General features: G+C 50.9%; 53 protein-coding genes (1 of these 53 running past the window's edge). 6 read left to right on the top strand and 47 right to left on the bottom strand.

From position 1 onward, the window contains the following. The 9 genes from KJS57_RS17545 to KJS57_RS17505 all read right to left on the bottom strand — a co-directional run. Positions 1–2,369, bottom strand: the 5' portion of a protein-coding gene (locus KJS57_RS17545) for a family 43 glycosylhydrolase (protein WP_213655801.1). It extends 148 nt beyond the left edge of the window; 2,369 of the gene's 2,517 nt are visible here — the first part of the coding sequence; it begins with the start codon at positions 2,367–2,369; the stop codon falls past the left edge of the window. A gap of 96 nt (positions 2,370–2,465) precedes the next feature. Next, complete coding sequence (locus tag KJS57_RS17540) at positions 2,466–4,229, bottom strand: glycoside hydrolase family 2 protein (RefSeq protein WP_213655800.1); 1,764 nt, start codon at positions 4,227–4,229, stop codon at positions 2,466–2,468. A 27-nt stretch (positions 4,230–4,256) separates the two neighbouring features. Next, positions 4,257–5,309 carry an acyltransferase family protein gene (locus KJS57_RS17535; protein WP_213655799.1) on the bottom strand — a complete coding sequence of 351 codons (1,053 nt, stop codon included), beginning with the start codon at positions 5,307–5,309 and terminating at the stop codon, positions 4,257–4,259. Continuing rightward, positions 5,306–6,112, bottom strand: a complete 807-nt coding sequence (locus KJS57_RS17530) for a carbohydrate ABC transporter permease (protein ID WP_211024260.1) — start codon at positions 6,110–6,112, stop codon at positions 5,306–5,308. Before KJS57_RS17530 ends, KJS57_RS17535 begins: the two co-directional genes overlap by 4 nt. Before the next feature lie 2 nt (positions 6,113–6,114). After that, positions 6,115–7,002: a carbohydrate ABC transporter permease gene (locus tag KJS57_RS17525; protein ID WP_211024258.1), complete on the bottom strand. Its 888-nt coding sequence runs from the start codon at positions 7,000–7,002 to the stop codon at positions 6,115–6,117. 79 nt (positions 7,003–7,081) lie between these two features. After that, positions 7,082–8,437: an ABC transporter substrate-binding protein gene (locus KJS57_RS17520; protein WP_211024256.1), complete on the bottom strand. Its 1,356-nt coding sequence runs from the start codon at positions 8,435–8,437 to the stop codon at positions 7,082–7,084. Between the two features lie 284 nt (positions 8,438–8,721). Beyond that, on the bottom strand, positions 8,722–9,660 hold the full coding sequence (locus tag KJS57_RS17515; protein WP_211024254.1) for an ArsR/SmtB family transcription factor: 939 nt from the start codon (positions 9,658–9,660) through the stop codon (positions 8,722–8,724). Positions 9,661–9,897: 237 nt separating this feature from the next. Continuing rightward, complete coding sequence (locus KJS57_RS17510; protein ID WP_213655798.1) at positions 9,898–10,863, bottom strand: glycoside hydrolase family 43 protein; 966 nt, start codon at positions 10,861–10,863, stop codon at positions 9,898–9,900. 31 nt (positions 10,864–10,894) lie between these two features. Then, complete coding sequence (locus KJS57_RS17505; RefSeq protein WP_213655797.1) at positions 10,895–13,663, bottom strand: glycoside hydrolase family 2 protein; 2,769 nt, start codon at positions 13,661–13,663, stop codon at positions 10,895–10,897. 145 nt (positions 13,664–13,808) lie between these two features. On the opposite strand from KJS57_RS17505, the gene KJS57_RS17500 reads away from it, so the two are divergent. Both KJS57_RS17500 and KJS57_RS17495 read left to right on the top strand, forming a co-directional pair. Next, positions 13,809–14,744 (top strand): ArsR/SmtB family transcription factor, encoded by a 936-nt coding sequence (locus KJS57_RS17500; RefSeq protein WP_211024248.1) that lies wholly within the window; start codon positions 13,809–13,811, stop codon positions 14,742–14,744. Positions 14,745–15,066: 322 nt separating this feature from the next. Further along, positions 15,067–15,501, top strand: coding sequence for a DUF2500 domain-containing protein (locus KJS57_RS17495; RefSeq protein ID WP_244861609.1), 435 nt, complete (start codon positions 15,067–15,069; stop codon positions 15,499–15,501). A gap of 127 nt (positions 15,502–15,628) precedes the next feature. Here the strand turns inward: KJS57_RS17495 and KJS57_RS17490 are convergent, their stop codons facing one another. After that, on the bottom strand, positions 15,629–16,522 hold the full coding sequence (locus KJS57_RS17490; protein WP_213655796.1) for an SDR family oxidoreductase: 894 nt from the start codon (positions 16,520–16,522) through the stop codon (positions 15,629–15,631). A gap of 130 nt (positions 16,523–16,652) precedes the next feature. Here KJS57_RS17490 and KJS57_RS17485 point away from each other — a divergent pair, with 130 nt between their 5' ends. Then, positions 16,653–17,630 (top strand): helix-turn-helix transcriptional regulator, encoded by a 978-nt coding sequence (locus KJS57_RS17485; protein WP_213655795.1) that lies wholly within the window; start codon positions 16,653–16,655, stop codon positions 17,628–17,630. Positions 17,631–17,658: 28 nt separating this feature from the next. Here the strand turns inward: KJS57_RS17485 and KJS57_RS17480 are convergent, their stop codons facing one another. From KJS57_RS17480 to KJS57_RS17395, 18 genes are all read right to left on the bottom strand, one after another. Next, on the bottom strand, positions 17,659–18,285 hold the full coding sequence (locus tag KJS57_RS17480; RefSeq protein ID WP_211024242.1) for a TVP38/TMEM64 family protein: 627 nt from the start codon (positions 18,283–18,285) through the stop codon (positions 17,659–17,661). A 117-nt stretch (positions 18,286–18,402) separates the two neighbouring features. Next, positions 18,403–19,008: a response regulator transcription factor gene (locus tag KJS57_RS17475; protein WP_213655794.1), complete on the bottom strand. Its 606-nt coding sequence runs from the start codon at positions 19,006–19,008 to the stop codon at positions 18,403–18,405. Between the two features lie 14 nt (positions 19,009–19,022). Next, positions 19,023–20,153, bottom strand: coding sequence for a sensor histidine kinase (locus tag KJS57_RS17470; protein WP_211024238.1), 1,131 nt, complete (start codon positions 20,151–20,153; stop codon positions 19,023–19,025). An 88-nt stretch (positions 20,154–20,241) separates the two neighbouring features. Then, complete coding sequence (desA, locus tag KJS57_RS17465; protein ID WP_373316838.1) at positions 20,242–21,282, bottom strand: Delta(5) desaturase DesA; 1,041 nt, start codon at positions 21,280–21,282, stop codon at positions 20,242–20,244. A 124-nt stretch (positions 21,283–21,406) separates the two neighbouring features. After that, positions 21,407–21,643: a hypothetical protein gene (locus KJS57_RS17460; RefSeq protein ID WP_213655792.1), complete on the bottom strand. Its 237-nt coding sequence runs from the start codon at positions 21,641–21,643 to the stop codon at positions 21,407–21,409. After that, positions 21,633–22,073: a hypothetical protein gene (locus KJS57_RS17455; RefSeq protein ID WP_213655791.1), complete on the bottom strand. Its 441-nt coding sequence runs from the start codon at positions 22,071–22,073 to the stop codon at positions 21,633–21,635. The genes KJS57_RS17460 and KJS57_RS17455 overlap by 11 nt, the downstream gene beginning before the upstream one ends. Continuing rightward, positions 22,066–23,118 carry a discoidin domain-containing protein gene (locus KJS57_RS17450; RefSeq protein ID WP_213655790.1) on the bottom strand — a complete coding sequence of 351 codons (1,053 nt, stop codon included), beginning with the start codon at positions 23,116–23,118 and terminating at the stop codon, positions 22,066–22,068. Before KJS57_RS17450 ends, KJS57_RS17455 begins: the two co-directional genes overlap by 8 nt. Before the next feature lie 28 nt (positions 23,119–23,146). Next, positions 23,147–23,725, bottom strand: coding sequence for a YmfQ family protein (locus KJS57_RS17445; RefSeq protein WP_244861607.1), 579 nt, complete (start codon positions 23,723–23,725; stop codon positions 23,147–23,149). Beyond that, positions 23,715–24,776 (bottom strand): baseplate J/gp47 family protein, encoded by a 1,062-nt coding sequence (locus KJS57_RS17440; protein ID WP_213655789.1) that lies wholly within the window; start codon positions 24,774–24,776, stop codon positions 23,715–23,717. Before KJS57_RS17440 ends, KJS57_RS17445 begins: the two co-directional genes overlap by 11 nt. Before the next feature lie 2 nt (positions 24,777–24,778). Further along, positions 24,779–25,192 (bottom strand): DUF2634 domain-containing protein, encoded by a 414-nt coding sequence (locus KJS57_RS17435; protein ID WP_213655788.1) that lies wholly within the window; start codon positions 25,190–25,192, stop codon positions 24,779–24,781. Further along, positions 25,192–25,641, bottom strand: a complete 450-nt coding sequence (locus KJS57_RS17430) for a DUF2577 family protein (protein WP_213655787.1) — start codon at positions 25,639–25,641, stop codon at positions 25,192–25,194. Before KJS57_RS17430 ends, KJS57_RS17435 begins: the two co-directional genes overlap by 1 nt. After that, positions 25,641–26,657, bottom strand: coding sequence for an XkdQ/YqbQ family protein (locus KJS57_RS17425; protein WP_213655786.1), 1,017 nt, complete (start codon positions 26,655–26,657; stop codon positions 25,641–25,643). Before KJS57_RS17425 ends, KJS57_RS17430 begins: the two co-directional genes overlap by 1 nt. Next, complete coding sequence (locus KJS57_RS17420; protein ID WP_213655785.1) at positions 26,654–27,313, bottom strand: LysM peptidoglycan-binding domain-containing protein; 660 nt, start codon at positions 27,311–27,313, stop codon at positions 26,654–26,656. Before KJS57_RS17420 ends, KJS57_RS17425 begins: the two co-directional genes overlap by 4 nt. Beyond that, the gene (locus KJS57_RS17415) at positions 27,313–29,493 is read right to left on the bottom strand and encodes a phage tail tape measure protein (protein ID WP_213655784.1); all 2,181 of its coding nucleotides are present in this window, start codon (positions 29,491–29,493) and stop codon (positions 27,313–27,315) included. The genes KJS57_RS17420 and KJS57_RS17415 overlap by 1 nt, the downstream gene beginning before the upstream one ends. Positions 29,494–29,706: 213 nt before the next feature. After that, on the bottom strand, positions 29,707–30,105 hold the full coding sequence (locus KJS57_RS17410; RefSeq protein ID WP_213655783.1) for a phage tail assembly chaperone: 399 nt from the start codon (positions 30,103–30,105) through the stop codon (positions 29,707–29,709). A 118-nt stretch (positions 30,106–30,223) separates the two neighbouring features. After that, a complete protein-coding gene (locus KJS57_RS17405; RefSeq protein ID WP_211024213.1) occupies positions 30,224–30,658 on the bottom strand; it encodes a phage tail tube protein in 435 nt (144 codons plus the stop codon). 40 nt (positions 30,659–30,698) lie between these two features. Beyond that, positions 30,699–31,754: a phage tail sheath subtilisin-like domain-containing protein gene (locus KJS57_RS17400; protein ID WP_213655782.1), complete on the bottom strand. Its 1,056-nt coding sequence runs from the start codon at positions 31,752–31,754 to the stop codon at positions 30,699–30,701. A gap of 16 nt (positions 31,755–31,770) precedes the next feature. Next, a complete protein-coding gene (locus tag KJS57_RS17395; protein ID WP_213655781.1) occupies positions 31,771–32,217 on the bottom strand; it encodes a hypothetical protein in 447 nt (148 codons plus the stop codon). Between the two features lie 262 nt (positions 32,218–32,479). Here KJS57_RS17395 and KJS57_RS17390 point away from each other — a divergent pair, with 262 nt between their 5' ends. After that, complete coding sequence (locus tag KJS57_RS17390) at positions 32,480–33,067, top strand: response regulator transcription factor (protein ID WP_211024207.1); 588 nt, start codon at positions 32,480–32,482, stop codon at positions 33,065–33,067. Between the two features lie 6 nt (positions 33,068–33,073). On the opposite strand, the gene KJS57_RS17385 is transcribed toward KJS57_RS17390, so the two are convergent. The 8 genes from KJS57_RS17385 to KJS57_RS17350 form a co-directional block, all read right to left on the bottom strand. Then, positions 33,074–34,546, bottom strand: a complete 1,473-nt coding sequence (locus tag KJS57_RS17385) for a sensor histidine kinase (RefSeq protein ID WP_213655780.1) — start codon at positions 34,544–34,546, stop codon at positions 33,074–33,076. Positions 34,547–34,689: 143 nt separating this feature from the next. Beyond that, the gene (locus KJS57_RS17380) at positions 34,690–35,661 is read right to left on the bottom strand and encodes a ring-cleaving dioxygenase (protein ID WP_213655867.1); all 972 of its coding nucleotides are present in this window, start codon (positions 35,659–35,661) and stop codon (positions 34,690–34,692) included. Between the two features lie 26 nt (positions 35,662–35,687). Further along, positions 35,688–36,110, bottom strand: a complete 423-nt coding sequence (locus KJS57_RS17375; protein WP_244861614.1) for a MarR family winged helix-turn-helix transcriptional regulator — start codon at positions 36,108–36,110, stop codon at positions 35,688–35,690. A gap of 171 nt (positions 36,111–36,281) precedes the next feature. Beyond that, positions 36,282–37,574 carry an MFS transporter gene (locus tag KJS57_RS17370; protein WP_213655778.1) on the bottom strand — a complete coding sequence of 431 codons (1,293 nt, stop codon included), beginning with the start codon at positions 37,572–37,574 and terminating at the stop codon, positions 36,282–36,284. A 104-nt stretch (positions 37,575–37,678) separates the two neighbouring features. Continuing rightward, the gene (locus tag KJS57_RS17365) at positions 37,679–38,845 is read right to left on the bottom strand and encodes a winged helix-turn-helix domain-containing protein (RefSeq protein ID WP_213655777.1); all 1,167 of its coding nucleotides are present in this window, start codon (positions 38,843–38,845) and stop codon (positions 37,679–37,681) included. Positions 38,846–39,017: 172 nt separating this feature from the next. Beyond that, positions 39,018–40,349 carry an MFS transporter gene (locus KJS57_RS17360; protein WP_373316833.1) on the bottom strand — a complete coding sequence of 444 codons (1,332 nt, stop codon included), beginning with the start codon at positions 40,347–40,349 and terminating at the stop codon, positions 39,018–39,020. A gap of 32 nt (positions 40,350–40,381) precedes the next feature. After that, positions 40,382–40,972, bottom strand: coding sequence for a TetR/AcrR family transcriptional regulator (locus KJS57_RS17355; protein ID WP_213655775.1), 591 nt, complete (start codon positions 40,970–40,972; stop codon positions 40,382–40,384). A gap of 159 nt (positions 40,973–41,131) precedes the next feature. Continuing rightward, positions 41,132–41,860, bottom strand: a complete 729-nt coding sequence (locus KJS57_RS17350; RefSeq protein WP_213655774.1) for a ThuA domain-containing protein — start codon at positions 41,858–41,860, stop codon at positions 41,132–41,134. 200 nt (positions 41,861–42,060) lie between these two features. On the opposite strand from KJS57_RS17350, the gene KJS57_RS17345 reads away from it, so the two are divergent. Next, positions 42,061–42,960, top strand: a complete 900-nt coding sequence (locus KJS57_RS17345) for an AraC family transcriptional regulator (protein WP_213655773.1) — start codon at positions 42,061–42,063, stop codon at positions 42,958–42,960. Between the two features lie 11 nt (positions 42,961–42,971). On the opposite strand, the gene KJS57_RS17340 is transcribed toward KJS57_RS17345, so the two are convergent. Next, positions 42,972–44,693, bottom strand: a complete 1,722-nt coding sequence (locus KJS57_RS17340) for an ABC transporter ATP-binding protein (RefSeq protein WP_213655772.1) — start codon at positions 44,691–44,693, stop codon at positions 42,972–42,974. Positions 44,694–44,954: 261 nt separating this feature from the next. Here KJS57_RS17340 and KJS57_RS17335 point away from each other — a divergent pair, with 261 nt between their 5' ends. Then, positions 44,955–45,347, top strand: coding sequence for a ribbon-helix-helix domain-containing protein (locus tag KJS57_RS17335; RefSeq protein WP_211024187.1), 393 nt, complete (start codon positions 44,955–44,957; stop codon positions 45,345–45,347). A gap of 443 nt (positions 45,348–45,790) precedes the next feature. Here the strand turns inward: KJS57_RS17335 and KJS57_RS17330 are convergent, their stop codons facing one another. From KJS57_RS17330 to sigV, 10 genes are all read right to left on the bottom strand, one after another. Further along, positions 45,791–47,551: an alpha-glycosidase gene (locus tag KJS57_RS17330; RefSeq protein ID WP_213655771.1), complete on the bottom strand. Its 1,761-nt coding sequence runs from the start codon at positions 47,549–47,551 to the stop codon at positions 45,791–45,793. 161 nt (positions 47,552–47,712) lie between these two features. Beyond that, on the bottom strand, positions 47,713–49,887 hold the full coding sequence (locus tag KJS57_RS17325) for an ATP-dependent helicase (RefSeq protein ID WP_213655770.1): 2,175 nt from the start codon (positions 49,885–49,887) through the stop codon (positions 47,713–47,715). A 114-nt stretch (positions 49,888–50,001) separates the two neighbouring features. Further along, positions 50,002–50,331 carry a YnfA family protein gene (locus KJS57_RS17320; protein WP_213655769.1) on the bottom strand — a complete coding sequence of 110 codons (330 nt, stop codon included), beginning with the start codon at positions 50,329–50,331 and terminating at the stop codon, positions 50,002–50,004. Between the two features lie 129 nt (positions 50,332–50,460). After that, complete coding sequence (locus tag KJS57_RS17315; protein ID WP_211024181.1) at positions 50,461–50,634, bottom strand: hypothetical protein; 174 nt, start codon at positions 50,632–50,634, stop codon at positions 50,461–50,463. Positions 50,635–50,709: 75 nt separating this feature from the next. Beyond that, positions 50,710–51,537 (bottom strand): class I SAM-dependent methyltransferase, encoded by an 828-nt coding sequence (locus KJS57_RS17310; RefSeq protein WP_213655768.1) that lies wholly within the window; start codon positions 51,535–51,537, stop codon positions 50,710–50,712. Between the two features lie 22 nt (positions 51,538–51,559). After that, positions 51,560–52,477 carry a ketopantoate reductase family protein gene (locus KJS57_RS17305; protein WP_213655767.1) on the bottom strand — a complete coding sequence of 306 codons (918 nt, stop codon included), beginning with the start codon at positions 52,475–52,477 and terminating at the stop codon, positions 51,560–51,562. 23 nt (positions 52,478–52,500) lie between these two features. Continuing rightward, entirely contained in the window at positions 52,501–54,414 is a 1,914-nt protein-coding gene (gene thrS, locus KJS57_RS17300; RefSeq protein ID WP_213655766.1) for a threonine--tRNA ligase, read from the bottom strand. Between the two features lie 429 nt (positions 54,415–54,843). Next, the gene (locus KJS57_RS17295) at positions 54,844–55,794 is read right to left on the bottom strand and encodes an alpha/beta hydrolase (RefSeq protein ID WP_211024173.1); all 951 of its coding nucleotides are present in this window, start codon (positions 55,792–55,794) and stop codon (positions 54,844–54,846) included. Positions 55,795–55,942: 148 nt separating this feature from the next. Beyond that, entirely contained in the window at positions 55,943–56,947 is a 1,005-nt protein-coding gene (gene rsiV / locus KJS57_RS17290) for an anti-sigma-V factor RsiV (RefSeq protein WP_244861606.1), read from the bottom strand. Further along, a complete protein-coding gene (gene sigV / locus KJS57_RS17285) occupies positions 56,937–57,458 on the bottom strand; it encodes an RNA polymerase sigma factor SigV (RefSeq protein ID WP_213655765.1) in 522 nt (173 codons plus the stop codon). The genes rsiV and sigV overlap by 11 nt, the downstream gene beginning before the upstream one ends. Between the last annotated feature and the right edge of the window lie 213 nt (positions 57,459–57,671).

The raw sequence follows: 57,671 nt of genomic DNA, 5'->3' as shown, positions 1-57,671 counted from the left end.
GTTGCGCCTCGCGCAAATACTTTTAAATGAAGCTTGCTGTCCGCTCCGGGGAGGTTCGTTCCCCAAGGCACGCTGATTAATGAGGCGGTGGCATAGTTGATTTTATCGAGATGCAAGCCTTCTGCATCGGCATATACGTAATACCCGCGGACGAAATCGGACCGGTTCTGATTCTGATCAAGTCCGTTGGCAGGCTCCGAGGCGCGAATGAGCAGTCCGGCGCGGCCCGTATTCTCCATCATCTGCAGATCCGCCTCAACCGAATAATCGGACCAACCGGGTTCGCCGGTCAACGATTTGGCAGGCGACACCGATGATGCCCGCAATTCCTCGTCCTTCACGGACCACATGCCTTCAAACCGGGTCCATCCAAAGTCGTTTCCGTCATCAAAGTTGTCCTCCCATGTCTCTACAGCCTGGTAACGCTCCGCCCGGAACCAGTCCAAGTCCAAAGTTCCCGCCGTGATTTCCAGCCTCCAACGTTGTTGTCCCGCAGGCAACTCTACGCCCTGCGCGGAAACCGTCTGCCATTCTCCCGCTTTCTCCTGGGTCGCCTCAAACGTTGCAATCTCCTCATCATCTTCACTGATTAATTTTAATGTTGCGCTCTCTGTCATAGGTCGAATTCGAAAATGAATTGAGTATCTCCCGGCTTCATCCACATTCACCAGGTAATTCGCCCATTCCCTCTCCTGCAACCCGGACAAAACATAGCCGCCGGCTTCATTGCTCTCCATACTCAAGGTTTCGGGGCGATAAGGAGACGCGCTGCCACCTTCCACTTTTTTAACGGCCTTATAGGCTTTGCCCTCTTCACCTTCCTCAAAGTGAACTGCCTGCACCTGACCCGGAAGCGGCTGATAAGACCACCAGTCGCTGCTGCCGTTCACGTCATTGCTATAAGCAATATAGCCAAAACGCGCATCTAAACCTGAAGCCGCATAACCGATGGAGCCTCCATCCGTCGCCGACGAACCGGCGTATTTCTGCATTTCGTCAACATAAACGCGCAGATTGGCGTGTCCGCCGCTCCCGGCATCCCCGGCGGTGGCATGCTCGATCCGGATCTTATGCCACTGGCTATAGTCAAAGTCCGCAGGCAGATCGGCTTCGCCAAGAACCTGCTCTTTCCCGCCGGACAGTTCGGTCACTTCCATTCGGCCCGCCGCCGGATTCAGCCAGACGGTGCCGTAATTTTGTTCATCGCGATACGAGAACACGGCCCCGACCCGGGCTTCCGCCTTCGCTTCGCTCTCCGCGCGAACGTGGAACTCCGCCGTATACCCCGGCTCGGTCTTGGACTTCGTCCGCAGCATGGCTATGCCGGATGCATCCGCAGTCCGGACGCCAGCGCCTTTGCCAGGATCGACCGTCCAGTCGCCTTTGCGGGATGCCATCCAGGACTTGCCGAGCTTATCCCGTTCGAACCGGTCGGCAAACGCGGGCAGAGCCGGAGCCGGCTGCGGCGTGTCCGTCGGCCCGGCCACCGCGAAGCCGTTCCCGTTCCAGAAGAGCCGGTCCATGTTCATATGCCGCAGCGGCCCGACAATACCTGGACCCTCCAGGTTATGATAGATCATGTACATGGAATCGAGATCCGGTCCCGTTACGAGCGAGTTATGGCCGAGTCCGACCGTCTTCCCTTCCGTCCTGATCAACACAGGGTTACCTTGAAACGGCTCGAACGGTCCCAGGGGCGATTCGCTGACCGCCGCGTCAATCCGGTACCCGTTGCTGAAAACATGATTCCCGGTATAGGTCATGAAATACAAGCCGTTTCTTTTGAATACCGTCGGCCCTTCGGTCCAGCCATCCATATAGGCTCCGGTGGGCGAGCCGGGAGCCGTTACGGACAGCGGGGAATCCATCGGGGCGGCATCGATGCCGCCGGTTCCGGCATAATAGAAGTACCAGCTGCCGTCGTCGTCCACAAAGGTCGATGCATCGATCGTTCTTCCGAAATTGCCCGTTACCACCCGGAAAGGTCCGACAGGCGAATCGCTTTCTAGCACATAATGGCCGTTTCCGGCCGGAGAAGTATACATATAAAATTTGCCGTTCCAATATCGGACCTCAGGGGCATACGCCGCCGCCGTAAGGAGATCTTCCGTACACAATCCGCGATAGGTCCAATCCGCCAAATCCGGCGAGCTCCATACTTTAATCCCTGCGTCGGTATCCCGCGTGCTTACGTACAAGTAATAATATCCATTGAACGAGAAAATAAAAGGATCACCCAGCCCGTACTCTTCCCATTCATCCGCTAATGACACGGGATTGCTCCATGTCCGGACCGGCTCCCGTTCCACAGGCGAGCAGGCCGCTGTTACTAACAGCAGCATGATCATCAACCATTTTCCCAAACGCACAACCACTCTCCCCTTTCAAAATAACCCCGCGAAAGCTCTCCGTCTCTCAAGAAAAAACGGCAGAACCGACGGATAACGTCATCTGCCGTTTTTAAATTATTTTCGGGTTCCCTCTACGATTGCGCGGATCGTCTCCAGCGGAAGCTTCGGCTTCCGATCGTAGGTCAGCAGGCCGTTAATCTCCTGTTCCACATCGGTGAATTGCGTATAACAGAACCCTTGAATGATCGGCGATTGCAGCATCGGCTCTACGACATTTCGGAGCCGCTCCGTAAAGTCCTCTTCATTCACCGCGCCGGAATATCCCCAACCTTCCCACTCATTCTTCTTGAAGGAAATCCCTCCAAACTCGGTTGCGAGAATCGGCTGGCCCGAATAAGGGAAGCCCGGAACCATAATCCAGCGGTTCCCCGGTTGAGCGCTCAGCGCCGCCTCCTTAGTCGCATAGCGGTCCGTCAGCACTTCGCGCCGCCATTCATAATCATGGACGGTCACCAAATCCGTGTTGACCAGCTCCCAGCCGTCATTGGAGATGACCGGGCGCGTCAGATCCAGCGACTTGGTCATATGGTAGAGCGATAAGGCGTGCTGTTGCTGCTGCTTGTCGACCAGAATGTTGGGCACGCCCCAGCTCTCATTAAGCGGTACCCATGCGACGATGCAAGGATGGTTATAATCCCGCTCCACCGCCTGAATCCATTCCTTCGTGATGCGTGCCACATAAGGCCCGGAGAACTGGTAGGCGTTCGCCATTTCGCCCCAAACCAGCAAGCCCAGCCGGTCCGCCCAGTACAAATAACGCGGATCTTCGATTTTTTGATGCTTGCGTGCACCGTTAAAACCCATCTCCTTGGTCAATTCCACGTCCCGGCGCAGGTCGTCATCACTCGGGGCGGTCAGGATCCCCTCCGGGAAGTAGCCTTGGTCGAGTACCATTTTCATGAAATAAGTCCGGTTATTCAGCAGTAGCTTTCCGTCTTCAATAGATATTTTTCGCATTCCGAAATAACTGCTTACCGTATCGGCAACTACGCCGTCCACGCTCAAGGTCAATTCCAGATCGTATAAGTTCGGTTTCTCGGGGGTCCACCAGCGTCCCAGCCCATGATCGTTGAAATCTTCGAGATGAATGCGCCGGCTGGCCGACTCATGTCTAAACGAGAACGTATCTTCCGCTACAAATTCACCGTTAAAAGTGACAGCCACTTTAATGCCGACTAGTGCGCCCGGGCGATAGCCGGACAGAAAAACGTCCAATGCGATATCATTGACGTCGATATCCGGGGTCAGGCGAATTCGTCCGATATAGGTATCCGAAACCGGCTCAAGCCATACGCTCTGCCAGATGCCGGTAGTGCGCGTATAGAAGATTCCTGCGGATTTTTCTTCCCAAAATTGTTTGCCCCGCGGCAGTGTCACATCCCGGCTGTGGTCAACTGCCTTCACAACGACGGTATTATCGCCTTCGGCAAGAACATCCGTAATATCGGCATGGAACGGGGTGTGGCCGCCTTCATGAAGAGCTACCAGTTTGCCGTTCACCCATACCTTCGCCTCATAATCGACGGCGCCGAAATGAAGCAGCAGTCTGCCTTTTCTATAAGCTTCAGGTACGGAAAATACTTTGCGATACCATACCGTATCATGAAATGCCGTATCGCCGATTCCGCTTAACCGGCTTTGGTAACAGAACGGCACGATGATTTTGCTGGTGAAATCATGTTGTTCTTCGTACCAAGCTTCCCGCTCGCCGATCCCCTGATCGTCGTAATCAAAATCCCATTCCCCGTTTAAGCTCATCCATTCCTCACGGACAAATTGCGGACGGGGATATTCATTGCGTAGCAGTTGGTCAGTCATAGCTTCTACTCCTTCTTTATCCCGTTGTTATATTTTTGTGTCATGGTTTGAAGTAGCGCGGCGCGCAGGTTTGGTAATAATCCATATGCCGTACCCGATGACGGCCAGCAGTCCCAGTTCCATCCACAATGCATCCAGCAATCCCGCCAGCAACAATGGCTGATTATTTTTCAATGCGAAGATGAGCACATTGCTCATCACCAGAAACCAAAGTACATTTCGACCCATGGCCTCCAGCGGGACAAACGGCAAGGGATATTTCTCCATCAACCGGGACAGAAGATAATAACCGTACAGCACCAGAGCAGGACCGAGGATCCACCAAACCGATGGCGGAAAACGTTCAGGCAACGAGGTCTCAGGGTTCGAGAGCCACCTCCAGACAAACGCGCCGGATGCAAGCGCCGAGCCTGCCAGAATCCTCCAGTCAAAGCCGATGCGGTACCGGGCAAACAGCATGCCTAGCAAATAATACGGGAAATATTGCACCACCGGAAAAGAGGCGAAGTCCCTGGTTCCAAAGAGCGGAGCCCATATCGGCTCATGAATCGATCCATAAGGAATCCATGTGGTGAGAAGCAGAAGTCCCGCCGCCGTGAATCCGGTCCATTTTCGCCCGACCAGCCATTTTAAGGGTACAAACAACAGCAGCCCCAGCACGATTAAATAAGTAAATGAAGCCAGAAATTCGGACCAGCCCGGCATATCGTTCAGCAGCAAAATCGGTCTGATCGTCTTCCATTCCAGCGGCCGTTGATCGATAAACAATCGAAAGGCTGTCCCGGAAATATAAAAAGCCAACAAGGTTTTGAACGCCGTTGCGAGCATGCGGTGCCAGACCTCCGAGAACGCCTTGTTATAATATGCCAGCTGGCACACATAACCGAAGCTGAATACAAATCCCGAGAAGGTGATTAAGTTAATGAACTCAATCCATTTCTGCCCCTGCGGGAAAATCATCGGATCACTGAAAAATTGCAGGGTATGGCAATACACCATTCCGAGCACCAGCAGACCCTTAAAAATATCGATCGCTCTTTCACGCTGACGCACAGCCACAACCGTTGCTCCTCCACTCATCCTTTAATTCCCGACAGGCTGACTCCTTTAATAATCTGACGCTCGAAAATCAGGAACAGAAGCATGATCGGCAAGGAAGCTACGGTATTGATCACCATCGGCTTCACGTAATCTTCCGTGTACTGATTCATCAAGGTAGGAATCCCCATCGGCAGCGTGAACAGGTTATCGTCGGTAACCGACAGGAACGGCCAGAGGAAATTGTTCCAGGAGCCGATAAACGTCAGAATTGCGATCGATACGAGCGCGGGACGGGTAAGCGGCAGCATGATATTGAGAAAAATCCGCCAGATGCCTCCTCCGTCGATCTGAACGCTTTCCAGCAGGTCGTTCGGGATTCCGTCAAAGAAGCTTTTTAACACGATAATCGCAAAGGGTGAAGCCAGCGCGGGAAATATCAGACCCATGTATGAATTCAGAATCCCCATATCTTTGGCGACCTGGTACAGCGGAATGAGAATCGCTTCCCCAGGAATAAGCAGCCCGGCCAAGATGAAGAAAAACATAAAAGTTCTGTAGCGGAACGGAACCTTTGACATCGCAAACCCCGCCATCGCAGCGATAATCAGCGTCAGCAGAGTCACACATATCGCAATAAAAAAGCTGTTCCATGACCAGTTGATCAATTTCGTACCGGTGATGATTTCATGATAGACCGCGAAGGAATAAGGGGGCGTGAACCAGTCCACGACGGACGTGATTTTCATGCCTTCTTTTTTCACGGAAACTACGAGCATCCAAACTAGCGGAAAAGCAAACAGCACGGCCATGAACATGGAAAAGATCCGATAAAACCATTTCATCTCTAGTTCGCCTCCTTCCGGTTATTGATCCAGTATTGCAGCCCGGACAGCACTAGGAGAATGACGAACAGCATATAGGACATGGCGGACGCATACCCGAGATCGTTTTTGCGGAAGCCCGTTTGCCAGATCAGCTGGATCACGGGACGAGTCTGATCGAGAGGTCCCCCGCCGGTCATGACATAGATCTGCATGAACACTTTAAATGAAGCTATAATTTGCAGCATGGTTATCGTTTTCGTAATCGGGCTGAGCAGTGGAAGAGTGATCCTCCAGAACAGCTGGGCATCAGTCGCCCCGTCCAAACGCGCCGCTTCATAAACTTCGTCCGGCACATCCTGCATCGCCGATAAGTACAAAATAAAGTTAAAGCCGACCGTCCACCATAACGTTAATAGCGAGATGGCGATCCAGGCCAGATTCGTTTCCGACAGCCAAAAGATCTCCGAGCCTTCAGGAAGCAGCTTTACTAAATGAAGCAAAGAATTAACAAGACCGGTATAAGGCTGGAACACAAACAATCCCAGAAAAGAAGCAACCGCCACGGAGAGAATGCTCGGAATAAAGAACACACTACGATAAAACCTTTGCAGCCTGGAGTTGCGGTTGGCGATGAGCGCCAAAACAATAGCCAAAATAATCATTAGCGGCGTCGTGATAATGACAAAAATCGTAGAATGCCAGATGGACGCCCAAAAATCATGGTCTTGAAACATCCGCTCATAATTGCCGAGTCCGACGTATTTCATCTTCTTGATCAGCGTCCATTTATAGAAGCTCATCTCCACGCCCTTGATCATCGGCCAGATGGTAAACAGAAAATACACGACCAAGAAGGGGAGCAGGAACAGGAGTGCCTGCACGTCTGCCCTCAATTTGTTTATTTTCATAAGCGTCTAACCTCCCCATATGACCGGCAGACTTCACGGCAAATGCCGCAAAGTCCGCCGAATTCATTACCTTGATCTTCTATTCGCTTAATACCTTCTGCACTTCATCCGACATTTTGGCGATACCGTCCGCCGGGCTTAATTTGTTCGCCCAGACTTCGTTCAAATATTTGAACATAGCCAAGTCTCGGATCTGCCAGTTCTTAGTAGACGGCTTGTTGAATTTAACCGTTGAAGCTACGGATACATAATCGCTGCGGTATGGAAGGTCTTTGAATTCCTGTTTCTCAAAAACGGACGGCTTGGATGGAATATGCCCCGCCTTCGCCCATACCTGGCCATTGTCCGCAAGCCAGTTGGCGAACGTAATCGCCGCTTTCCGCTTAGCCGGATCTTCTTTCTTCGTTACTGGAAGGATTACGGTATGCGAATCGCCCCAAGTCGCTTCCTGATCGAATACTTTCGGAATCGGCATCGCACCGAATTCAAGATCCTTCGTGGATTCCCAGGTTCCGGTTGCCCAAACCCCGGTCATCATGATCGCTGCCGTACCGCTTTGGAAGTTTTTATAGAAGTCCGGATCGTTCAATTTAATCACTTTATGTTTATGGAATAAGTCTTGGACATACTGGGCCGCTTTGACCGCTTTGTCGGTATCGATTTGCGCCGAATTCAGATCATCGGATACTACGTCGTTACCGCCAAGCTGGGAGTAAAGCGCCCACCACAAACGGAACGGGTCATCATTGGCGTTCGACATAGCGAACGGGGTTACTTTCTGAGGCAATTTCTCTTTAAGCGTAGTCAGGAAAGTCACGAACCCGTCGGCTGACTGCTCCATAATCGGCTTGCCTTCGTCATCGAGCAGCCCCGCTTCTTTCAGCAGCTTCTTGTTGTAGTACATAATGAACGGATGCGTATCGATCGGTACCGCATAGTGCGCTCCGTCTACAATAGAAGCCTCCAGAATGTTCTGGTTAAAGGTGGCCCAATCCACGCCGGCCTCTTCGGCCACATCGTCCAGCTCCGATACAACCCCTTGGTCGATCAGGTCAGGCAAGCGGGAAATATGTGAGATTCCGACATCGGGGCCGTTACCGTTACCCACTGCGGTAATCAGCTTTGTGTAGTACTCTCCCCACTCCAGCTTCGTATTTTTGACTTGAATATTCGGATGTTCCTTGTTAAAAGCGTCGATCATCGCCTGCATATTATCGCCGTCGCCGCCCGAGAAGAGCGTCCAGAACGATAATGTAACCTTCTCTCCGCCACCGTCGTCTGAAGCGCTTCCATTTCCTTGATTTCCAGTTCCCTCATTCGTGGTGTCTGTTCCTCCGTTATTGCCTGATTTGCCGCTGTTGCTGCCGCCGCATGCGCTTAAGATCAAAGACAACGAAAGAAATAAGGCGAGCACAATCCCAAAACTTTTTTTCATGTAGACCTCCCCTTTACCTTTTGATGAGGCACAAAACATCATTATTGTTTTATTACATATTTTTTGTACCTTTGAAGCTAATATAATGCCCGTTTTTCCAAATGTCAACGGTTTCAAACTATTTTATTGTAATATTTTATCATTTAGGTCTTTTGTTACAGTTTTATTGTAATAAACAACTTGTCCCTTAGCCCCAATATAAAATATTGGGACAACTTTCCCTCTCGCCAGATCTCCTTCCCAAAATAAAAAACCATCATTTCTTGAAGAAATGATGGTTCCTATTATTCCGTCTCTTCCTGAGTATAAGAAACCCGCATGACTATATCCTGATCGTAATCCCCGAATTGCTTGCCGAAGAGATTAACGCCGCCCTTGTGTACCGCATCCGGATCGACCCCAATCCGCAGCCGCAGGCTGGGGCGCTGATTAAGCTGCAGATCTTGTAACGTCACATCGGACACCTTTTGCATATCCAGCGTCGTCCGTTCATGGTCGATACGCCATGTTTTCAACAAACCGTATTGCGTCGTCCAATCCAGCCACCATGCCGGATTGAGCGCGCCCCGCCGGTCACCGAAATCCCCCGGACTGGTCCACATTCCGATTTCAACGCCGTTGATCCACACCGAAATGTCCGATGGCCAGTCATTGTCGTAATTCGGCGCTTCCGAACACATTTCCATGGATAGCTCGATCGATTGAATACTTGCATTCTGGGGAATTTCCAAGGGAAGCAAGTATTCCACATAACCTTTGCGGAACCAGATAATTTGCGCACCCACATGCTTCGGATGATAAAAACTGGCCGGTTCATCTTCCCTCACCAGCATACCCTCGTGAGTCGCCATGCCGCAGGTCGGATGGACTTCGCAATCGCTATAATGTCCGATCGGCATCTCGACCTCATAAAACTTCATCCCGTCCTTGGTGGAACGGACGCTTGAATTTAGTGAAATAAGAATATCGTCATAATTCCGGCTGCACACCTTCATTGCTCCGCGAACCGCCGGCAGCAGTTCCGTATTGATCAGTTTAGCCGCTTCGAGCACCTTCACGTTGTTAGCGACAGTGGAAACCGGAAGCTGCAGGGCCTCGGCAAGTTCAATCACGTTCATACTCCGCGTATTCAGCAGGCGAAGAATATCGACCCTGGAACGCGTGGATAAGGCATGAGCCACTTGAACCAACTTCTCGGCTTCATGGATACCGACTTCCAACATAAGAATCCTCCTACGGATTTTTACAAGAATTTTACATAAGCAATCTCTAATGTACTTTACTACACTAAGCTGTATTAAAGCAATAATATTAATTATATTAAACGATGCGCTGCCCGTATGCTTTTTTTACTATGTAAAATGTGTGACAAGCAAGCAAAATAAAAAACCGGCAGTGGACCATGCCGGTTTTTTTGAGTATTTATGCCTATTTAAACAATCGGAACGTGCTCTCCAGCTTCATTCCCCCGACGGCAGCGGAATGTTCACATCCGTGGCAAGCGGAACGCCAAAATCCGGCGTTCCGTCCTCTTTCCAGCCGAACTTTTGAATCCGCGTGCTTCGCGGGCCGCCCGCCGAGCGATCCTGTTCAGCTTCGGAGTAGGAATAAGCGTGGTAAACCAGCCAATCCTCCGAACCGTCCGCCGAAACGGTAAAGCTGTTATGACCGGGCGCGTACACGCCCGCTTCCGGATTCCTGGCAAAAACCGGCCCTTCATGTTTGGTCCATGCCTCCGCATCCAACAGATCCTCAGATTCAGAAATCGTCGTCATTCCCAGACAATATTCGTCAGACCAAGTTGCGCTTGCCGAAAAAACAAGATATATCTTCCCGTTTCGCCGCAAAAATACCGGTCCCTCGTTAATGGCCATCCCGCCTTGCTTCTCCCATGGCTCCGTCGGTGCCGATATAAGCACGTTCGGCCCGGTTAAGGTCCATGGATTAATCATGCGCGCTGCATAAATGGCCGACCCATAGTCGGGGAAATGACCGTAGCCTGAGTAAAAGAAATACAACTCTCCCCGGTTCTGCAATACCGTTCCGTCCAGGCCGGGAAATTCCGTATTGACGGCTGCTTTAAATATCCACTCGTCGTTCATGGGATCGTCCCCATTAAGCTGAAGGACGCATACGCGCCTGGTTTCGTCTCCCCCGCCGTCGTTCGCCGTATAGTAGATATACCAATGATCCTCGATATAGTGAAGCTCCGGGGCCCATAAGTTATAGGAGTACGGGCCTGCTGCGTCCGGTATCCATACGGTTTTTGGAGAGACACTGCCCAGTCCGGTCATGGTTTTGCTATGCCAAAGCGCGATTCGACTCCCCAGCGTAACCGTCATGTAATAACTGCCGTCCTTCTGCTTTGTGATCCATGGATCGGCACCGTTCTGCAAGATCGGGTTGCTGAATGAATTACGGATCATGGAATCCCCTCCTTTTGTCCTGTGCAAGGAACTAAGCCTGGCCTTTGTAGCGGATTTGCAGATCCAGCGGATATCGTCCGGCATTACGGCCGTACAAGGCAACGCCGCCGCCCTCCTCCACCTGCAGTTCCAAGCGGAAAGCACGGCTGTGGTTCAGCCTGGTCGTCAATTGTACCGGGACGCTCAGCTTGCATAGATAACCGTACGAGCCTGCTTCATCCAATTTGTTCGGAACCGGCTGATAATGCCATGACAGTACGCCCCGGCTGTCCGCCGGATCGTCCGGCAGAACTAGAGAGCCGATGCTTTCGCCATCAATTAGCACGTTTAGGCGGGAAGGATGCTTTTCCTCATCGGTCATGTAATAAGTGTTAGGGTTATATTCCACCTTTGCATCAGCTCCATGCATCGCCCCGATCCCCATGTCGGTATTTGCCGAGCCTTCGATATTCCGGGCCAATATCCGCTTTGCTCCGGCTTCGAACACAATTTCAATCTCGTGTATAGCGGCCTTCTCCGTGATGCTCGGCAGTGTTATGTCATAACTAAATCGTCCCGTTCCCGCACCGCTGACTTTTGCATGTTGAATCGAGCTCCACTGATGCTCAAACGTCTGCTCTGCAAAAGAGCTCACCGGGATTTGAATAACACCGTCGCCCGCTAAGAGTTCTCCGGCAGTTTCGCCGCTTCTCACATCGAACGTAGTGAAATTCCGCGTAACCACCTCTCCCGCTTCATTCACAAGGGAAACCGCCAGCACGGCTACTGCGTCCCGATCAGGCATCGTCAAGTTCAGCGGGGAAAGCGGGGACACGCCGTAACCATCCCAATCGACTTGGATCTCACCGCTATCCGCTACCGTGCGGGTACCCAGGTCGTCATGCCAAAGCTCCCATTGCACCTTCAGCTTTTGCCTATGGTAACGTTCACTAAAGCTCGATCTCAGCAATGGAACCGCGACCTGTTCCTGAGCGGAAACCGTCCGGCACGGAGGTGCGTCGATGACGATGAAATCCGGCGAATGCAGGTCGGCAATTCTCATACCGGGTACAAAAGCATCATAGCCAAAGTCTTTGCCCGTTCCATCGAGACGATAATATCCGTTGAATTCATTCGTTACGTCACGGAACTCTGTAAACACAAAGCCGCACAGCTTGTCATGCTTCCGGAACTCGTTCAGCATATACCGGTAATGCCAAGCCAGATCACTGTCGCCGGCACCGCCTTCGATCCCCCAAACATTGCCGCATTCGCTGTTCATCAGCGGTGCGTCGGACTGGACATTGCCGCCGATGCAATTGAAGGCCGAGCCCGGATAAGTTTTGTTGACGACCTCGTCCAGATGGCCGCGGACCTGTTCATAACCGTTGATATAGAAGTGCCATGTATTGATATCGGTCTCAACATGATCATAATTGCATGGCGAGTTATCCTCGATAATTCGGGTCGGATCGAGCTGCTTCGCCCAGCGGTATTTGTCCCGCACCCATTCCTGGGTCTCCGGCAAATAACTGCTCTGCTGCCCGGCATTCCCCGTAACTCCGGCTTCCTTAGGGTCTGTCTTAAGGCCCCATGTCTCATTGAACATCACCCAGGAGAAAATCGACGGATGATTGTAATCCCGCTCGATCACCTCAAGCGCCTCACGTTCATAAGCGCTGCGTGCCGTTTCGTCCGGGTTCCCCCAGAAACAAGGCATATCCTCCATCACGAGAATGCCCAGCTTATCCGCCCAATACAGCTTACGCGGCTCTTCCGGCTTGATGTGAATCCGTACAAAATTGAGCCCCAGCCGCTTCATCAGGTAAATTTCGTCATGCATTTCCTCATCCGACGGGTAAGTAAAATAACCGGTCTTATGGTAAGACTGGTCCAGCGTTCCGTTCAAATAAACCGGCTTCCCGTTAAGCGTAATCCAGCGGTAACCGCGGTCGCCGAAGGCAGCTGTCGCGATTTCCCGGATGCCGAAATAAGTGCTGACTTGATCCAGGCCAAAGGATCCGCCGAGCTTAAGCGCCCCCTCATACAAATACGGGGTTTCCGGGCTCCACAATTTCGGGTCATTCACACTAAACGAGGTATTCACTTCATTTTCACCGGCCAAAAGATTCACAGTCACCGTATGCTGAACGGCATGATCCGCAAAATCCATAGCAAGCTCGGCCGTTCCGGCTTGATCCGCAACGATTCTCGCCGCTACCTCAATCCGGCCGTCCATGAAGGTTCTGAACTTGGCGTCTTTGATATAAGTTTGCGTACGGACTTCCAGCCAGACCGGCTGCCAAATGCCGCGAATTTCACCATAGCCTTGTTTGCCGCGCGCTTGATAGTTATGATCCTGATCCTCGGTTCGTACGATGATTGTATTATCACCGTCCATCCGCCAGACGCCGGTAACTTCAAACTCAAATGAGCCATAGCCGCCTTGATGAGATCCGACATGGGATCCGTTAATCCAGACATCGCACAAATAATCCACCGCTCCGAAACGCAAAAACAGGCGTGAACCGCCGGCAGTCGGAAGACTCCAGGTCACCGTGCGCCGATACCAACCGATTCCTTTAATGTCCTTGCCGATCCCGGACAAGGGACTGGCCCATGAAAAAGGCACCCGGATATCCGCATCAAAAGGTACTTCACTATCCTTATTCCAGTTGCTGCGAACTCCCTCATCGTTAGGATCAAAGCGAAAAGACCAGGAACCGTTTAAATTCAGCCATTGCTGTCGCTGCCAATGCGGATGAGGAAATTCCGGACGAGGAATGACCAGGTTCTCCGCGTTCATAATGGAGGTGCTCATGAGTATACACGACCTTTCGCAAGAGGTTATGCGCCCATTTTAGCACCAGTATATGATTTTTACAATGTTTATTATAGTTTTACAATATTACCTCTTCATTGTACAATTAAGTCAATAATCTTGTATATGAAAAGGAACTTTAACGATGAATGAACCGATCCAGGATATGATCCGCTACCCGGCTTCACGAATTCTTGACGTAGCCAAGGCGCTGTCGGGGGACCTTCGGGTCCGCATTTTGGAGGCGCTTGGGGAAAAGCCTATGAGCGTCAGCCAATTGGCCGAAGCTCTCGGCGTTGCCCAACCGACCGTCTCCATCAACGTGCAGACGCTGGAGCAAGCCGAGCTCGTCACCTCCGTGCAAGGAGCCAACCGGGAAAAAATATGCTCCGTCACCTGCCGCTCCATCCAATTGGAGCTTCCGTCCAAACCGGGGGACGGCCTTCATCCCGTAGAGAGCATTCATATGCCGATCGGGATGTATTCGCATTGTTCGGTGAAGCCCTCCTGCGGCATGGCCGGCAAGGACGGGACCTTGATCGGCTCGCAGGATGATCCCCGGGTCTTCTATATGCCCGAACGGGTCGACGCCGCGCTTCTCTGGTTTGCCGAAGCCGGTTATATCGAATACTTTTTCGCCAACCCGCTGCCTCCAGGCGTCGAGCTTGATGAATTGCGCATTCGTGCCGAGCTGTGTTCCGAAGCCCCCTCCTTCCGTGCCGACTGGGCCACGGATATTACGGTCACGGTAAACGGACTGGAGGCCGGAACTTGGACCTGCCCTTCCGATTTCGGGGACCGAAAAGGAAAGCTGACTCCCGAACGCTGGAAAAGCGGAACGGAGTACGGCATGCTGACGGAATGGAGAATCGGCCATCAAGGGAGCTTGGTAAACGGCGTTCCTTCCGCCGATACCTCGATCGGAATGCTTCATTTGGCGTATAATCAGCCCATTTCTATCCGGTTTGAAGTGAAAGAGGATGCTGCCAACAAACGGGGGCTTAATCTGTTCGGGAGCCAGTTCGGGGATCATCCGCAGGATATCGTATTGGAGTTCATACGACGCGGCGGGGATAGCTGAGTTTAGAAGAAACAAAGCCTTCCTTCGCTTTTAAATCAAAACTTAATGAAACAAATGTCTCCGCCGAGGCGTAAATATAAGGAAAGGACGCAAGTTCGAAATTGTGGTGTCCTGAACGTACATAAAGTGCGAGTTCAAAAAGTAAGGTTTTCAGGACCGAGAAGGTTGGATGAAGATAGGGACTGAGTAGCGGAGCGTACATGGGGTACGTGAGCAACGGAAGGCCCGGCTGAATTCAAGATTCGACGTCGAACCCTCATCATGATCTGCTTCGTCATGGAAAGATGACTTTTTGAACAACTTATTAAAGGAGGCCTCGGAAATGAACTTCGGACCTGACCCTTTTCCGTTTGGCGGCGGGAGCGCTAGTTCTGGTTTTAATTTTATGTTTACGCTGGTTCTCATCTTGATCGTGATCGTGTTTGTTATCGTCATTATCGGATTTATTAGCAGCGGCGCAAAATATGTGAAGAACGCCAGCTCACCAAAAGATTCACGTTACGCCCGCATCGTATCTAAACGAATGGACGTAAGACATCACTCGCACAATATGAATGATTCCATGCATAACTCTTCGAGCACCTATTATTACATCACGCTGGAATTCGATAACGGGCAGCGGCAGGAATATCTGGACGTAAAAAATCTGTACGGCCTTGTCGCCGAGGGAGACGTCGGATACGCCGCAGTCCAGGGAGACTGGATCGTGGCCTTCGAACGGAATGCGGGCCAAGTGCAAAATGGGAGCCGGTTCTAGAGGCTCGTAGTCGTGTTTGAGGTCGCCCCCCAAGATGTTGGAACAAAGCTTAATTTAGAATCACTTCAAATGAAAGCCCCTGACGGTTAATGGACCGGTCAGGGGCTATTGTTATTTAACATTTAATTCAGTTCACTGGAAGCCCCTGCTTTTTCGCATAGTTACCCCAATGCGGCTGTCTGCCGTCGACATCGCTAAATCCGTACTCGTCGGACAAATCCCAGCTTGTCAGTGCACGGCCGGACTTTTCATGGACATTAGGATCACCGGCAAGGGCAGCTACGCCCTGGCCGACAAAGTAAGGCGTTTCCGATTCAATGTAATGCGGTTCCTGGGCAACCGCATCCCGCCAGTTATCTTCTCCCACTCCAAAATGATCCAGCATTTGTTCGGACCGCAGGAATCCCGGTGTAACCGCGAGGGCGGTAATATGATGCGGGCGCAGCTCCTCCGCCATAGCCGCCGCCAAGTGGATCGGCGAAATTTTGGCGAGACTGTAGTACAAATTCCCCCGGTAATTATAAGTGGATCCGTCAGTAACTTCTATGATCAGTCCCTCTCCCCGTTTGATCATTAAGGGAGCCCCGTAGTAGCTCGTGATCAAATGGGTCTTGATCGCCCGCTCCTGCATGAGCAGCGCATCGCCTAAAGGCTGCTCCCAAAACGGAGTACCCCAATGCGTCAACTGCTCTCCGCCCCAAATATCATTGACGAGGAGGTCGAGGCGTCCTTCTTGTTCCTTGGCGATCCGCTCGAACAAAGCCTTAACTTCCTCTTCCTGCGTATGGTCACAGCGGATCGGAATACCGATTCCGCCGCGAGCAGTAACCATCTCCGCCGTATCGTCGATCGTTTCGGACCGATTGATGTCCGAGGCGCCGCCACGGACGCTGCGTCCCGTGCAATAAACGGTGGCCCCGGCCGCCCCCAGCATGACGGCGATTCCGCGGCCCGCTCCCCGCGTAGCTCCGGCTACCACGGCAATTTTCCCGGCCAATGGCTTCAAAGTCTTGTTTTCCATAGATGGATCATCCTCCCGATAACTTCTGTTTCTAATGACATTTTCAGTTTACCCGTCAAATATGACATCCATTGTCTTATATAAATGATACAATTCAAACTAGGAAAAGAAGATGAAGGAAGGGATGTACATGAGAGCGGATCGGCTGCTGTCCATTTTGCTGCTGCTGCAGAACGGCGGCAAATTAAACTCGCGCCAGCTTGCTGAAAAACTGGAGGTCTCGGAGAGGACGATCGTGAGGGATATGGACGCTTTGAGCTCCGCCGGAATTCCGGTGTATGCGGAACGCGGTCCTCTTGGCGGATGGATGCTGGCGGAGAATTACCGGACAAGTCTGACGGGGATGAATCAGGAAGAAATTCTCTCACTGCTTTTGACCAGTTACAGTCATCTGCTGGGAGAGATAGGAATTCCGAAGCGGAGTTTCGAAGCCGCGTACCAGAAGCTGCTCGCTTCCTCTCCTGCCCCTGTCCGGCAGGATGCCGAAATGCTCTCGGAACGCATTCATATCGACGGAGCCGGCTGGCATACATCGGGCGAAAGCTTTCCGCTGTTAAAGATAGTGCAGGAAGCGGTCTGGGGACAACGCAAGCTGGACATATCCTACCGCAAATCGGACAGCGATGCCGCCAACGCCGGTGCCATCTCCAGACGGACCGTTCACCCGTTAGGCCTGGTGGCCAAACGAAACGTCTGGTATCTGGTGGCGGAGGAGAACGGAGAGATGAAGACTTTCCGCATCTCCCGGATCACGGAGGCCGCTGTGCTGGAAGAGTCCTTTCAGCGCCCGAACGACTTCTCACTGAGCGGGTACTGGGAGCAATCGACCGCGGATTTCAAATCCGCTCTGCCGCGGTACCCGGCACAGATCCGCATCACGGAGCGGAGGCTCGCCCGGTTGAAGCGGGAGCGCTACGCCAAGGTGCTTAGCGCCGAGCCAGAGAATGGCCAGCCTGGCTGGATGCGCGTAAGCATCGAGTTTCACACGCTGGATTCAGCGTGTGAAATTTTGCTCGCCTGCGGCCGGGAAGCCGAAGCACTGCACCCGCAGGAGCTGCGGGAGTTGATCGGCGCCGAAGCGGCGGCAATCTCGGCGCTTTACCGGTGACAGCCGGCAAGCGCCAGCAACGCCTGCTTTATTCCGCCGGCTCGGCTGCTGCAACGGCAACCGACGTAAAATAAGCCTGCAGCTTCCGGTTCAGCCACAACGAAGCTGCGATAAACAGCGCGACGCCGAGAAATTTGGCCGGCTGGTCCACAAAATCGGACAAATGGGTCCCGATGTAGGACACGCAGAAGACCATGACCGCCTTGCCTAAAGCCACCGCCGCCGCAAAGGTTCTCACCGGCATCCGCGTCAGCCCCGCGGCCATGTTGATGACTACGAAAGGTCCGACCGGGAGCATGCTGAGCAGGAATACAAAGCTGAACCCGTTCTTCCGGGCCCAGACCATCGCCTTCTGCACTTTAGGCTTCTCGGCCCATCTCCGGATGAGTGCGGAACCGGCTGCTTTGCGAATAAGCAGAAACGTGAGCAGGCTTCCGGCTACGAGACCGATCCAGGAATATAAGAATCCCTGCCACATACCGTAAATGGCTGCATTAGCCCCGACAATAATGATCGTAGGCAGCGGCGGGACGAAAGATTTCATAAACGTGAGCAAAATTCCGGGCAGCGGCCCAAGCGATCTGAACCTGTCCAGAAACAGCTGAATATTTTGTTCCGTAAAATAATCCATGATACTGAGCTCTGCATCAAGCATTTGTTCACCTCTTCTAATAGGGGTCACTATATTATACTATGAGCGAACCGGAAACCTTAAAGTAATATTCGACAATCCTATTATGAATGAGGATGACCCCCGACCCCGTGATTTCGATTACTTATTCCACCCCTTTTCCTTAAATCGCGCAATAGCCTCGATCCGGTTCCCCACCTTCAGCTTTTCTAAGATCGTTGATATATAGTTGCGTACGGTTCCCTGGGAGAGGTAAAGCTCCTCCGCAACCTCCTTTGTCTTCTTGCCCTCGGCAACAAGCTCCAACACCTGGATTTCGCGGTTCGTGAGCGGATTCTCGCTATCATCCTCATAGACAAAATCCACAAGCTCCGGAGCATAAATACGGCGGCCTTCCATAATAATGCGAATCGAAGCTATTAATTCCTCAATGGGACTGTCCTTCAGTAAATAACCGCGGACCCCCGCTTTACGCGCACGCTCAAAATAACCGGGACGCGCAAACGTGGTTAAGATAATGATTTTGCAGTCGTTATCCAGAAGCGCCTCCGCGGCGTCCAAACCGGTCTGGATCGGCATCTCGATATCCATAATGCAAATATCCGGCTGTAATTCAATCACCAGCTTAACGGCTTCCTCGCCGTTTCTGGCAATGCCGACTACTTCAAAATCTTCCTCCATGTTTAACAAGGATTGCATGGCACCGAGCAGCATCCCCTGATCTTCCGCTATCACAATACGAATCATATGGTCTTCCCCCCTTATTGGTTTGTAATCGTAACCGGGACAGAAATAATCATGGTCGTACCTTTGTCCGTCTTCATATGAAAGGAACCGTTAATAAAATCAATTCGTTCCTGGATTCCTTTCAAGCCGTTGCCGCCTTCAAATCGTTTGACATTCGGAAAACCGATTCCGTTATCATGAATCGTCAGCTTAAACATTTCATCACTTTGATAAAAACTGATGCGACAGATCGTTGCCTGACTATGCTTCACGATATTGGTTACCGCTTCTTTCAAGCACATACTTACGATATTTTCAGCAAAAACCGGCATATGAATCTCACTGGTATCCCCGTTTAAACGGAATTTAATCTGCGCGGCCTTTAATATCTGTTCGACACGAACCAATTCATCCGCCAGATGGATCGCGCGTATATCCGCCACCAGCTCACGAACTTCTTTGAGAGCAATGCTTGCCGTTTGACGAATATCCCTGATTTCCTGGATGGCCTGTTGCGGATTATTCTCTACTAAGCGTGTCGCCAAATCACTTTTCAATCCGATCATGGATAGCTTCTGACCCAGCGTATCATGCAAATCGCGTGCAATACGCTGGCGCTCCTCATGCACCGTCAGCTCGGAAATACGCTCGTTTGCCGTTACAAGCTCCCCCTCCAGATTCTCGCGTTTCGACTTGGAATATAGAGCAAAGGGCACTAATACTACACCTAGAGCAGTAACGATAATGAAAGGCGTTTGGGATATAAACAAATCCTGGAAGAAAAAATACCCCACTTCGATGGTGACCGTTGTAAACAGAATATTCAAACCATACATGATATAAAAGCCAACAGCCTTCTTGAAATTAAAACCGATCAAAATCGCCGTAAAGAGGACAAAATACGCATAACCAAACGAAAGCGTCATTAGAATATTCAGCACCATTTGGAGGCTGATCCACATGTACTTCAGGCCCGTCCGTGCACTGAACGAAAAATAGTAGCTTAAAAAATATAGGATAATCAATAATACCGCTACGCTAATGAGCCACAATGAAAACGAATGGATAATATGAATAATAAAGTAGAAGGGCATAATGCAGACGATGATCCACAGATAGATACTTAACATCGGACTTTTAGGAATGATACTGTACCACTTTTGCATAACAGCCTCGCTTCTTATGTTCGCTTTTTCAATCATTATAACTCAAAAAGGGCACCTCTTACCTATGTAGAGGCACCCTTCCAATAAGCTAGCTGTATTTTTTAGTCAATACCACTTTATTGCGCGTCACTTCTAACTTTGCAGCCTCTTTAAACGTTACGAATTTATGCCGTTCAGGGTCATAGAGCTTATAACGAATCGACTCTAAACTCGTCTTTAGCGTGATCGTGGTTGCCTGTTGTAATGGCGGAATCGACTCATGAGCATCCTCCAGCTTATAGTTCGGTACGCGAGGCGCCAAATGGTGAACATGGTGGAAGCCGATGTTACCCGTTACCCATTGCAGTAATTTTGGCAGCTTATAGTAAGAACTGCCTTCAACGGCAGCTTTGACATAATCCCACTTCGAATTATGTTCAAAATAAGAATCCTCGTACGTGTGCTGAATATAGAATAACCAAATCCCCATCGACCCTGCGATCAATAAGGTTAGACCATGCACAAGTAAGAATGCAGTCCAGCCAAATGCCAGAATGAGTGCTGCACAGACAGCCAACAACATGATATTAGAAAAATAAGTATTCAACCGCTCCTTTTTACGTACCCCACTACGGTTAAATCGATTTAATACAAGCACCATGTATAGAGGGCCTAATCCAAACATCACTATCGGATTGCGGTATACACGATACCCTAGGCGACCAAGCTTCGATTTGGCCAAATACTCATCCACAGTCAGCATATCGATATCGCCGATCCCGCGCTTATCCAAGTTCGAGCTTGTTGCGTGATGAAGCGTATGCTCGCGTTTCCACTTTTCGTAGGGGAAGGAAGTCAGGATCCCTGTAATATTTCCGACAATATCATTGGCTCTTTTGCTCTTGAAGAACGACCCGTGTGTACAATCATGGAAAATAATAAATGTACGCACAACGAAGCCTGATGCAATAACGCTACATAATACGGTGTACCATGGTGAATAAGGCAATACCGCATAGCCGGCTCCCCAAATGAGTAACAACGGCAGTATGGTATTGATGATTTGGTTAATACTGATTCGCGTATCAGATTTGGCAAACGGTGCAACATCATTATGCAACTGCTTCGTCTTGTTTGCATCTGTGTTAATCAATATGATTTCCCACTTTCTCTGAGCTTCTATATTGATCATATAAAAGATCAGAAATCAGGGGTACTCTCAAATATCATTATTTTCATATGACACTTGTCATATAGGCAGCATTACGGAGAGCTCATTTTACGTTTTTACGTATCCACTGTTCCAGAATCTCTTGCCTCTCAAGCACGTCTGTTAGCATGCCATAGAGAGTTTCCAGCGTCACCGCGTTCTCCTGTACTCCCTTTGCGGCTCGAAGCCCTTGCTCTTTTCTGTCCAGGCTTCGTGCCCGGATCTCCTCCGATTTAACCCTTAGCGGGTCAGCCGGAATATGAAAATGAGGCGTTTTGTTCACAGGCTTTTTAGTTGCCATCCGTAACCACCACCTTCAGCTCGCTATTCCGGTCCAGGCCGGCAGTCTTCAACACAAATTGTCCCGGCTCGCTGCTGCTGATCGTGATATCCGCCGTACCCTTCGTCAATTTCAGGCTTTGCCGCATTCCGTTCAGTTCGACTTCCAGCTCCTCATTGTATGCTTTCTGCACTTTCCCCTGCCAATCAGTCACGGTAACCTGAACCGTCAGCACATCTTCGCCATCCGGCTTGATGGCCGGTTTGTCTGCCTCTATCACGGCAAACAACCCTTGAAAATCGCCATCGACATACCTTGTATGCATCAGCCTGCGGTCCTGATATTGCTCCTCGCTGATCGGGATCAGGTGATCGTGCTTAACCTCTCCGGCCAGCTCGCTGAGCGTGAAAACGCGGCCATCTTCATCAATTTGCGCATAGTAATTAGGCAAACTCGATCACCTCCCAGGAAATCTCTGCATAGGCTTCATAGAAACCCTCCATAAAATTAAACCTTACCACGTTATTTCCCACGAGTCTGGCGCAAACCGATCCGTCCATCAGGGGCGAGCCTTGGGACCAGTGGGACAACCCGGATGTGGTAATATTGACAAATGTTTTCTGCGGATTTACCGCAGTGATCGCCACGTCTCGAATCAATGTTCCGTTTCCGTTCGGATAGAAATACGAGATACTGGTTGCTCCGCGCTGTACGCTTTTAATCCCCACACCTTTCCACCCCGATCCGTCATGATATTGCAGCAGCCCTTTTTCCAAGCGAAAGTCGGGGCTGCTCTCCTGCGAAGCTCTACTGTAAACGCCGAAGCCGGCGATAATGGCATTTCCCGTCTGATCGTTTGGGGCCGTAACCGTCAATCGGACATAGGACCCGTTCATTGCCTGATCGAACGGGTGATATCTCGGGAATTCTTCGGAACCACTGCGCGTATAGGAATAGGCTCTGCGCCAATTCACATTGTCGCTGCTCACATCCACGTAGAAGCCCTTGGGATCGGAGTTCCAGCCTTTTTCAAAGCTGACTCCTTCCATATCGGCATATTCCGCTCCCAGCGCCACGGTCATGGACTGGGGAAACGGATTGTAGGCCGAGTAAAGAGCCCAGAAATTATCGTTCAGACCGCTCTGAAAATACGGAACGGTCGGCAATCCGCTAAGCTGTCCGGCCGTCACCGTAACCTGTTTGTACTTGGCAATATTTCCGCTGATCCGGCCCGATTTCAAATGCCGGCGGCATAGCGTATAGCGCGCCACTTTGTCTCCGGTAACGGCAACCGCCGCGATCTTGTCGGTCGTCACCGCCCCTCCGGCGATCCCCTCGCTCCGGATCTGCGGCGCATCGCCTGCCTTTCCCGTGTGGTGATGGCCATTCGTGCCGTGAAACAACGCGTCGGTTGCCTCAATATTTTCATTCTGTGCGATTCTTCTGACCGTATCAGAGGGCTCAAATGTTTTGAGCCCGGTTGGCAGTTTAGGCATCGTGCTCCCCCTTTCTAATTACATGCAGTTACAATTTCTTAGCTTCGGGCTTCCAGACTTCCAACTGGTCCCAAGTCATGTTTAGAGCCTCAAGCTCATCCCAATTCAATTTCGCACTATCCAACTCTTCCCATCTCAAGTAGGTATATTCGAACCTGATGCTTAAATGGGCCGGAACGATTTCGCGAAGCGCCGTCCTTACATCATTCAGATTCGGCGGAACGCCGCGCTTCCCGATGAACGTGATCACTACTTCATATTTCGCGAAGTTTTCCTGGAGCTGGATTTCCCCGTTTTCAAACGAATCCACCACATTTTTAATGACGGCAAGGGTCACCGTACCGGCTCCCCGCAGCTTCGATTTAATGACGGAACGTCTCTGCTCCTTAGGCTTGCTCTCGTCGACGGGAATACCGCAAACGGTCTCCCAATAGGACAACCCCCAAACTGCGGTATCGACAAAAAACTGCTGCAGTACATCCTGAATCCGATCCTGCAGCTGTATAAATTCTTTCGCTTCCCTGGCGGTCAAATTCCTTACTATGCGGGAGTCGCCATAATAATGGGGCAAATAATCAAGCATATCGGTCTTTATATTACGAGACAACGAAACTCACCGTCCCTGCTACGGCCACTTGATCCTCATTGATTTGCAGATTCTCCGAGGCTCCGTTAATCTTCAATTCTTTAAAGTCGGTGACTGCTTCAATATCAAGCAAAAGCCCGAACACCCTGTTATATGGAACCACGGTGCTATGAAAAGCTAAATCCGCCAGATATTTCTCCAATTCCTTGGCAAACTGCACCTTCACGTCCCCCAGTACCGCACCGGGTGCCAGTGTCAATCGGGCAGATACGTCAATCTTCACTTCCTCCGCGGGAGATACGGTGACCAGGGCACCAACCGGCCGGCGCTCATCCACCGCTTCTTGGACATGCTTGATGATCGCCTGTCCTGGAGCTCTTTTATCTGCCGACAGGATGGACAGCTTCACGGTGCCCCCGCCATTCCATACGGGAAATACCTTCACGTCGCCAACGCCCCGCACTTCCAACGCCCATTGTCTATAATGCCAAGCGTTGCCGCTGGTCGCCGGTCTACGCACGCGGTCGAAATATCTTACCAGAAGCGATTCGTCCGATTCGATTTCCGCCCCGTTGGCAAAAGGGTCCGGGTTCGTTACGGTAACGATGCCCGATTGATTGCCCAGGACCAGCGTAATCCGGCTTGCCGCTACATTCCCCCGGCTGCCGCCCAAAACCGCATTAGCCTTCACAACGGCTTTGCCCTGTTTGATGATTCCTTCCTCGGAAGTCACAAACACGACAGCTTCCTCTTCATCCGTAGATACGGCGGTCCCAAGCGGGATGACCGTATTCTCGTCGCCACGGAAGAGAAGTTCCCCCTCCGCCTTGACGCTCGGAAGACGGGTAAGGCCGAATTCGCCCGCACGCAAATCAAGAAATTCACCCGGCTGCTGCGGGCCGGCAAAACCGAATTTCAATACATTATCAAGCTCAATGTAAGCATGTGCGAGCTCAATAGCGGCGGGGGAGAGCAAGTCGAAGGTGACCGATCCCTGACGTTTATCCAGTTCCACCGGGGTAGCGTCCAGCATCCGTTGCAATATCGCTGCTTTCGTCTGATTTTCATACACGGTTAAATACTCACCTCCTGCTCAATGATTCCTTCGCTGGTCTGGACCGTAAACGTGACGAACAATTTATCGTTATCCCTGGCGATTTGAAAATTCCAGACCTCCTGAATACGGTCGTCCTCCAGGAGAGCTTCGGTAATGACCCGAGTGATTTCACTTTTTAACAATTGCTGTGAAATGTCCTGACCCAGCAGGCTTTCAAGCTCGCAGCCGTATTGGCCGTTGTAGATCAAATAACGATAACGCGCCGTTTGGATCGCTTTGCGAATGGACTGGCATACCGCCTCTTTACCGTCCACCATACGCTCGGCCACTTCGCCCGATTCCAAATCGAGGCTGTATGTCCGTGAAGGAGTAGGAACCGGCTTCACTTCCACATAACGCTCTTCCTTGCTTTGCAGCGGAGATAATCCCATTAATACATCACCGCCCGATCCAAAATAATGTAGGTCTGCCCCTGCTGAATCCCGGCCACGATGACCCGGTCGCCTTCCTTGAGCTCGTCGATAAATTCGAGTTCAATTTCTTTAGCGACAAATTTTGCGGAGTCCATTCCAAAGGAAAGGAACTTAATGCTTCCCGTTCCTTGCGATAAAGTTAAAGTAGAGGACTGGGAGATGGAGGATGAGGAGATCTCCGCTTTATTCTCGGTGCTGAGGTTCGCTTTCCGCGTATACTTCGTCAGCGACTGGGCGACGATCAGATCATCCTTTTCGAGCTCCACATTCATATGATCCACCTTGATCTTCAAGTCGGGAGGTTTGGCCGTGACGGTCGCAAGCTCGAAGGTAATCTCGCTGTTGTATCCAATCTTGCGGATCAACTGCACCAGCTGGCTTGCTCCCGAGCCTTCAATGCGTTCCATTACTTGGCCCCCTTCTTTTCTTCCGTGTATTCCATCTTCGGAATGTCATCGGTCGCCGACAGGGTCAGCGACATCGTATGGCTTCCGTTCTGGAATCGGTGTTCATCGGCCGATACATAGTATCCGCCAAGAATCCCCGTTATCGATTCCTTGACGTAAACGCAGGAACCCGCAACCACATCGGGTATGCCTAGACAATCGATACGGGCCTGATCCTCGATTGTGGACAAATCCTTCAGCAATTGCTTCGCCCTTTGCTCCATTTGTGATTTGGTCATCTCTTTTTCCGGCTTCTCCAAATGCTGCATGACTCCGAACCGTTTTATCAGTTCACCATCCTTGGCATTTGCGGAAATTTCCTTTTTCTTCGCATCGTCGCCGATGACCTTGATCTGTGTACGGGTATCTTCAATCGATTGGGAGTAGCTGGCATCCAGCAGGTTGACCCCGTTTTCCAAAACCCACTTGCCTTCCTGCTCTTTCCGGGCCAACAGCTGCAATTTCCCTTCCTTTGAGGTGATCCAAAAATGCTGTCCGTTTTGCTTCTGGGTTTCGGTGAGCGCGGTCACCATCATCTCAAAGAGCGTTTTCTCGCGGAAAACCAGCTTCGGAATCACATAACCCGTATCGTGTATTTCTCCCGTCGGCACGGAAAACTCATTGCATAGCCGCTTGATGATAGCCGATGCGGATTGACCGCGAAAAATTTTCGTATCCTTGCTTTTGGTCAGATAAATATTTTCGTCATAAGCCGTTAAAGTCATTTGCCCCTTGGCGTTGATCTGATCCGCAAACAAGACACCGCGAAACAGCTCCCGCTTCTCATCTAGGATGAGCCTCAGCTCCGCGCCCTTCTCGAACGTCATGAACAGTTCCCGGAGGTCTCCCGTATTGGACAGTTCCACAACCAGCTTGCGGGAAGCCTGCTTGATATCGCCGGACCACTGGATCGACTTGACGATATGATCCAAATAGACGTTTTGGTTCGCATCCTTGTAAATGACATTCCAATTCATTTAGGGATCACCAGCTTCTGCCCGGGGGATATCCGGTTCGGATTTTTCCCGATGACGGCTCCGTTGGCCGCATAAATTTCCTGCCACCGGTCTCCGTTTCCTAGCGTCCGCTGGGCGATTTTCCATAACGTATCTCCGTGAACAACGATATAAGAAGCGGGAGGCTTTCTGGTATCGGGACGGTGCTCGCCCGTGATGACCATCGCTTTACCGGTCCCCGAGGTTTCCACCTGGCGGAACTGCACCTCTTTGAATTCCTTCAATTCCAGATCATAGTACACGTCGCCCGGATTTCCCGCGCGTTCGCTATATTGGAAGGAACGGATCGTGACCAGCCCTTTGATTTTGGTACCGGTGATGTCCAGGCGGACAGGGGTTCGCCTTCTCATCCATTCCTCGATCTTCTCCACGGTGTCCCAAGGAACCGGAAGGTCTTCATATTCGCAGTAACCGGGATGATAATCGCGCGGAAAAAAAGACGAAAAGGAGTATTCCTTTAATGCGGCCTCCCCGATCACCGTGTATTCTCCCAACTGAGTAACCTGCACGTCGTCGTAACCATGCGATGTTTTGACGGAGACCCGGTCCGGATTGACCGGCAGCCAAAGCCATTCCTTCTCGTCAATCGTTTTAAGCCAGAATTCCAGCGATGCCATTATGCCATCAATCCTCCTGCCGTCTTGATTTCGCGCGCCAACGCTCTGGCAATGGCATCGATATCGGATTCCTGACGGACGTTAAACGTATTGCCCGTAATCGATATCGTTCCCCCTGTGCCGCCTTGGGAGAATTCCCGGTTTTCGCTCGCCGTCATGATCCGTTCGCCCTTATGTAACCGGGCCATCATGCCATCATAAGGGACATAGTCCATCCCGTGATATTTGCTGGTCGGCGGACCGCCGCCCGCGGTTGCCTGGCCCGCGGCGTTTGTATTCAGTTGGACGGTAGCCTGAGTGCTGACGCCAAGGCCTAATAACGACTTGAGTGAATTGATCTTTTCCATTACATACTCCCAGGCCGAAACCAGAGCTCCCTTAATACCGTCCGAGACCCAGTTGAACGCGCCTACGATTCCGCCGGTTATCGTGTCGATGATGCTTTGAATGTCGTCCATATGGTACTTAACGAGATAAGCCAGTAAACCGAAGGCCGCCCCGACCAAAGCGACGATGGCGATCAGCGGCAAGAATGGAATAACCAATGCCCAGGCACCCATGGCCGAAGCCCATAGCGCGGTAACGGAAGCCCACAGCGCAGGTGCAAATGCGGTGATCAGCACGGCACTCATGCCTAACAGCGCGGCCCCCATAATATCCGCATATTCCATCACGAACTCGAGCGCGGCGACCATGCCTTCCCCGAACGGAAGCAGCGCTTCTCCTAAAGGCGCGAGAGCTATCGTGATCCGGTTCTTTAAGGTATCGAAACGGTCCCCAAAGCTTTGTAAGGCTTCGGCATGACCCATGATTCCTTCCTTGGACTGGTTCATGGCTCCGAGCATTCCATTGAATTCCACTTGCCCGCCTTTTAGTGCGGTCGCCAGTTCTCCGCCTACCAATGGACCGAAGTTATCCAGGGCGAGTTTGGCCATTTCCGCAGAAGTCGAAGCCTTCCTCATGTCTTCCGCAATCTTGGCGAATCCGCCATCCGGCAATTTCTTCTTGAGGGCGTCCTCAATCGGGTTCATGCCCTCCTTCTGCCATTTGGCCATCAGCACCATGGATTGCTCGAAGCTGAGGCCCATTTGCTGCATCGGCATGCCGAACTGGGCCATCCGTTTCATCAGATCGCCCATATTCACTCCTCCGGCGCGGCTCGCGGCAAAAAACTTCTCCAGCATCTGTCCGCCGTCCTTCGCGGCAACTCCCCATACGCTCATCGCCTTTGCTGCTGACTCCGCGGCTACTGCACTGTCCGATCCCGTAAGCCTGGAAGCCGTTAAGAGCAACCTGGACAAGTTCTCCAGGCCGGTTCCCGTCAGCGTGGTATCCCGCTGCAGTATCCCCATTGCTTTTCCGACTTCGCTCAAGCTTTGAGGCACTTGCCCCCCCACGACTCTAAAAGATTGAAGCAAGCTCTCCATCTCCTTCTGAGAGGCCCCCGAGGTGGAGCGCAAAACGACATAAGCGGCATCGAATACTTTGGCCGCTTCCAAGGATTGATCCTTGGCCGAACTTAACCAGCTTCCGGCCGTGCTGAACGCGCTGGCGATTTTGTCCCGCGGACTTGCCGCGGCGTTTGCGGCACCAGCCGTTTTTTCCTTGGCGCTTCCCGCCTTGGCCGGCAAGTTCGGCTTCAACCACCACGATTGCAACGGATTGTTGCCAAAGTTCCCAAGCGGATGCCGAAGCCTTTTGTAAAAGGCCGCAATCTTGCCCTTCGGCTCCTCAAACTTCTCGCTGATCCGTCTGCGGATGCTGTTCGGATCGGCTTTCTTCCTGGCCGCTTCCGCTTGAATCGCTGCAGCCTTTGAGGCCCTCGCTGCCTCGGCAGCTTTCTCCCTGGCCTCCTTGGCCGCGAGCATTTTCCTCAGACTCTGTTTGGCTTTCTTCCCCTTGTTCTGGGTTAGATAAGCAATCGTAGCCTTCTCGGCCGCCTCTTCGGCGGCTTTCGCTTGTTCCGCCGCCAACTGAGCCGCCCTTTGCGACTCCTTCCGGACTGCCGCAGCCTGATCGTTGAAATATTTCTTAATCGTTTTCTTGCTTGTGAACTTGAATGCCAGTTCAATACCTATGGTCTGAACCGTTCCTCTTGTCAACTTTGAGAGATCCGCTTTCGCCTGTTTGATGCGGTTGGACAACTTCTCCAACTCCGAGAGGCTGGAACTCGTACTCAAAGCCATTCACCCCCTGGGCCTGACTTTACGGCCTCGTTCTGCGGGCAGCCCTTTCCTGCTCCTTGCGCATCTTTTCTTCTTCTTCCAGCTGAAGCATCATCGAAGCATACATGAATCGCTTCACATTCTCGTCTTTGTTGTACATCTCGTCCGGAGAAATATGATGCCTCTGAAAAATAAGATGTAGCAGAAAGGCCTCACCGCCCGCTTTGATCAGTTTTTTATTTCGTCTTCATCGCTGTCGAAGCCGCTGATTTCCAAGATTTCCGTCGACAGCTTCGCGATTTCGCCCGCGAGCAGCAAGCCCAGGATCGCTTCCGTCGGTGTTCCATATTTCTCGATCAATTCCTTGGCCGACCAATCCGGAATCAGGCAGGCTTTTTGAATGACGAGCGCTCCGAACTGCTCTTCGTCCATGACCTTCTCCCGTTTTTGTCCTTTTCCCACATAGTGCGTGCATTGCTCCTGAATTTTGTTGATCGTCTTTCCGTCCAGGGCCTGGATTTGGAAATCAACCCCCAGCCGTTTCATTGGAATATCCTTCGTCGGTTTGCTGTCCGCGCTTAAAAGTGCCTGAAGTACGCTGCTTTGTCTGTTCTCCGTAATTGCCATTCGTGATCCATCTCCTTTTTTGGTCATTTGCGTTTCCGCTTGATAGGAAAAGGCCAGGAACCCGGACGAGTATGTCAGGTGACAAGCCGGGTTCCCGCCAATTCCGGACTTAGTTGATTTATTCAGCCACGAGCTTATCCATTAGCTCATAACCGGTGAAATTAAACGGAAGCTCTTCCTCTACAATGGAGCCGACTTCGAAGTGCATCAGCGGCACTTTGTCGAAAGTAACGCCCTTCAGACGCACCCGGTAGGCACCGTAGGATTCCGGATCCTCCAGCTTCAAAATCAATTCCGTGGTAAACGTCCCCTTGCTGTCGTCGGCAATTTGGCCGATGAGCTCGACGAATTCGGAAGTTACCTTGTAGCCGGTGATCGTACCGGATCCGCTGAGCCCGGTCACTTTATGCGCCGTCCAGCGCGTGCCGGAACGTTTAATCTCCTCCTTGGTGATTTCCACGTTAGCTTCCGCCGACTTGATATTGGTCAGCCATTTTCCATCGTAATACACGTATCCGTAAGTCCCATTAATTACACGGGTTGAATCCAGCACATGAACCCCTCCTAATTAAATAAAAATGAGAAACTGTAAACTAAACTTTGATCGTCAGGAATATCCGTTCCATACTGTCGATTTCCGTAAAGCTGATCTGCAGGAATACCGTATCTCCTTCGGACTTCCGGTCGGGATCGAGCGTGACGACGATATCGGTCAGCACATTGTTCAGCTCGAGGCGTTCCAGATAGGCCTTCACGGCGGAAATGAGTGCGGCCTGCCCGTCGGCGTTATTATCCAGCTTGCCTATGTAAGACTCGGCAGCCGCTTTGGGAATGTCGGTCGAGATCGCTTGACGCGCCCGGATGGCGCGGATCTTTCTTTTGCTTGTTACGAGACCCTGCTCCACTTTTACTTTCTCCCCGTCGTGCACAAGCACCAACGAGCCTTTTTGCAGCGCTGTATTGATTTCGCTATTCTTTAATCGCTTAATCACATCGTTTGCACGTACAGGCGTGTACGTAATCGATTTGTTGATTCCGGTTCCGGCAATCAAACCGGCAATATACGGAGCATACCTGCCCGAGCTGTATACGTTACCGCCAATATTGACACCGGAAATGAGATTAACTACATAATCATCCGCCAAATCAACGGTACGTTCATTGCCAGCTGCAGGATCGGCGTCATCTTCGGCGGAGCCGCCAAATACCGCCATGAAATGTTTGCCTTCGTCTTCCCGGTTGTCTTTGCACCATAACTGAGTCGCTTTCTGCTCTTCTTCGGAAATCTCATCCGGAAATACGAACACATTGAATTGCCGGGAACTGAATGCATCCCGAATCGCGGTATACGCCGCGGCGTTCCATTTACCGTCTTCTCCTTTAGGAACCGTATACACGAGCACCTCTTTAGCACCGCCTTGCAAGACGAGGCGAATCGGCTCTATCGCTGCTGCGCCGAACAATTCAATCGCTTCGGATTCTTTTTCAATCGTGTAGAATTTGCCCGCTTCGGCTCCCGCATATTGAAACAGCGGTAAACCTACCGTTCCGCGTGCGCCGCCTTTGATTTGCGCGGCAGCCGCCTCCACAAAATTAATATACAGACCCGGACGCACCGGTAAACTAATTGAATCCCATGTTCCACCCATGATTTCATGCCACCTTTCAAATAGTTGTCATGCGCGTTTCTACCTTGCCTATTTTTTCATAATTCTCGAAAGTAACGGACTCCCTGGCACGAACTAAAACCGTACCAATGCATCTCTGAAGACCGCCGTCCAGTTTTTCCGGGGCGTCGATGCTGACCGACTCCGCCCGTATAGGTCCCGAGGATACCCCTTTGCCATCCACGCCTTCGTTCATAATGCAGCGGCTTAGCAATTCCATGGTAAGGATCGCCGTTTCCGCATCCTCGGCATAGCAGACCATCGCATACTGCCGTTCGACCAGCGTATGGCTTCGTGTTTCGCTCCGTCGGGTCTCCTGTTTCACACTGACCGCAAATTCTCCCGCCGCTGGATGAGCCGGCTCTTGGAATCGGTGAACGGCAGCTTCGGGGTATTTAGCGGCGATCAGCTCTACAAACTTGCCTACTTCTTCGGCCAAAAACATATCATCCCGCTCCTTTCGGCCGTTGTTTCTAATACAACAACTTTCGTGCTACGCTTTGAAATTAATCCCCCGCCTTCCGCCTCATTGTTCAGCCGTTCAACTTGCTGGCCGCATTTCGGATTATAGGCCGGGCGTGAAACGACGAATAGGATGAACTTTCTTCACCTGGGGGTGAAGAAGGTTCATCCTACCTTTTTGTAATTTTCGCTGATATACTGGGTTTAATTGTAAACCTTTGTAAGATGCGGAGGGATTTATTTTCATGGAGCGAATTCGGGTCATGCTGGTGGAGGACGATTCCTTTTGGCGGGATCATATCAGTGGGGATTTAGCAGACGAGCCTGACATCCAAGTGGCCGGGGTTGCCGCAACCAAAGAGGAAGCCATTGAGCTGGCTTCGAAGCAGGATCTGGACGTAATTCTGATGGACATTAATCTAACCGGCAACAATTTGGACGGACTGGATGCCGCCGAGCAAATTTTGCATCAGGAACGAAACCGTTCCGTAAAGATTATCATGCTGACTTCCATCACCGAAGCCGAAGTCATTATGAAGTCCTTCCGGCTTGGCGCCATGAATTACATAAACAAATCAAGCTACCGGGATATTCTGAATGCAATCCGCGAGGCCAATAGCGGCCGGGCTTCCATTCATCCGGATGCCGCCAGAGCGATGAGAAGCGAAGTTCAACTGATGGAGCTGTCGCCTACTGAACGGGAAGTGTTTGAACTGCGCCGGAGCGGGATGAGCAAACGGGAAATTTCCGAACGCCTGCACAAATCGACCAATACGATCAAAACTCAGCTGCGCAGCATCAAAAACAAGCTCACCCATTTTAAGATGGATTAAGATAGATTAAGAAGGACTTAGAGGGTCCAATCTTCGGTGTTCCCGCGGTAATTTAAGGCTAGGCGCAGGAGACTCCGGTTTAAATTTGTATTTTGGAAAATGAAGCATAATCGTGGTTCCTTTGCCGGGTTCAGACTCTGCCACAGAAAGCCTGCCTCCGTGTTTGGACATCACGCTGCTGCAATAGGGAAGTCCGAGCCCGTAATTGAGCGCGTTTTTCTTGGTGGTAAAGAACGGTTCGAAGATTTTTGCCAGATGTTCCGGGGGGATGCCGACTCCATTATCTCTGACCTCGATCCTGAATTCCTTCCGGGTAGCCGAGGTATACAGCTCCACCGCTCCGCCGCCGGGCGGCATAGCATCGATAGCATTGCGGATCAGGTTCGAAAGAGTCTCCCTGATATGTACCGCATCACAGGTCAATAACCCCTCGACTCCATAGGCAACGGACAGGGTAACCGTACCATTCTCCGTAAGCGTTCCGCTGGAAGCTATAACGTCATCCAGCAGCTTTCGGACCTCATGCTCGTTCTCATCCAGCACCACATCCTCCGCTTTTTCCTTGATCCGGTTTACCATATGAAGCAGATGAGCTGTCAGCCCATGAACTTGACCGATCGTTTGAACAGCCTTTTCCGATTGCCCCGTCGAGAGCAAATTCCTGCTTTTCTCCGCCAGATAGTCTATTTTTTGAATTTCGTTCTTGATGGAATGATTCAGAATGGACACGCCCATCGTAAGGGTGCGGATGGAATAATCAATTCTTTCCCGCTCGATCCGCAGCTTGATGCCGAGAAATCCGTAACGGATCGTGAAGAATAAAACGACAGCGACCGTGCTGAGAATCACGATAAAATTTGCCTGCCACATCCCGTTGCTCCTCAGGTCGAATGACCACCACCCCAGTTTCAGATGATCGAAACCTACGTAATCTGACATAAACGCCCAGATCATCACCAGGGGAAACAACAGCGTTCTTCGTTGACTTCGCCTTCTTAATTCGTTTTTTTCACGGAAATAAGCCAGCAAATAAAAGAAACATCCAATTCCAACAAACAAACCGTCCCACCATCGGAACTGGCCGATATTAAAGACGTTCCAGGGACCAGCACGCAAGTGGGCTCCCAACAACAGAACCATTCCCATAAAAAGCAGCCCCGTCAAACCCCATTTCCAGCGGGAAGACATCTTGTCGTTAAGCCATAACCCGCCCATACTAAACACGTAAGGCAAAACAAAGAAGTAGATGTTCATTCCAACCACCGTTGATAAGTACAGAAGTCGGCTAAGAAACTGAGGCATCCATGCGGCATCCGCAAATACCGGCATAATGGACAAATGCATGCTGAACGCGTAACTGGCCGACCCCCCCAGCAGAATCGTTAACCCGATCCAAAGATTGGACCGGGTTCGGTGTAGTAAGATAAACAACCCCAAGGACCACAACGACAGGAACATTAGAATATAAATAATCCGCACTTTACTTACTCCTTTAAATCGCAGATTTAGCTTTAATTTCTAATTATTCCCTGTAACTTTCATGAATTCCTGCTTGGAATTAACAAAAATCTTATGGATTCAAGCGTTTGTTCCAGATAAGCTTTCTCCATACGAATTTCCTTTTATTGCACAGTATCCAGCGGCTTCAAGTGGGCTTCAATTTGTGCGCGCTTCGGCTCCAGGAAAGGCGGGAGCGCCAGTGACTCGCCGAGATGAGCGAGATCTTCATCCGTGGCAAAGCCAGGTCCGTCGGTCGCAACCTCGAACAGGATTCCGTTTGGCTCACGGAAATAAAGCGACCGGAAATAGAAGCGGTCCACGAATCCCGAATTCGGGAAACGGGCCCCGCGAATTTGGGTGATCCAGGCCCGCAGCTCCTCCTCGTCCTCCACACGGAATGCGACATGGTGCACCCCGCCCCGTCCCAATCGTTCAGGCGCAAGGTCGGTTCTTTCCTCCAGATGCACTTCAGCACCGGTACCTCCTTCGCCCGTCTCAAACACGATAATGTCGGGCTGGCCTTCCACGAATGAAGGATACTGCCCTTTCCGGCGGAAGCCCATCAGCTCCGTCAGTACCGAGATCGTCAGGTCAGGCTGGGCGACCGTCAATTGGACCGGCCCTAAGCCCAGGATGGCGAACTCCGCCGGAACCGGGCTCCGGTCCCAAGGCTTGCCGCCGGGTACACCGGTATTATTTTCATCCGATACGAGAACCAGACGCTGCCCTTCAAAATCCTTGAACGCCAGCGTCGCACGACCCGCCCGCTGCTTCACTTCCTCATGCTCGACTCCGAATTCATCCAGACGCCGGATCCAGTAATCCAGAGCCTGATCATTTGGCACGCGCAGCGAAAGCGCCGAGATGCTGTTATTCCCGTCGACATTCCGCCCTGCATTCGGAATTTCGAAGAAGGTCAATTCAGTTCCCGGATTGCCGACTTCATCCCCGTAAAACAAATGATAGACGGAGATATCATCCTGGTTGACCGTCTTTTTAATGAGTCGGAGGCCCAGCACTTTCGTGTAGAATTGAAAATTTTCCGATGCCGTCTTGGTTATGGCCGATACATGGTGAATGCCTTTGAATTCCATCTTCATAGTGAAATCACTCCTTTAATTTATTGGTTTCTTTGAATTTTCCGAAGCAGCCCCAGTAGCTGAAGCTTCTCCTCTTGGTTTAATCCGGCGAACTGCGAAGCCTGATACTGTTCCTGCAAAGGAACCGCTTCATGATAGAGTTCCCATCCAAGCTCGGTTAGCGACAGCCATTTTTTCTTCCATTCCTGCTCACGTGCGATCCATCCCAGCTCTTCCATCTTCGTCAACAGCTGAGTTATATTTCCTTTCGATACCAATAATTTGTCGGCAAGCTCCTGCTGGGTTAGCCGTTGATGGCTGCCAATCTGGACCAGCGCATCGAATTGGGCCACCGAAAGCTTCCATTGCTTAAGATGCTGGTTTGAGGCGCGAAGACTGCGGTTATAAATCCGCGAAAGGCGGAACCATACGAGCAAGCCCAATTTCTCTTCCCGCCTGGACATGGCTTTGTATCTTCGTTCTTCTTTTTCCATTTGCTCTCACCTCATTTGCTGTGATTGTTGTCAGTTTAGCACTAAACTGATAGAAAAGCAAACAGGCTGTCGAGAATTTCTTCCCAACAGCCCTTATGATCAATTCGATATCCAAGGCGTAAAATCCCCTGAGTTCCCGCGTTAGTTCTGGGTTAGCGTGCCCGCTTCGGTTCCGGAAGTGCCGGTTGCGACGACTTCCATTTGGGGCCAGAGCTGACGGCGGAACAAAACTCCCAGCAGTCCAAGCCCCACCATCACGACGCCGATGGACAAGAAGGCTGCGCCGACGGAAACCGCCCGGATCAACAAGCCTCCGGCCAGCGGTGCTGTCAGCATCACCAAGCTGTTCATCGTATTCTGAATACCGAACACGCGCCCGACGACATCCGGTGAGGTTTCTTTTTGCAAAATATAATTCTGGGTCAAAATATACGCTCCGTTGCCGACTCCGAGCAACAAACCGAAGCCCAACATCGTCGCGAGATGGGTTCCCGGAGGGCATAAGCCCAGCAGCGCCACACCGAGGCCGATCAATCCGCAGCCTCCCCCAAGTCCCCAGCCATAGTTGATCTTGCCCAGCCTGTTCAAAATAATAAGCGCGCCTACGGCCCCCGCTCCAATTGCGGCAACGACCTGGCCAGTCAATGCTTCATTGCGGGGCGAGATCGACTTGAACAGAGTCGGAAACTGATAATCGACCATCAAGATCGCCGCTAAACCGATAAAGCCGAAGATTATCGTATTCAACACCACTTTACGGTGCCAAAGAAATGTCCAGCCTTCTTTCCATTCGCTCCAGAAGCTTGGTTTGCGGATCCTTTCCTTGTCCGGGTTTCTATCCTGACCGGCCGTACTATGAGGCAGCCTCCATAATCCAAGCAGCAACAAGGCGGACAACAGTCTCGCTCCCATGTTAATCAGAATACAGGCCTGCGGGGACAGGACCGCGAGCGTTACCGCGCCAAGCAGAGGCCCGGCTACCTTTGATCCTTGGCCAACAAGGCCGTTATAAGATGTAGCCTGCAGCAGCAGATCTGCCGGAACGACCCGGCGGGTCAGCGCTTGTTGAGCCGGCACATGAAACACGCCGGCCATGGCCCGAAGCGCCAGCAGCGGCAGCAACCATGCAAAGTTCGGAGCGAACAGTACGCCTACTGTCAAGAGCACGGTCAACAGATCGCAGAACATCATCAGTTTGGCCTGCTGCACCCGGTCCGCCAGCGTGCCTGCAAAGGAGCTGAACAAGACGGACGGCAGCGCCATACAGACCGGAATGAGCGCAATCATAAACGGGTCGATTCCCCAGCGGTACACGACCAAGACCTGAATCGCGAGCGCGTCGAACCAGTCGCCGAACGAGGCAAGCGCGTAAGCGGAAAACATGCTCCGGTAGCTGCGGATCGACCACAGTCCGGAGCGCATTGCTGATGCCATTTCATTTCCTCCATCCTTCACACATCGGTTTCGTTTTCTTTCTTAGCAGATTAACCGATGAATGTCAGAGGATTATCAGATGAGAATATGAATCCCGAACGGACTTACTCCTTTTTGCCTGTTTCAACTGAAAGAGTATCCATAATACACTGTTCCATTGCGGGACGAAGCTCTAAAAGGTGGTATTCTTTCTCCGTCGCTTCAAACAAGGAGGCAAACTTATGCACTAATGGACTCTCCGGGTAACGGCGCCTCAAAAACAGATTGATCTGGTTAATCGCGGCCAGATAGAGCGGCATGTGCAATGACATGCTCAGCACTTCCAGCCCCTCATCCAGACACTGCTCCGCTTCCCGTTCCCGCCCTTCCGAGAGAAGCCTCAGTCCTTTAAATACGCCGAATCTGCCAATCTCCCTGATATAAGGCTCTTTCTCGAGCAGCCGTTCCAGCCTGGCCGCCGTCTGATCGGCTTCATTCCAGTTCCCGGCAACCAGATGAACGTACATTTCCATCAAAGCAACCGGCATAACGAAGCCCGTCAATCCGTCTTGCTCCACCACGCGGCGGGTTTGCTCAAAGCGTTCGACCGCCATCTCGGGCAGTCCGGCGTCGGCGTACACCTCGAGAATATTCAGGATTTCCATTTCCCTATGCTGTGTCGGGGGCATCAATCCTTGTTTCAATGCCCTCTCGCAGTAGCCGAGTACCCTGGTGGAATCGGGCGTTATCCCTGCTAGAATAAGGAGCAGTCCGTATAACCGTTCCCCCGGCTGAAGCTCGTTCGTCTCCACAAACCATTTGATGTCAGCTTGCAAAAACCGGATATATCTCCGGTAAAAAGCATCGATCTCAAATCCCAGAACCTCGTGCTGGGCAGCCAATGCCATGATCGATTTTCCCTGTCCAAGCAAATGATATTTCTCAAACAGACCGGTTACGGCGGACTGAATCTCCTCATCACGCATGGACGGATTATCCATGCCTTTAGGTTCGGCTATACTCAGGCTATATCCGTACCCCCGGATCGTATTGATCCGGACATGCCCCCAGCGATGGAGCTTTTTGCGGAGGCGGTAAATATGGTCGTCGATCGTCCGCTCTACCGGGTATTCCAGCACCCACACCCGGTCCAGCAATTGCTCGCGCGAAAACGCTTTGCCCCGGTGCTCATATAAAAACTGCAGCAAGGCGAATTCCTTGGCCAGCAGTTCCACGGACTCCGTCCCTTCGGTCACTGTATATCCCGCCGGATCAAAGATGAGTTTTGCCATGAGGATTCTTCCTTTCCAGATAAAAAACATGTTCCGTTGATGTCCATTTTAATACATAACACAGCTAATAATTATATGAATTTTGAGGTTCTGTTTGGTTACAAAAGAAAAAGACGCCCGCAGACGTCTCTATTTTCAATAAATCTTATTCATAGGCAGCTTGAACTTAATATCAGTTTCCGGATGACAAACCGCGAGCCTTGCCGGCTCTAAGGGAAAGTGCAAAACAAAGGAGCAGGACAATGGCAGCCGCCACGTATGGGAAGTTGATGTCAATATCAAACAGGAAGCCCGCGACGATCGGTCCGGCGATATTGCCAAGGCTGGTATAGGCCGAGTTCAGTCCGGCGACATATCCTTGCTGTTCGCCGGCCATTTTGGACAACTGTGTACCCACGGCCGGACGCAAAATATCGATCGACAAAAATAAAATGAAGGTCACTGCGACGATGAGCCAGTAACTGGACACAAACAGCGTAAGGACCACGAACAATCCGGACAAAAACAGGCAGACCGAGATCACGCGTTTCTCTCCGAAGCGGTTCAGAATCCAGCCGAATATCGTAACCTGTACCACAGCGCCTGAAATCGAGCCGAACGTAATGATAAAGGCGATATCTTTTGGCGTGAAGCCGAATTTATGATCCACAAACAGTCCGAACACCGTCTCGTAATTGGCTAATCCGAATGCCAGCACAAACACGATGATTAAATTGAAAAAGTAGCGTTCCCGGCCGGAATTCAACAATTGCGTAAGGAGGCTCTGCTTCTCTGCAGGATTCGAACGGGATTCCGCCCGCTGTTCCGCCGAAACGGATTCAGGCAGGATGAATAACGTGATTATTGCCGCTATCGCTCCAGCCACCGCTGCAGCATAGAACGGAACGCGAATGCCGAATTCCGCAATATAACCCCCGATCCCCGGGCCGATAATGAAGCCGGTCGTGATCGCGGCATTGATATATCCCATGCCCCTGGCTCTCTCCTCATTCGAGGTCACGTCCGCGGCATAAGCCATGACGGCCGGCATGATCAGTGCCGCACCAACCCCACCTAACATTCTCGCTGCAAACAGCAGCACCGGTGAACTGACGGCTCCGAACAACCACTCGGAAAGGGCGAAAACGACCATCCCGGCAACAATGATTTTTTTCCGGCCCAATGTGTCGGATAACCTGCCGGCAAAGGGGGAAAACAATAACTGGGTAAGGGAGAACGCCGCAACGAGCAGCCCCACCATACTTCCGCTGATATGGAGCTCGGTCATATAAGTAGGCATAATCGGAACTACGAGACCGATCCCTGTGAAAACGAGAAAGATATTTAACATGAGCAGGAGCATAGCTCCTCTGTTTCTTATTAAAAGCGACATTTCATTTTTCCTCCTGTATTGTGCATAAGGATCAGCCTGACGATAAATGGGAGGTTGATCAAAATATATAACCTTTATACTGAACGTTCGTTTTGTATTATGAAGCAATAGTACATGCAATGGTATTTTCATTTAAGCCGGCTAGCCATAACCCGCCTGCAATTTCAGCGATCCGCTATTCCATACAATAATACCTTCATAGCCTGCTTATACAGCTCAAGTATCTCTTCAGGAGATTTCTTCCTGGACATCTGGCTAAGACCTATCAATAGGCTCTCCAGAATAACGGCGTGTTCTTTAGCGCTTCCCTTTCTAAATTCGCCGTTATCGATGCCTTGCTGAATCAAACGTTGATTCCACTGGAGATGTCTGTCGACCAATTCGCCGACACGCTCTTCCACCTCGGTGGTCTTATCGCTGTTGAAAAACTCATCCGCGGCTTTGGTAAGCGGGTGATTCAGGTCATCATGCACGAGCAGTTCGGCAAACCCGTACAATTTTTCCGTCGTCGTTTTGTATAGCGGCTCTTTCTCCTGCCATTTTTCTTCCCACTCCCGGTCCCATTCGTCGATCAAGTAGAGAAAAAGGCCTTCTTTGCTTTTGAAATGATAATAAAGATTCCCCTTGCTGCTTCCCGTTGCTGCTACAATGTCTTCGATGGAAGTGGCCTTATATCCCTTTTGGGCAAACAGGATCCTTGCTGCTTCAACAACCCGCTTTTTAGTTTGTTCGCTTTGCAGCTGTTTTTTATTCACTCCGCTTCCACCCCATTCAAATAAAATTGGCAGCTCTTATTTATACTGAACATTCGTTCTGTATCTTATCAAAAACTAAAGCCGCATGCAAGTGCGGCTTTAGTTTAACAATAAGGAGAGTGTCGGTTTCAACGCTTAACACTCTCCGGAATTCCCTGCTTAACGCACGGGCTCCAAAGGAGCCACACGTCCATAAGAGACTTTGGCGATCTCGCATTTCGCGGCCCAACGTACCCCGTTAGTGATTACCTGAAGCACCTCAGGCTGATGGTACACCGGAAATGTTTCATGGCCCGGTCTGAAGTAGAAAATGTTGCCCAGTCCTCTTTTGTAGCAGCAACCGCTGCGGAAGACTTCGCCTCCCTCGAACCAGGAGATGAACACCAGTTCATCCGGAGCCGGAATTTCAAACCGTTCCCCGTACATCTCTTCCTTCGGAATTTCGATATATTCTCCAAGGCCCTTTGCGATCGGATGACCGGGCTCGATGACCCAGATTCTTTCCTTCTCGCCGTCATCGCGCCATTTCAACGCTCCGGTATTCGTGCCCATAAGGGCGCGGAAAATTTTCGATGCGTGCCCCGAGTGAAGGACGATGAGTCCCATGCCGTCCAGTACTCTTTGCCGTACCTTCTCAACGACCTCATCGCTGACATCCTCATGAGCCAAATGCCCCCACCAGAGCAATACGTCCGTCCGAGCCAGTACTTCATCGGTCAACCCGTGTTCCGGCTCATCCAGTACGGCCGTATGAACATCCAACCCTTCCTGGGTGCTCAGATGATTCGCAATCGCCATATGGATGCCTTCCGGATAAATGGCCTTGACCTGTTCATTATGTCTTTCGTGCCGGAATTCATTCCACACGGTAACGTTAATATTAGACATGATAAGAAACCTCCTGTTTGTTTGACAAATCCTGTGCCGCTCCTCACCACGTCGAGTTCGGAACCATTATACGAGAGCTGTTTTACTAAATCGGTTGCATACAACCCCAGTATAGATTGTGGTAGAATGGACGGGAATGGCGAAAAGATACTCTTTTTGTACAAAAACGACTTTTTCGAGATTCGCCCGGAGGGATAATGATGCTTGCTATTAACGTGGAACTGATGCCGAAAATCAAGCTGATGGGATTCGTTTCCTATAAACAGCCATGGATTCATTTCAAAAGAACGACGCATGAATGCATTCTCTACTTCATCAAAAGCGGCGAACTCCATCTCCGGGAAAACGGTATCGACTATATCCTCAAAAAAGGGGATTTCCTCGTTCTGGAGCCGAATGTGGAACATGAAGGAACGAAGAGGCATGTTTGCGATTACTATTACATTCACTTCGAACACCCCGATTTGAAATCGGTAGAGGTGAAGGACATGCTTACCCTAGCTAGGCACCTCATACTCGAGGAAGGGACACAGCAGGCCAGGCAGGATCATCCGATCTGCTATTTTCCCAAACATTATACTTTGTCAAAAAAAGACCGTCCTCTCTCCTTTACCGCCATGAATGAGATGCTTCAACTCTACAGACGGAAATACTTCAATCGCGGATTAACCGCCCTGAAGTTTACCGAATGGCTGATCGAGGTGTCACGGGAGCATTTTATCGATGTCCTCCAAGGCTATGAAGGGAGAAGTTCCAAATCTTCTATTAAAGTTCATGCCTTGCTTGACTATATTCACGAACACTATGCCGGCAAAATCACCAGCACAGACATTGAGCAGGAATTCGACTGCAATTACGACTATATCAACCGCATTTTCACCAAGCTAACCGGCCAAAGCATCATGCGTTATGTCAACCGCGTACGGATCGACCATGCGAAAGAACTGATCGAGGCCACCCATCTCAGCTTTAGCCAAATTGGTTATTTGACCGGACTGGAAGACCCTTATTATTTCAGCAAGCTATTCAAGAAATACGAAGGCCTCTCTCCCAGCCAATATTACAAAAACGTGCGGGAGCAGGGAAGTGACAAGGATTAAACGGTAAGGTGTTATTCAACGCCGGAGTACAATTGGCGGTATCGACCTTCTGACATGATCAGTTCTTCATGAGTACCACGATCCGTCACTGTTCCGTTGTCCATCACAAGGATTTGATCCGCATTGCGGATCGTAAATAAGCGATGAGCAATGGCGATAACGGTTCGTTTCGACTTCAGACGTTCCATGGCCTCCTGTACTAACCGTTCAGACTCGTTATCCAGAGAGGCGGTCGCTTCATCCATCAGTAAAATCGGAGCATCGCGCAGCAGCGCCCGGGCAATGGAAATGCGTTGTCTCTGTCCGACAGATAACCGGGAGCCCCCTTCTCCGACTTCCGTATCGAATCCATCCGGCATCTGCCTGATAAAATCTATCGCGTTTGCATCCGTTGCCGCCCGAATCAATTCTTCCTCTGTCGCATCCGCTTTACCGTCTGCGATATTGTCACGGATCGTTCCGGAGTACAAAAAATTCTCCTGCGGTATTAATGAAAAGAAACTCCGTAACCGGTTCAAGTTTATTGCCTGAATCTCCTCTCCATTGATCATTATTTTGCCCTCCTGCGGTTGCGACAATCCAAGCAACAGGTTGAACAGCGTCGATTTTCCGCTCCCGCTCGGACCTACAATGGCCGTTGTCTTTCCTGCCTCTACATCTATCGATATCTCCTTCAAAATGGGCTGATCCGGGTCATACCCGAAAGATATTTCCCGAAGCTCGAGACTTTGAAAATCCGATTGTGTGCCGGTCTGTTCAGGAATAGCAGGATACTCCTCCTTTTCATCGAGCACTTTAAAAATCCGGTCAGCCGCGCCAATGGCTTGCTGAAGCTCTCCCCAGAGCGCGGCTATCCCCGTGAATGGCCAGGTGAGATGATTCATCAACTGAATGAACGCAATCAGCCCGCCAATCGCCATCATACCTTGGGACACAAAATATCCTCCGACAATAAAAGTGATAATAAAGGCCAATATTCCGATTGCTGTGGCTGCCCCATTAACCGTAGCTTGAATTCGCCCGCCGCGAATTTCAGTTTCGCTTACTTCGTTACTCTTCATTTGAAGGCGTTGAAACAGCTTTTTTTCCAAGCCAAATGATTTGAAGACCATACTGGAACCGAGAGTTTCCTGGATCTGCGAGGTCATGCCGGCAATCCGGTGCTGCAGCTCATTGGAATTTTTACGAAGCATATTGCCGAAGAGCCCGCCAATGATCAGTGTCACTGGCCCGATAAAGATACAAATAAGCGCCAACTTCCAGTTAATCGTCAAAAGATAAATAAAAGAGAGGAGTGCCATCAGGGGATTGCGGATGAGTGAGATTAAGGTATCGCTGCAAGCCTGGCCAATTGCCTGATTATCACTGGTTAGGCGGGTAAGCAATTCCCCGGAATGATGACTTTGATAAAATTCTCCAGGGAGACAAAGCAGCTTCTTCAGCGTTCCAAGCCGAATATCATTCCTGATGGAGGAGGAGACTCGTGTCTTGTAATAGGTATCTGCATAACCGTTAATTACTGTCAGCACAAGAATTAAAACTCCCGTCCCGATTAGAGACGGCCAAGCTGAGGAATCTGCTTCCACAGCAGCATTGGTAATCCGGTTTAAATACCAAGCGATGCTTAAATCAAGCGTTACGCCGGCGATCATCGTGATTAACAGAATCAGGTAGACGGATTTATACGGCCTCGTGTACCCCAACAAACGCCGAAATGTGCTTTTTGATTCCAATTGCATTCTTCCTTTCATAAAAGTTTAGGTAAGGTATATGGATCGGAATGGCTTGAATAACATCCAGCAAACATCTATAAAACATCCCTAAACCATCCAAGCGCCATCCGATTGGAATCCATACTACCATAATCCCCCAGGACACGCAACTCCTCTTGATGGGGAATGGTGTTGACAGAGTGAAAAGAATTCATGCATATTAAAGAGAATTGTTGTTTCGATGGAGCTAATGAAAGTCTTAATGATAGGAGGATATATGTAATGGCAGATTTGGAGAAAATTACGATCAATGTAGGGCCGGTCGATTTGGGACAAATCGATTTGCTCGTTGACCAGGGCTTTTATTCGAATCGGACGGATTTTATCCGTATCGCGATCCGAAACCAGATTGATTCTCACAGCCATGAGATCAATCAGTACAAGCAGGAAAAATACTTTGTGTTCGGTGTAGCGGAATTTAACCGCAGCGAATTGGAGGACCTGAAAAGCCTGGGGAAACGGCTGAATGTAAAGCTGGTGGGCGCACTTGTTATTTCTAGCGATGTCACTCTGGAATTGGCCAAAGAGACGTTTGAGAAGGTAAAAGTGTTCGGGATGATCCGCGGACCGGAACCGGTGAAGAAATGGTTAAGGGAGCTGCAGCAAGAATCTTGAGCGCATCCTATAAAAGCAAAAAAGGCGGCAGTTCATTGGAATTATCCAATGGGCTGCCGCCTTTTTCGGTTTAAATATTGTTTTCATTGGAAAAATCCAATGAAATCTCGACGGTTTAGATACAAAAGGGGAGTTTCACACTTTCTGATTGGATTTTTCCAATGGATCTGCCCCAATTCCTCTGTTTATCCTCAACCTTGTTGGAAAAATCCAATGAAACTCCCTCTCAACTCAAACATCTAAGTTAGTTATGCACATATCCGTCGGCTCAATCGCAATTAATCCAGCTTCGGGAACGGATTTTGCCGCCAAATCCAAGGTGATCTTTGGGATATCTTCGAATTACTCCTGGTTATCCACAAAGTTATCCAGATATTATTCAAAGTTATCCAGTTATTCAACATTGTACACAGCGCGGTGTGTGAATAATGTGAATAAACTGTTTATTTGTTGATAGCAAAAATCCGGAACTGCATCGGCTCCAGCGCATAAGACGCGGTTTCCGCACCAACGGCAACCTTCTCGCCGCTCCACAGATCGACCGCATTTTGCCCGTGCCATTTCGAAGGCAAACTAAACGCAGACGGCTCTTCCCCGTTATTCAGAGCGACCACGATTTCCTCGTCGCCTTGGCTTCTCGAGAAGACGAACAGGCCGGAGGCGTCATCCGCTTTAAGCACCTGAAGATGACAGTTTGCGGTGATGGCCGAATGGCTCTTGCGGATGGCAATCAGCTGTTTGACGAAGCTCAGCAAATCCTGATCCTGCTTCGCCGGATCCCATTCCATGCACGCACGGTAGTAAGCGAAATCATCGCCGTCTCCCTTGAGGCCGAGTTCATCGCCGTAATAAATGCACGGGCTGCCCGGATACGTAAAGAGCAGCAGGAACGCCAGCTTCAGCTTGGCGGTATCATCCCCGCACTGGGTCAAAACGCGCGCCGTATCATGGCTGCCCAGCAAATTGAACAACACTTCGTTGACATTTTCGGGATACAGCTGAAGATGACTCGTCAGCAAATTTCCGAAGCGGGAAGCGCCGATTTTGCCCTTGGCGATAAAGTCGATGACCGCCTCAGTGAACGGATAGTTCATGACCGAATCAAATTGGTCCCCTTGCAGCCATGGCATCGCGTCGTTCCAGATTTCCGCCACCATATAGACATCGTCCTTCACGGCTCTTACGGTGTTTCTGAATTCGCGCCAGAATTTATGGTCCACTTCGTTCGCTACATCCAACCGCCAGCCGTCGATATCGAACTCCTCGATCCAATACTTCGCAACGCCCAGAAGATACTCTTTCACTTCGGGATTGCTCGTTTTCAACTTGGGCATGTTATCCGTAAAGGCAAAAGACTCATATGTCGGATGATCCCCTTCTTCCTCCCCGAAGCTGAGCATATGGAACCAATCCGCATACCGGGATTTCGCGCCATGCTTCAGCACATCCTGGAACGGGGCGAAGCCGTAACCCGAATGATTAAACACGGCGTCCAGCATAACGCGGATGCCCCGAGCATGACATTCTTGGACTAACTTCCGGAACGTTTCCTTATCGCCGAACTGCGGATCTATTTTCATATAATCGATCGTATCGTATTTATGGTTGGTCGGCGCCTCGAAGATCGGAGTCATATAAATGCCGGAAATCCCGAGCTCCGCCAAATAGTCCAGATGCTGAATGATCCCCTCAAAGTCACCGCCAAAGAAGCTGTCCGGTTTCGGGGTGTCTCCCCATACTCCATTAGTATTTGTTTTACGGCCGGGGTTTCCGTTCGCAAAACGTTCCGGGAAAATTTGATACCATACCGTATCCTTTACCCACGCCGGTGCATCAAACACATCGATTTCATTCAAATACGGGAACCGGAAAAAGCGGTTGTCCTCCAAATCCTCCGTGAATCCCATTTCGCCCAGAACCCAAGTCTCGTTGCCGTCAGTCACTTCGAACTGATAAACAAACCGGTTATTTTCCGGCGAGATCGCGATAAACCAATAGTCGAATAATTCATCGGATGTCACCTTCGACATCGGAACCTTGTCCGACAGCATATGCCCTTCCGCCCAGCGGTAAGGATCCCCGTGGATCAGCTCCACGCTCGTCAAATCATCCTTTTTCGCTCTCAGCCGAATATGCAGTGTGTTAGCGTCGTAGGCATAGGCATAACTGTTTTTTGGACGGTGAAAAATCGCTTCTTTAATCATTTGTTTCTTCCTCCTTCGTCAATTAAAAAAATAAAAAAGAGCACATCCCCAGATGCTCTACGGGGTTGTGCTCTTCATTCGCTCCGGATGAAAAGTCAGGCATTGCCCTTATGTTGATGTGCTCCATTTAATTGGTAGTATAGATCGGCTTGGTCCGGGTGTCAATCGCTATTCGATGAGATCACATCCAGCAGTCCCATCTCCACGCAGGTTTGGAGGGACAAGGTCTTTATCCCTTGGTGAAACGCGATGTCGATCAAATCACCATGCCGACCGCGAACTTCTCCCTGCCCGAAAACCTTATGCCGGACGCTGTCCCCTGCCGCAAAGGCAGCCGCTAATTTTTCACCTTCGCTGCTATCCTCCGCCGGCTTTACGATAGTTCGGATGTGAGAGAGGAAACGGGATTCGGCGACTTTTTCCCCGTCCCGCTCCTGATACGTCAATAGCTCCAGCCGCCGCTTCGCCCGCGTCATTCCGACATAGAACAGACGGACGGCCTCCTCCATCAACGCCTCATCCCCCGCTGAATTCTTCTTGATATCTTCGGAAGAAGGTATAATGCCGTCAACCAGATCGATCATGTATACTTTCTCGAATTCCAGGCCTTTTGCGCTGTGAAACGTGGACAGCGTGACGGCATGGTCTCCCTTGTTTCTTTTCGAGGTTTTTAGCGCCGATTCCAGCACCTTCAGCCGGTTCGCAAATTCCTCCATCGTCGCCAGAGTATCCGCTATTTCCTCCAGCGTATTCAGGATCCCGATCAAAAACTCCTTGCGAAATCCGAGCCACTCGCACATTTTGTCCAGCGCCTTCTCGTAGCCGAGCAGCCCCCGGATAACCCGGATCGCTTGCAGCGGCGGCATGCCGCTCATCTCCCGGAACGTGTCCCGGTTGGCCACAATCGGCCCCCGCTGGTAATCCTGCAGCTTCACATAGTTCAGCAAATTGTCGAAAACGGACTCGTTGTTCTGGATCTCCTTAAGAGCCGCCATCTGCTGTTTGCTGATGTATCCGGCCATCTTTAAATGAATCTTTTCCAGAATGTCCGTCCGTTTATCGGTATACGTCATCCTCATAAAATTCAAAATGTCCTCTACCACCCAGTGGGAAAAGAACCGGTTATCCGTATCCTTCATATAAAACGGGATCCCGGCTCTGTCGAGCGCATTCATTAAAGCGATAGAAGAGGAGTTATTGCGGTACAGCACGGCGACCTCTGAGAGCTGGTCCGACTTCGCGATTTCCTGTACCACATGCTTGGTTTGCGATTTATAATCCGCAAAGGTCCGGATTCCGATCGGCTCTCCCTCTTCTCTCCGCTCCGTAAACATGTTCTTGTTATACCGGTTTTTATTGCGCCGGATAAACTGATTCGCCGGGTCTACGATACTAGTAGTGGAGCGGTAGTTTTGCTCCATAAACAGAATCGCCGCATCCGGGAAAGCCTCCCGGAAGTTCAGCAAATAGGAGGGCTCCGCTCCTCTCCAGCTGTAAATGGACTGGTCATCATCCGCCACCACGCAAAGATTGCCATGTCTCCGGACCAGCTTTGCGATGATTTCATGCTGAACCAGCGACGTATCCTGACTTTCATCCGTCAACATATAATCGTACTTTCCCTGGTATTTCCCCAGCAGCGCTGTATCCCGCTCGAGAATCTCGTTCCCCAAGGTCAGCATATCGTCAAAATCGACCAGCAGCTTCGGATGGCCTGAGCGTTTGAAGTCTTCATACTCGCGTAGGATCGACTCCGCCTCCGGGACCCCGGCCTTCACGGTTCCCCATTTTTCCGGCGGAAGCATTTTATTTTTGACATAACTGATATAGGTCGTCAGCTCTTCCATTTGATCGTCCGTCATATTTTCCCCGGTTAGGGATTTGAAGATTTGGCGCAAAATAACCTTTTTATGCAGCGGTGCATGTTCGGGTCCTTCTTCCTCCGCCCGTTCCAGCTCTCCGCCCCCTTCGATCATTTGATAGTTGATCCCCGTTTTGCGGAAATGCTCCCGGACCACCTCGTAGGCGAGGCTGTGAATTGTAGAAAACTGTACAGGCGGTAGCCCGGGAAAAAATCGCCGGTACCGCTCCTTCATATCATTGGCGGAAGCACGGCTAAACGTCACTGCCTTGATTCGGGCAGGCTGCACGCCTTTCTCCTCGATCAGATAGCCGATCCGCATAATGATCGTGGTCGTTTTCCCCGACCCGGGAGACGCAAGAAGCAGGACAGCCCCCTCGGTATGGAGAACTGCCTGCTTCTGAATATCGTTTAATGCGACGCCGAGCTCGCTTTGCTTACGTTCAAAAAATGCTGTCTTATAATTTACGCTCATTCTCGATGTACCCTTTCACAAAATGCGGCATGAATCACTTTATCATACCACGTTTTTTCAGTCAGGGGCGCACGGATGATCATCATCCTGCTTCCAAAAGCCGGCACTAATCGCCTAGGATGGCCGCGGCCACCACAGCATGACGGACACCCCGATCAGACAAATCGCCGCTCCGATCCAGTCGAACATATCCGGCGTCTTCTTATCCACAGCCCATCCCCAGAATACCGCGAGGATAATGAATACACCGCCATAAGCCGCATAAACCTTGCCGAACGAAGGGAATTTCTGCAGCGTGGGAATAATGCCGTAAAGCACTAGAATTAGAGCGCCAACGATGCCGAGGCCAAACGATCTCCCTTCCCGCAACCATAACCAAACCAGATAACCGCCGCCGATTTCGGCGATGCCCGCCAAGATAAATAAGATGATGGACTGCAACATATAGTTCACTTCACCTTTTTCTGAAAATATATCGTCTACAGGCATTATACTTTCAATCCGCAAGCCATCAAAGAAAAAAGCCGTTCCGAACCGAATAATTCCGATTCTTAACGGCTAATAGAAATGTAGTTATATATTCTCAGCATTCTTCAAGGCATGTTCCCAGCTTGGAAAATAAAACAAAGCGCTTCGCATTAATTGAGGATCGGACTGCTTCACTTGCTTCTTGCTGATAGACACGCCGTTTCTTTGCAGTTCCCTGATCCGGTTAATCACCTGGTCTGCGTCGAGTGTAATATCCATCTGATCACCCCCTCATTCCCCATACTTGCCATTTAGGGGGTGATCTATGCAGCAGGTTTCAAGGAATGGCCTGCCTTATTTGATCCCCAGACGCATTCGGTAACTGAACAATATCTCCTTGGTCTCGCCGTTAAAGTATTCCTCCACGTGGTTGCGGAAGTCTTCAATCTCCGGATGGAGTTCCGACGAACCCTGTTTCAATACCGTCTGGAGTCCGCCTTGACTCAGGGCAAGGCCCGTATAGCGTTCAGCGTCGCAGGTTTCCTTGTTATGAAACACAATTTCGCGGGTATAGCGGAATACCCCGCTGTCCTTCAACACCTTCAGGTGCTCATTCTTATTTCGCTTGACCGCCTGGTCTTCTCCGTCCGTTAATTGCTGAGCCAGCAAGTCCGCCTTTTCCAGCAGCTGAAGATATTCCTTTTCCAGCTTCCAATGGATAGTCGGCGGCCAATCACAGTCGTATGCGGCAAACGCGCCGCCTTCGTTCAACACCCGGCCCGCCTCCTTCATGGTGCCGACCGGCTCCATCCAGTGAAACGACTGCGAGCAGGTAATAATGTCGACCGATTCGTCCCCGATGTCACCCAAGGAGTTCGAATAGCCGGGAACAAAAGAAATGTGAGCCGCACCCGGGAGTGCTTGGCGCTTTTTCTCAGCTTTGCTTCTCATGTCGCCATTAGGCTCAACTCCAATGATTCGATCCCCATAGTCCTTCCATATGAGGGTGGATAAGCCCGTTCCGCAGCCCAAGTCCAGCACCAGTCCAGGTCTCTTTTCCAAATAGGAGGTCAAAATGTCCACAACGAGTTTCGGAGCTTCCGGACGAAATTGATCATATAGATCCGCAAATCCGGTAAAGCGCTCCACATTGCCTTTCAAATTTCCTTCAGGTATCGTCATTGCTTCCACACCTCTCCCATTTTTAAGCTTTTCCTGCCGTGATACCGTACACCTTCAGATTCTGATAAATCGCTTTGAGCAGCGGAGTGTCGATTTGGTGATCCGCCGCGATTTGCAGCAAGTAACCGTGCAGGTGATCTCCTTCAATGGAGAAACCCTTCTCCATATCCCGCTGCATGGAGGATTTCATCTCATAAGACATCTTCCCCATCGTTGCCATATGCTTGTTTACGATCTCGGGATCGAGCGGAGCTCCGTGCGCAAGCATTACGGATTCAATCTCCCGAAGGACGCTGCGGAGGAAGTCGCCGCCGCTTTCCCGAATCGGGCCCATAGGAGCCCGCATCAGCGTCGTCACGCCCGCCATCGTCGCGATGAATAAATATTTATGCCAAATATCCGTTTCAATATGGCCGCTGCGGACAAAAGAAGTCTTCGTCCCCCTTAGCGCTTCTTCGATCCGGCGAATCCTTTCCGTATCCTTCTGTCCGAATTCTCCGAACACAACGTAATGATTCGGACTGGAATGGAGGACATGTCCTTCGCTACTTAATGTAGTTTCTATGAAGCAAAGGCCGCCGATTACTTGATCGGCTCCGAACTGCTCTTGCAGGATGGAATAATGCGCCACGCCGTTCAGCAGCGGCAGAACCACCGTATGCTCTCCGACGAAAGGCTTCAAATCCGTGATTGCGCTTTGCAAGTGATAGGCTTTGGTTGAAAACAGCACCAGATCATAGGCGCTTGCCGGGTCCGAAGCCGTAATCGTCTTCGGCTGCAGCGTGATGTCCCCGGCGACGCTGCGGATGACCAGGCCATCCTTCTCCAGCTGTTGTTTGCGCTGCTGGCGGACCAGAAATGTAACGTCCGCTCCCTTTTCCGCCAAGCGCCCGCCGAAGTATCCGCCTACCCCTCCTGCTCCAAGCACTAAAATACGCATATCTCGTCCTCCCTCTTTCCGGTTTAATTTCTCGAGCGAATTTCTTCGCCAATCTGGTTGGCGATTTCCGGGATGGTTCTTGAACCGCAGTCTCCTTCGCCCCGTTTTCTGACGGAAACGCTGTCCGAGTTCTTCTCATTCTCACCCAGGACCAGCATGTACGGAACCTTCTCCAACTGGGCCTCTCGGATTTTATAGCCAAGCTTTTCATTTCGGGCATCAATTTCTACGCGGATCCCCGCTTCCTCCAGCGACTTTTTCACCCGGTAGGCATAGTCGACATAGTTCTCGGAAACCGGCAGCAGCTTGGCTTGAACCGGTGCCAGCCACAGCGGAAACGCCCCCGCGTAATGCTCGGTCAGCATCCCGATGAATCGGTCGAGCGATCCGTACACCGCACGGTGAATCACGACCGGCAGATGTTTTTGATTGTCCTCGCCGATGTAGGAGAGGCCGAATTTCTCCGGCATTTGGAAATCGAGCTGAATCGTTCCGCACTGCCAACTGCGTTTGAGGGCGTCCGTAATGTGAAAGTCGATCTTGGGACCATAAAACGCCCCGTCGCCTTCATTGACGCGATATTCGATGCCGCGCCGGTCCAGCACATTTTTCAGCGATTGTTCCGCCTGTTCCCACAGCTCCTCCGAACCCATGGAATCCTCCGGCCGTGTCGATAATTCAATCTTATATTCAAATCCGAAGATTTGGTAGATATGGTCGATCAGCGCAATGACATTGCCGATTTCCTCCTCAATTTGTTCCGGCAGCACGAAAAGATGGGCATCATCCTGGCAGAAAGTGCGAACCCGCATCATCCCGTTAAGAGCTCCGGAAAACTCATGGCGGTGCACCTGCCCGTATTCCGAAATCCGGATCGGCAAATCGCGGTACGAACGCAAGCTGTTTTTGAAAATAAGCATATGTCCAGGACAGTTCATCGGTTTAAGCGCATAGGTAGTGTCATCCACGTTCGTGAAATACATATTGTCCTTGTAATGGTCCCAGTGCCCGGATTCTTCCCAAACCCGATTGTTCATCATCAGCGGAGTGCGAACCTCGTCATAACCTCTTTGCCGCTGAAGCTCGCGCTCGAAATTTTCCAGCTCCGTACGGATCGTCATTCCTTTGGGCAGATAAAAAGGCATGCCGGGCGCTTCTTCCGAGAACATGAACAACTCCAATTCCTTGCCCAACTTGCGGTGGTCGCGCTTTTTGGCTTCTTCGAGAAAATGCAGATGCTCCTCGAGCTGAGCCTTCTTTGGAAACGCCGTTCCATAGATCCGCTGCAGCATCTTGTTGTTCGAATCTCCGCGCCAATAGGCCCCTGCCACGCTGAGCAGCTTGAACGCTTTGATCCGCCCGGTGGACGGAAGATGCGGCCCCCGGCATAAATCCAGAAATTCGCCTTGCTCATAGACTGTAATTTCCGCGTCCTCCGGCAAACCCTGAATCAGCTCTAATTTGAGCGGTTCTTCAAGCTTTTCAAATATTTCCGTCGCCTCTTCCCGGCTGACTGCCCGGCGAACGATCGGCAGATCTTCCTTGATGATCCCTTCCATTGCTTGTTCAATCCTGGCCAGATCGTCAATGGATAACGGCTTTTCAATATCGATGTCATAATAAAAACCGTCCGCGATTACCGGCCCGATACCGAGTTTAACCGCCTTGTCCCCGTAAATTGACTTGATTGCCTGGGCCATGACATGCGCCGTAGTATGTCTGTATATCTCAAGCCCCTCTTTGCTGTCCAGCGTAATCACCTCAATGGTGCTATTCTGGCCGATCGGGCAGTTAAGGTCTGCTAGCTTCCCGTCGATCTTGCCGGCGACAGCATTCTTTCCGAGTCCGGTACTGATGGACCCCGCGACTTGGGCAAGGGTGGTTCCTTTCTGATACCTCCTAACAGTTCCATCTGGCAAAGTAACTTCGATCTCCATGATTTAGCCTCCATTTCTTTAGTGATTGGACGCTGGTGCGGTAACGGAAGCTTATAGATTAGTTTCCGAAAAAAGAATGCAAAAAAACGCATCTCATCCGCCAAGGGACGAGTGCGTTCAACTCGTGGTTCCACCCTAATTCGACCCCCGTCCTTCATCGCCTGGCATTTGCTCAAGGATGGGAATGGAAGTCCTTATTAGAATCCAGTATCGGGGATTAGTCGGTGGCACATACTGCCGCCATCCAATGGATCGGCGGGTTCAACGCCACGGCTGCAAAGGGGTAATTCCACGTCCGTAACAGGAGAAGCTTTCAGCTTGGGCTTCTCTCTCTGGGCAGTCCGTGATGGGAATCATGTCTTTGGTCATCACCTTGTATTTGTTATTGGCTACAACAATATTACAAAGTCATTCAAAATGTCAAGGGCCTTATTTTACGTAGGCTCCAATAAATTCGGATACCTCATGATCATAAGCCTCCGGATTCACGAATCGGGCAAGACCATGCCCGGCGCCCGGTACAACCACGAGCTTCTTCTCCGACGGGCCGTTCTCGTACAATTCATGCACCATTTCGGTCGGCACGAACAGATCCGCATCGCCATGAATGAATAGAGTCGGGGTAACTGATTTTTTCACTTGCTCCAGGGCGGATGCCTCCCCAAAGAAATATCCAGCCCGCAATTTCGTCAACAGACTGGTAGTCTGAACTAACGGGAAGGACGGAAGATGATACATTCGTTTCAATTGGTAAGCTAACTGATCTTTGGCCGACGTATACCCGCAATCGTCTACGATCGCCTTCACATTGGCCGGCAGCTTCTCCCCGCTGGTCATCAGAACGGTTGCCCCGCCCATGGACACGCCGTGCAGCACGATTTGCGCCTGATCACCCGAATGCTCGATGACCCGCTCAATCCACCGGACATAATCCTTTCGCTCCGGCCAGCCGAATCCGATATAATCCCCTTCGCTTTCACCATGTCCGCGGGCGTCCGGCAGAAGCACATTATAGCCCAGCTTTTCCCTGTACATTTGCGCCAAATTGCCCATATCCGCAGCTTTGCCGCTGTATCCGTGCGCAATAATAACGGTTTTATCACTTGGGATTTCTGCATCCAGGTAGAAGGCGTGCAGCATAAGTCCATCATCCGACTTCAGGCTCCAGTCCTCAAAAGCCTGCTGCTCCCACCAGTGTTCATTTTTCGAATAAGGGGTCTCATCGGCGCTGACACTGACCTCCAGGTCCGGGTTGCCGTTTAAAAACTCCTTGTCGGCGCGGGCGACCGCAACATTGTAGAAATAGAAGCTTGCAGCGGTGAGTACAAGAAATACAAGAATAATTACGGAAGCAACCACCATAAACACCTTTCTCTTCATCAAAATTTCCTACGGCTTGCCTTTGAATTACATTACATAACATTATACCGTTTTCAGACCACATCACATGATGATAATTTTTATAAACTGAAAAAAAAACGCCCCTTCCCGTATGGAAGGAGCGGCAGTGCGCAATCACTTGACTGAACTATTTGAGGTATACCTGACTCGCCAACACGGATGAGAGCTCTTCGGTCGGGATGACAAATTCCACGACGCCCATATAACCTGGGGCCACTTCGTATTCGTTGAATGAAATGACGAGCTGGTTCGATGAATTAATATAGAAGTTCTGATCCTTCGCAATTTTCACAAAAGCGTCCGGCATATCCTCCGACGGCTCCGCCCAGTAAATTTTGTTCGGATCCTCCGCCATTTGCTGTTTCATCTGGGCTTTAATATTTTCGCTGATCACATCGATGTAGCTGTCGTCTTTAAACAAGCTCGGCAAGGTAAGCAGCACATGATTCTTTTTATCCACCGTATCATATTGAATGCTTGTAGCCGAGGAACCCGCCGTCTCCTCTACATAACGTCCGATGGACAGAAGTCCCTCGGTCTCCGTCTTGATGACGACGCCGCTGTCCACGCTGAAATGTCCGTCTTCGCCGACCGCCTGTTGAGCGTTCATTTCGGCCATGAATTTATCGTACAGTTCCTGACCCTCCGCCAAATACTTTTCATTCAGGCTGCTTTCCAGCGACGGATCGCCCAAATCGCCGACTGAAGGTACTTTGATATCCGCCTCGTAATTGCCTTTGTCGGCTTTGTATTCCCTGACGGTCAGAACGTCTACCAAACTTCCGAGCACGGGGACTTCGGATAACGTCCGGGCAAATGCCGGACTCGTGTTCAGACCGGCCACGAAAACCGCAACCGCAGCTACCCCAATGACCCAGGAACGGCGCAACCGGGAGCGGGAACGCGTGCGGAGACCTGCCTGTGCTCCCACGTCCGAATGCGATCCACTCTGTACTCCGGCGCCCGTCATATCCCGACCTCCAGTATGCGGCTCAAGGTGCCCGTTACCGGAATCGGCTTGGCGTCCCGTCTGCAATGCGGATTTCACGATTTGGTCCAGCTCCGGGGGAATCGGAATGGATGCGTATTTTCTCTTTAATTCGTCCATGTTTCTAACCTTTTTATCGTCCATATTCTGGCGCCTCCTCGTTGTGTACCTCTACCTCTTCCATTTCAATTCGCAGCAGCTTTAAAGCTTTGTATAGCCGGGTTTTAACGGTATTCACATTCAGCCCCAGCACCCCGGCGACTTCCTCAATCTTTAAATCCTCAAAATATCGGAGTACGACGACGCTTCGATAATCGGGCGGAAGCTCGTCCAGCGCCTTTTCCAGATCCATATCCCGGTAATGATCCTCTTGCCCGGAATCCCGATACTCCAGCTCGGCGTCACTTGCGACGGCAACCCTCTTTCTCCGCCGCAAGAAATCGAGCGCTGTATGAACCACGATCTTGTAGAACCAGCTCTTAACCGCTGTCTCGTCATGCAGCGTGTCCGACTTGATCGCTTTGTGAATGGAGTCCTGCACGATATCGAGCGCATCCTCCGGATTCAAAACATAGCCGTATGCCAGCCGGTAAAAATTATCTTTGTTATGCATAACAACATCCGTAATAAGTTCGTACTGCCTAGGCTTGTTCATCTTGCCACCACCTGATTTCCTCTCGTTAGCTAACGTTGCAATCAGTAAATAGACGCACGAGGTGCGGTAAAAAGTTTGCGGACGCCCACTAGAGTAAAGGGCAGATGATTTCTGCCCCTCCTCATCAAACCGTACATGAGGTTTTCCCTCATACGGCTTTCCGATGTTCGTCATTCATGCGCATGCGATTTATAAAAGCGTCCTTAGTCCATA

This window comes from Paenibacillus vini (genome assembly GCF_018403325.1).
GTDB classification, from domain to species: domain Bacteria; phylum Bacillota; class Bacilli; order Paenibacillales; family Paenibacillaceae; genus Fontibacillus; species Fontibacillus vini.
This window is presented reverse-complemented; position numbering and strand designations above follow the sequence as displayed.

What these genes read in the sequence shown, in the direction of transcription:
- KJS57_RS17540 (WP_213655800.1), bottom strand. Translation starts at nt 4,229, where the DNA reads ATGACTGACCAACTGCTACGCAATGAATATCCCCGTCCGCAATTTGTC.
- KJS57_RS17535 (WP_213655799.1), bottom strand. Translation starts at nt 5,309, where the DNA reads ATGAGTGGAGGAGCAACGGTTGTGGCTGTGCGTCAGCGTGAAAGAGCG.
- KJS57_RS17530 (WP_211024260.1), bottom strand. Translation starts at nt 6,112, where the DNA reads ATGAAATGGTTTTATCGGATCTTTTCCATGTTCATGGCCGTGCTGTTT.
- KJS57_RS17525 (WP_211024258.1), bottom strand. Translation starts at nt 7,002, where the DNA reads ATGAAAATAAACAAATTGAGGGCAGACGTGCAGGCACTCCTGTTCCTG.
- KJS57_RS17520 (WP_211024256.1), bottom strand. Translation starts at nt 8,437, where the DNA reads ATGAAAAAAAGTTTTGGGATTGTGCTCGCCTTATTTCTTTCGTTGTCT.
- KJS57_RS17515 (WP_211024254.1), bottom strand. Translation starts at nt 9,660, where the DNA reads ATGTTGGAAGTCGGTATCCATGAAGCCGAGAAGTTGGTTCAAGTGGCT.
- KJS57_RS17510 (WP_213655798.1), bottom strand. Translation starts at nt 10,863, where the DNA reads ATGATCCGTAATTCATTCAGCAACCCGATCTTGCAGAACGGTGCCGAT.
- KJS57_RS17505 (WP_213655797.1), bottom strand. Translation starts at nt 13,663, where the DNA reads ATGAGCACCTCCATTATGAACGCGGAGAACCTGGTCATTCCTCGTCCG.
- KJS57_RS17500 (WP_211024248.1), top strand. Translation starts at nt 13,809, where the DNA reads ATGAATGAACCGATCCAGGATATGATCCGCTACCCGGCTTCACGAATT.
- KJS57_RS17495 (WP_244861609.1), top strand. Translation starts at nt 15,067, where the DNA reads ATGAACTTCGGACCTGACCCTTTTCCGTTTGGCGGCGGGAGCGCTAGT.
- KJS57_RS17490 (WP_213655796.1), bottom strand. Translation starts at nt 16,522, where the DNA reads ATGGAAAACAAGACTTTGAAGCCATTGGCCGGGAAAATTGCCGTGGTA.
- KJS57_RS17485 (WP_213655795.1), top strand. Translation starts at nt 16,653, where the DNA reads ATGAGAGCGGATCGGCTGCTGTCCATTTTGCTGCTGCTGCAGAACGGC.
- KJS57_RS17480 (WP_211024242.1), bottom strand. Translation starts at nt 18,285, where the DNA reads ATGCTTGATGCAGAGCTCAGTATCATGGATTATTTTACGGAACAAAAT.
- KJS57_RS17475 (WP_213655794.1), bottom strand. Translation starts at nt 19,008, where the DNA reads ATGATTCGTATTGTGATAGCGGAAGATCAGGGGATGCTGCTCGGTGCC.
- KJS57_RS17470 (WP_211024238.1), bottom strand. Translation starts at nt 20,153, where the DNA reads ATGCAAAAGTGGTACAGTATCATTCCTAAAAGTCCGATGTTAAGTATC.
- KJS57_RS17460 (WP_213655792.1), bottom strand. Translation starts at nt 21,643, where the DNA reads ATGGCAACTAAAAAGCCTGTGAACAAAACGCCTCATTTTCATATTCCG.
- KJS57_RS17450 (WP_213655790.1), bottom strand. Translation starts at nt 23,118, where the DNA reads ATGCCTAAACTGCCAACCGGGCTCAAAACATTTGAGCCCTCTGATACG.
- KJS57_RS17435 (WP_213655788.1), bottom strand. Translation starts at nt 25,192, where the DNA reads ATGGGATTATCTCCGCTGCAAAGCAAGGAAGAGCGTTATGTGGAAGTG.
- KJS57_RS17430 (WP_213655787.1), bottom strand. Translation starts at nt 25,641, where the DNA reads ATGGAACGCATTGAAGGCTCGGGAGCAAGCCAGCTGGTGCAGTTGATC.
- KJS57_RS17425 (WP_213655786.1), bottom strand. Translation starts at nt 26,657, where the DNA reads ATGAATTGGAATGTCATTTACAAGGATGCGAACCAAAACGTCTATTTG.
- KJS57_RS17420 (WP_213655785.1), bottom strand. Translation starts at nt 27,313, where the DNA reads ATGGCATCGCTGGAATTCTGGCTTAAAACGATTGACGAGAAGGAATGG.
- KJS57_RS17410 (WP_213655783.1), bottom strand. Translation starts at nt 30,105, where the DNA reads ATGGCAATTACGGAGAACAGACAAAGCAGCGTACTTCAGGCACTTTTA.
- KJS57_RS17400 (WP_213655782.1), bottom strand. Translation starts at nt 31,754, where the DNA reads ATGGGTGGAACATGGGATTCAATTAGTTTACCGGTGCGTCCGGGTCTG.
- KJS57_RS17395 (WP_213655781.1), bottom strand. Translation starts at nt 32,217, where the DNA reads ATGTTTTTGGCCGAAGAAGTAGGCAAGTTTGTAGAGCTGATCGCCGCT.
- KJS57_RS17390 (WP_211024207.1), top strand. Translation starts at nt 32,480, where the DNA reads ATGGAGCGAATTCGGGTCATGCTGGTGGAGGACGATTCCTTTTGGCGG.
- KJS57_RS17380 (WP_213655867.1), bottom strand. Translation starts at nt 35,661, where the DNA reads ATGGAATTCAAAGGCATTCACCATGTATCGGCCATAACCAAGACGGCA.
- KJS57_RS17375 (WP_244861614.1), bottom strand. Translation starts at nt 36,110, where the DNA reads ATGTCCAGGCGGGAAGAGAAATTGGGCTTGCTCGTATGGTTCCGCCTT.
- KJS57_RS17370 (WP_213655778.1), bottom strand. Translation starts at nt 37,574, where the DNA reads ATGGCATCAGCAATGCGCTCCGGACTGTGGTCGATCCGCAGCTACCGG.
- KJS57_RS17365 (WP_213655777.1), bottom strand. Translation starts at nt 38,845, where the DNA reads ATGGCAAAACTCATCTTTGATCCGGCGGGATATACAGTGACCGAAGGG.
- KJS57_RS17360 (WP_373316833.1), bottom strand. Translation starts at nt 40,349, where the DNA reads ATGAAAATACCATTGCATGTACTATTGCTTCATAATACAAAACGAACG.
- KJS57_RS17350 (WP_213655774.1), bottom strand. Translation starts at nt 41,860, where the DNA reads ATGTCTAATATTAACGTTACCGTGTGGAATGAATTCCGGCACGAAAGA.
- KJS57_RS17345 (WP_213655773.1), top strand. Translation starts at nt 42,061, where the DNA reads ATGCTTGCTATTAACGTGGAACTGATGCCGAAAATCAAGCTGATGGGA.
- KJS57_RS17335 (WP_211024187.1), top strand. Translation starts at nt 44,955, where the DNA reads ATGGCAGATTTGGAGAAAATTACGATCAATGTAGGGCCGGTCGATTTG.
- KJS57_RS17330 (WP_213655771.1), bottom strand. Translation starts at nt 47,551, where the DNA reads ATGATTAAAGAAGCGATTTTTCACCGTCCAAAAAACAGTTATGCCTAT.
- KJS57_RS17325 (WP_213655770.1), bottom strand. Translation starts at nt 49,887, where the DNA reads ATGAGCGTAAATTATAAGACAGCATTTTTTGAACGTAAGCAAAGCGAG.
- KJS57_RS17320 (WP_213655769.1), bottom strand. Translation starts at nt 50,331, where the DNA reads ATGTTGCAGTCCATCATCTTATTTATCTTGGCGGGCATCGCCGAAATC.
- KJS57_RS17315 (WP_211024181.1), bottom strand. Translation starts at nt 50,634, where the DNA reads ATGGATATTACACTCGACGCAGACCAGGTGATTAACCGGATCAGGGAA.
- KJS57_RS17310 (WP_213655768.1), bottom strand. Translation starts at nt 51,537, where the DNA reads ATGACGATACCTGAAGGAAATTTGAAAGGCAATGTGGAGCGCTTTACC.
- KJS57_RS17305 (WP_213655767.1), bottom strand. Translation starts at nt 52,477, where the DNA reads ATGCGTATTTTAGTGCTTGGAGCAGGAGGGGTAGGCGGATACTTCGGC.
- thrS (WP_213655766.1), bottom strand. Translation starts at nt 54,414, where the DNA reads ATGGAGATCGAAGTTACTTTGCCAGATGGAACTGTTAGGAGGTATCAG.
- KJS57_RS17295 (WP_211024173.1), bottom strand. Translation starts at nt 55,794, where the DNA reads ATGAAGAGAAAGGTGTTTATGGTGGTTGCTTCCGTAATTATTCTTGTA.
- rsiV (WP_244861606.1), bottom strand. Translation starts at nt 56,947, where the DNA reads ATGGACGATAAAAAGGTTAGAAACATGGACGAATTAAAGAGAAAATAC.
- sigV (WP_213655765.1), bottom strand. Translation starts at nt 57,458, where the DNA reads ATGAACAAGCCTAGGCAGTACGAACTTATTACGGATGTTGTTATGCAT.